This window comes from Streptococcus sp. FSL W7-1342, assembly GCF_037966635.1.
Taxonomy (GTDB): domain Bacteria; phylum Bacillota; class Bacilli; order Lactobacillales; family Streptococcaceae; genus Streptococcus; species Streptococcus salivarius_D.
Genome location: NZ_CP150200.1, coordinates 864,020 through 921,690 on the forward strand (window position 1 = coordinate 864,020; position 57,671 = coordinate 921,690).

Here is a 57,671-nt window from a genome sequence, read left to right on the forward strand (position 1 = left end):
CGCAAGCCTACATCGAAGGAGCCAAAGATTTGCAAGTTTGGGCAGCCTATCAGGAGAGTGATTTGACTGGATTTGTAAGCTTGTCCTATTCTAGTGAAGAGTGTGCAGAGATTGATTGTCTCGGCGTAAAAAAAGCTAATCAAGGTAGAGGAATTGGGAGTCAATTGCTTGCTACTTTAGAAAGTGAAGCACGCAAACAAGTAGACTACCTACAGGTAAAAACAGTAGCAGAAGGCTCTAATAAAGATTATGATCGAACAAATGTCTTTTATCGAAGTGTTGGTTTTAAAAAATTAGAGATTTTTCCTCAACTATGGGATCCCCAGAATCCTTGCCAGATTTTGATAAAGAAAATCGTTTAAAACTTCCTGACAAAAAATTGAGAGTGCCATACTATAAAAGTGTTAGCCAATTTAGCTCAGTTGGTAGAGCAAGGCACTCGTAAAGTCTAGGTTATAGGTAGATAAACGACTGAGGATTTGAAAAAATAGATATGTAGAAGATAACCGTTAAGTCTTATTCTTAGCGGTTTTTTATATTGTTTAATAGCGCTGATATTTCATTAATGATGTTTGACTTTGTGATGTTGCTAGTGCTTTAAGTTGATTGCTACTATTTTTGATGGTGTGAATGTTCTGATAATGTACCCCAGCTAACTACGAAAGTTTTTGACTCTATGTTTTTAACGCTTATTAAAAAATAAATTAATGTAGGTTAATTTTTCTTGACTTAAATTTTTTAAATGATATACTATTTTTCTGGAGAGCTAACAATTATATATAAATGTACTACTCTATTTCCTAGATAATACTTATACTCGATGAAAATCAAAGAGCAAACTAGAAAACTATCCGCAGGTTGCTCAAAGCACTGCTTTGAGGTTGTAGATAGAACTGACGAAGTCAGTAACCATACATACGCTAAGACGACGTTGACGCGGTTTGAAGCGATCTTCGAAGAGTATTAGTAAAACTTTTTATAACAAATGCTAGCAAAGTTAAAGTTTACTATCTATTGGAAGTTAAATAAATATGTAAGGAATTAAAATGAAAAAAAGTACAGTATTGTCATTAACCACAGCTGCAGTTATTTTAGCAGCATATGTCCCTAATGAGGTAATCCTAGCAGATACACCTAGTTCTGAAGATTCTTTAAAAATATCTGATAAAGAAACAGTAGTAGGTAAACAAAACGAAAACAAAGAAAAACTTGAAGATATTCATAATGTTATAGAAACTTCAAAGGATACTGAAGAAAAGAAAACAACAATTATTGAGGAAAAAGAAGTTGTTAGTAAAAATCCTGTGATAGACAATAACACTAGCAATGAAGAAGCAAAAATCAAAGAAGAAAATTCCAATCAATCCCAAGGAGATAAAGCGGACTCGTCTGCAAGTAAAGACCCAGAAAGTCCCAAAAAAGAGGATAAACTTGTCTATATTGCTGAATTTAAAGATAAAGAATCTGGAGAAAAAGCAATCAAGGAACTATCAAATCTTAAGAATACAAAAGTTTTATATACTTATGATAGAATTTTTAACGGTAGCGCTATTGAAACAACCAAAGATACTCTGGACATAATTAAACTAATAGAAGGTATTTCATCGGTTGAAAGGTCACAAAAAGTCCAACCTATGATGAATCATGCTAGAAAAGAAATTGGAGTTGAAGAGGCAATCGATTACCTAAAATCTATCAATGCACCATTTGGGAAAAACTTTGATGGTAGAGGTATGGTCATTTCAAATATCGATACGGGAACGGATTATAGGCATAAGGCCATGAGGATTGATGATGATGCTAAAGACTCAATGAGATTTAAAAAAGAAGACTTAAAAGGTACTGATAAAAATTTCTGGTTGAGTGATAAAATCCCTCATGCTTTCAATTATTATAATGGTGGTAAAATTACTGTAGAAAAAGCTGATGATGGAAGCGATTATTTTGATCCACATGGGATGCATATTGCAGGGATTCTTGCGGGAAATGATACTGAAAAAGATATTAAAAACTTTAACGGAATAGATGGAATTGCTCCTAATGCACAGATTTTCTCTTATAAAATGTACTCTGACGCAGGATCTGGCTTCGCAGGAGATGAAACAATGTTTCATGCTATTGAAGATTCGATCAAACACAATGTCGATGTTGTTTCGATATCATCTGGCTTTACAGGAACAGGTCTTGTAGGTGAGAAATATTGGCAAGCTATTAGAGCATTAAGAAAAGCAGGCATTCCAATGGTTGTAGCTACGGGTAACTATGCGACTTCTGCTTCAAGTTCTTCATGGGATTTAGTGGCAAATAATAATCTGAAAATGACCGACACTGGAAATGTAACACGAACTGCAGCACATGAAGATGCGATAGCAGTCGCATCTGCTAAAAATCAAACAGTTGAGTTTGATAAAGTTAACATAGGTGGAGAAAGTTTTAAATACAGAAATATAGGTGCCTTTTTCGATAAGAATAAAATCATAACAAATGAAGATGGATCAAAAGCTTCTAGTAAATTAAAATTTGTATATATAGGCAAGGGGCAAGACAAAGATTTGATAGGATTGGATCTTAGAGGCAAAATTGCAGTAATGGATAGAATTTATACAAAGGAGTTAAAAAATGCTTTTAAACGTGCAACGGATAAGGGTGCACGTGGCATTATGGTTGTAAATACTGTAAATTACTACAATAGAGATAATTGGACAGAGCTTCCAGCTATGGGATATGAGGAGGATGAAGGAACTACTAGTCAAGTTTTTTCAATTTCAGGAGATGATGGTGTAAAGTTATGGAACATGATTAACCCTGATAAAAAAACTGAGGTTAAAAGGAATAATAAAGAAGATTTTAAAGATAAATTGGAGCAATACTATCCAATTGATATGGCAAGCTATAATTCTAATAAACCGAATGTAGGTGACGAAAAAGAGATTGACTTTAAGTTTGCACCTGACACAGACAAAGAACTGTATAAAGAAGAGATCATCGTTCCAGCAGGGTCCACATCTTGGGGACCAAGAATAGATTTACTTTTAAAACCAGATGTTTCAGCACCCGGTAAAAATATTAAATCCACTCTCAATGTCATTAATGGGAAATCAACTTATGGTTATATGTCAGGGACTAGTATGGCAACTCCAATCGTGGCAGCTTCTACTGTTTTGATTAGACCAAAATTAAAGGAAATGCTTGAAAGACCTGTGTTGAAAAATCTTAAGGGAGATGACAAAATAGATCTTACAAGTCTTACAAAAATAGCCCTACAAAATACTGCACGCCCTATGATGGATGCAACTTCTTGGAAAGAAAAAAGTCAATATTTTGCATCACCTAGACAACAGGGAGCAGGGCTAATTAATGTTGCCAATGCTTTGAGAAATGAAGTCGTAGCTACTTTTAAAAACACGGATTCTAAAGGTTTGGTAAACTCTTATGGTTCTATTTCTCTTAAAGAAATAAAAGGAGATAAAAAATATTTTACAATTAAGCTTCACAATACATCAAACAGACCTTTAACCTTTAAAGTTTCATCATCTGCTATAACTACAGATGCTCTAACTGACAGACTCAAACTGGATGAAACATACAAAGATGAAAAATCTCCAGATGGTAAGCAAATTGTTCCAGAAATCCACCCAGAAAAAATCAAAGGAGCAAATATTACATTTGAGCATGACACTTTCACTATAGGTCCAAATTCTAGCTTTGATTTAAATGCGGTTATAAATGTTGGGGAGGCTAAAAACAAAAATAAATTTGTAGAATCATTTATTCATTTTGAGTCAGTGGAAGAAATGGAAGCTCTGAACTCCAACGGGAAGAAAATAAACTTCCAACCTTCTTTATCGATGCCTCTAATGGGATTTGCTGGGAATTGGAACCACGAACCAATCCTTGATAAATGGGCCTGGGAAGAAGGTTCAAAATCAAAAACAATGGAAGGTTATGATGATGATGGCAAACCGAAAATTCCAGGAACCTTAAATAAGGGGATTGGTGGAGAAGGTATAGATAAATTTAATCCAGCAGGAGTTATACAAAATAGAAAAGATAAAAATACAACATCCCTAGATCAAAATCCAGAATTGTTTGCTTTCAATAACGAAGGGATCAACGCACCATCATCAAGTGGTTCTAATATTGCTAAAATTTATCCTTTAGATTCAAATGGAAATCCTCAAGATGCTCAACTTGGGAGAGGATTAACACCTTCTCCACTTGTATTAAGAAGTGCAGAAGAAGGATTGATTTCAATAGTAAATACAAATAAAGAGGGAGAAAATCAAAGAGACTTAAAAGTCATTTCGAGAGAACACTTTATTAGAGGAATTTTAAACTCTAAGAGAAATGATGCAAAGGGAATCAAATCTTCTAAGCTAAAAGTTTGGAGCGACTTGAAATGGGATGGACTCATCTATAACCCTAGAGGTAGAGAAGAAAATGCACCAGAAAGCAAGGATACCAAAGATCCTGCTACTAAGATAAGAGGACAATTTGAACCGATTGCAGAAGGTCAATATTTCTATAAATTTAAATATAGATTAACTAAAGATTACCCATGGCAGGTTTCCTATATTCCTGTAAAAATTGATAATACAGCCCCTAAGATTGTTTCGGTTGATTTTTCAAATCCTGAAAAAATTAAGTTGATTACAAAGGATACTTATCACAAGGTAAAAGATCAATACAAGAATGAAACCTTATTTGCGAGAGATCAAAAAGAACATCCTGAAAAATTTGACGAGATTGCAAACGAAGTTTGGTATGCAGGCGCTGCTCTGGTTAATGAAGATGGAGAGGTTGAGAAAAATCTTGAAGTAACTTATGCAGGTGAGGGTCAAGGAAGAAATAGGAAACTAGACAAAGACGGAAATACTATTTATGAAATTAATGGTGCAGGAGATTTAAGAGGAAAAATCATTGAAGTCATTGCATTAGATGGATCTAGCAATTTCACAAAGATTCATAGAATTAAATTTGCTGATCATGCTGATGAAAAGGGGATGATTTCCTATTATCTAGTAGATCCTGATCAAGATTCATCTAAATACCAAAAGCTTGGCGAGATTTCCGAATCTAAATTTAAAAATTTAGAAAATAGAAAAGAGGATAGTCTTAAAAAAGATACAACTGAGGAAGAAAATCATCAAGAAAATGAAGAGTCTATCGAAGAAAAATCAAGCTTGACTATTCATAAAACTATTTCAACAATTAGAGATTTTGAAAGTAAAGACTTAAAGAAACTCATTAAAAAGAAATTTAGAGAAGTTGATGACTTTACAAGTGAAACTGGTAAGAGAACAGAGGAATACGATTATAAATACGATGATAAGGGAAATATCATTGCTTATGACGATGGTAGTGCCTTACAATATGAAACTGAAAAACTTGACGAAATCAAATCAAAAATTTATGGTGTTCTAAGCCCGTCTAAAGATGGACACTTTGAAATTCTTGGAAAGATAAGTAATGTTTCTAAAAATTCCAAGGTATATTACGGCAATAACTATAGATCTGTAGAAATCAAAACGACTAAGTATGATTTCCACTCAAAAACGATGACATTTGATTTATACGCTAATATTAATGATATTGTGGATGGATTAGCTTTTGCAGGAGATATGAGATTCTTTGTTAAAGATGATGATCAGATAAAAGCTGAAACTAAAATTAGAATGCCTGAAAAAAATAAGGAAACTAAAACAGAATATCCCTATACATCAAGTTATGGGAATGTAATAGAATTAGGAGAAGGTGATCTTTCAAAGAACAAACCAAACAATTTAACGGAAATGGAATCTGGTAAAATCTATTCTGATTCAGAAAAACAACAATATCTGTTAAAGGATAACATCATTCTAAGAAAAGGCTATGCACTAAAAGTGACTACCTATAATCCTGGAAAAACGGATATGTTAGAAGGAAATGGAGTTTATAGCCAGGAAGATATAGCAAAAATACAAAAGGCCAATCCTAATCTAAGAGTCCTATCAGAAAAAATAATTTATGCTGATAGTAGAAATGTTAAAGATGGAAGAAGTACTCAATCAGTATTAATGTCGGCTTTGGATGGCTTTAACATTGTAAAATATCAAGTGTTTACCTTTAAAATGAATGATAAAGGGGAGGCAATCGATAAAGATGGAAATCTTGTAACAGATTCTTCTAAACTGGTATTATTTGGTAAAGATGATAAAGAGTATCATGGGGAGGATGAGTCCAACGTAGAAGCTATAAAAGAAGATGGCTCTATGTTATTTATTGATGCAAAACCAGTAAATCTTTCAATGGACAAGAACTACTTTAATCCATCTAAATCTAATAAAATTTATGTACGAAATCCAGAATTTTATTTAAGAGGTAAGATTTCTGATAAGGGTGGTTTTAACTGGGAGTTGAGAGTTAATGAATCGGTTGTAGATAATTATTTAATCTACGGAGATTTACACATTGATAACACTAGAGATTTTAATATTAAGCTTAATGTTAAAGACGGTGACATCATGGACTGGGGAATGAAAGACTATAAAGCAAACGGATTCCCAGATAAGGTAACAGATATGGATGGAAATGTTTATCTTCAAACTGGCTATAGCGATTTGAATGCGAAAGCGGTTGGAGTACACTATCAATTTTTATATGATAATGTTAAACCAGAAGTAAACATTGATCCTAAGGGAAATACTAGTATTGAATATGCTGACGGAAAATCTGTAGTCTTTAATATCAATGATAAAAGAAATAATGGATTCGATGGTGAGATTCAAGACAAACATATTTATGTAAATGGAAAAGAATATAAATCATTTGATGATATTAAACAACTAACAGATAAGACACTAAACATTAAGATTGTTGTAAAAGATTTTGCAAGAAATACAACCGTAAAAGAATTCATTTTAAACAAAGATACGGGAGAGGTAAGCGAACTAAAACCTCATACGGTAACTGTGACCATTCAAAATGGAAAAGAAATGAGTTCAACGATAGTGTCGGAAGAAGATTTCATTTTACCTGTCTATAAGGGTGAATTAGAAAAAGGATATCAATTTGATGGCTGGGAAATTTCTGGTGTCGAAGGGAAAAAAGATGCTGGCTATGTTATTAATGTATCAAAAGATACTCTTATAAAACCTGTATTCAAGAAAATAGAGGAGAAAAAGGAGGAGGAAAATAAACCTACTTTTGATGTATCGAAAAAGAAAGATAACGTGCAAGAAAATCATAGTCACTTAGATGAAAATTACAAAAAGGAGGATTTACAAAGAGAAAATCATTCACACAAATCTGATTCAACTAAGGATGTCACAGCTAAAGTTCCTGATGAAAATGATAAAAACTTTGAAAATAAGAAGGAAGTTTATCTTAATGAACCAGAGAACATAGATAATAAACATACCAATATTGATAGTAAATCAACTACTAACAATGATAGGTTGCCAAAAACCGGAACAGTTAGCGAAGTCTTCATGTCATTAGTTGCCGGAATAATGTTTACCTTAGGTGCGTTTCTTGGATTAAAGAAAAAAGATCAAGATTAAGACAAAGCTATAGAAAAATGGTTTGTGTACTGAGATAGTGTGATGATGAAACAGTTTTGTGAAAATAGCCATTTATAACTCAATTATTTAGTTTACTTTACTATTGATACTCTTTTTGGATTTATTAATGTACTTAGTTTCGACAACTAATGAATTGATTGAAAGGGTTAGTATTGATAATATTGGTCATATTAATTAGAAAATAGAGTCTATCAAAATTTAAAGGCTAATAGAGGTGATGAGATAATTTCAAGGAATTAAGTAGCGTTTGGTTGCTTAATTCCTTTTTATTATGTGACTATTAGTCTGTTTCGCTCCGAAGGTGCGAAACAAATAAACCACCCGCTATGATTGATATGCCCCCTGTCAAGTAGACAGGTTAAATATGGCTCTTTGTCAACTGTAGTGGGTGACGAAAAGCTAACATCTAGAGAGAACCTGATAGGTTTTCTCTTTTTGTATGTTCAGAGTGATGAAAACACGCTTCCTAAAGTTAATAAAGTTTCTAAAACCGAAGCCCAGACGTTTGATGTCTTTGATAAGCTTATTGATCCCCTCCAATTTTGCATTTGACTAATGTGTTTCTAGTGCGTTTTTGATGTATGGTTTGTGTCTAAGGAAGGTCAAGCATAATTAAGATAAGAAAGAGAAACGATATGAAAACCACAATTTTTACATTTCACCCTCAATTAAAAACGGGCTCACGCATTAATAAAGAACTGGCAACAGCTGCTGCTGGAGCTGGTTATGACGTGCGAGATATGTACCAACTGTATCCCAATTTTGACATTGATGTCAAAACGGAGCAAAAGATTCTAGAGGTAAGTGATCGCATTGTACTCCAGTTCCCAATTTATTGGTACCAAACGCCAGCCCTCATGAAACAGTGGTTTGACGTTGTTTTTGAATACGGTTGGGCCTATGGTTCGACTGGTACTGCCTTACAAGGCAAGGACGTCATGTTGGTAGCTAGTTTTGGAGCTGGGCAAGATGACTACACGAGAAACGGCCGCTTCCATGTAACAATTGAAGAGATTTTAAAGCCTATCACTACGATTCAGTATTTGACAGGTCTAACATTTCTGGAACCTCTTATCATAACTGGTACTTTAAACATGGATCAAGAGTTATTATCAAATAAAGTAAATAAATACCTACAAATAATATAAATAAGACATATCAACCCTCTATAAATGGAATATACTTTATTATTTTTCTGTTTCAAACAATAAAGCATCAATCAATATACTTGAATACTAGTGGATATTATTGAGTATATTTCATATTGTCCAATTAGGACAATACATAAAATTTTTCCTCTATACTTTTCCTTAGGAGAAAGATTGATGTACCGACGTTTAAGGGATTTGAGAGAAGACAATGATTTCACTCAAAAATTCGTTGCCGAAAAACTTTCGTTTACTCAACGATATTCAGGAAAGATAAGAAGCATCTGAGTTTAACTTCAGATGCTTCTTTGGTAGTTATTACATTTGGAATGAATCATGTTTAAAATGTTGATGATATATTTTCTATTTTATGTTTAAATCTTTTTCCATTTCCATTTTAAGATTTTTTATGAAGACTTGATCACCAAAAGCTTCAGCTAGTACGGTAGCTGTATTATAGAGCTCAGTCGCTTTATCTCTATTGTTCTCATAGAACAGATAATATTTTGCTTCAAAAACTATGATACCTGGTTGATAGGAATGTTGCATACATGAATGCATAATCTCATACAATTTATCTACAACAGATTTCATGTCTTTATAGTCATGATGCATGACGTAAATACCAGCTATAGATGTTAGAGCTCCCATTAATTCAATATTAAACAGCTCTTCACCTTGTAATTCTTGTTTAATTAATTTACGTCTAAATTCGTCAATTATTCCTTTATCATAGTTAGAATCTTGACATCTATATGCGTAGTGTGAAATTAATAGAAGATCATTTAAAGAATATGTCTCTTTCTTCAAAGCTTGAGTTAAATAGTCTTCAAATACATATTCAATAATACTATCTTCCTCTCTGATCATAAAATCTAACGATTTTTCAAGGAGATCAATGGCTAGAAGCTCTTCCTCCGGTAGAAACTCAATATAGTTGTCGTAGAGGTCTTCAATATCCTCTAGTTTTTTCTTGATACGTTCAGGGTCGCCGTAAACAGGGGATTTCATGAGTTTATATTTAGCCTTGTAATAGTCTTCAGGAATGTCTAGTTTTGTTTCACCTAACAAATAGTTGAGGGAAACTCCTAATTTATCACTGATATACTGTAGTTTGACAATGGTTGGTAAAGAACGTCCAAGCTCGATTCTCATCAACTGTTTGACGGTTAATTCTTCTTCAGTATCACAAACGTGCTCACGTGTTAATCCTTGACGTTCACGTTCTTCACGAATTCTTTTTCCAATCTCGATTTTAATATCTTCTGACATACATAATTCCTTATGATTTAGATTTTTAATAATAATATAACGTAAAATTGAAATAAAGTCCAAAAGCCATAATAGAAGTAGTGTATAATAGAATCTACAGGAGTTTACAATTATGAAACAATCTCAATTTGCGAGCTCAATAGCCAGCAGATTTTCTTCTCAAATATTATTTAGAATATTAAAAATATTATAATAGGAGATGAGAAAGGGGGAGACGATGATGAAAATTATAGCAATAAACCCTATTCCGTTTAAAAAAAGAATGATTGAATTTCTCTTTGATTATCTTTTCATTCTAGCTTATTTAGTTCTTCTGTTTTTAAGTTCGATGCTTATTTACATCATCTTTTTTAATGGTGTCCCAGAGTTTACAGAAATGCAGTCGCAGTGGCTTGTATTTTTCACCTCTGTTTTGCCAATCACGCTCCTTTTCACATTCTTGGATTATAAAAATGATGGCAGTTTTGGGAAGGTAAAAGCTGGACTTGAACTGGTCTACCAGAAAAAAACAGTGCAGGCTAGCTTGATTAGAAATGTCATCAAATTTTTACCTTGGCAACTCGGTCATATGGGCACGATTCATGGCTTATATAGTGATTTTGATGTATTATCCATTATCCTCTCGTTTTCAGCGACTCTACTCGCAGTTTTGCTACTGGTAATGACGATTTTTAGGAAAGATAAGAGACATCTGGGAGACCTACTAGCCCGTACACAAGTACAGCTAAGAGGTGACTAAGATACAGGTTGCTTACTTGATTCTTAAGGAAAACTGTATACGATTAAAGGAAGTCATTATGATGACCTCCTTTTTTTATTGCTCCAAATACTGTACAATAGAATAATTACAGGAGTTTACATTTATGAAACAATCTCAATTTGCGAGGGCGCTTTGGTATGGTATTCTGGGTGCCCTCTTTTTTGCTTTTACTTTTATCTTTAATCGTAGTATGAATCTTTCGGGTGGGTCCTGGATGTGGAGTGCTAGTCTACGCTATTTGTTTAGTTTGCCTATGCTGGCTGTTTTGGCCTGGCGTAAGGGTGAGCTGGCAGGTGTTCTGTCTGCCATTAAGAAAGAGCCCTTGACCTGGTTGGTCTGGAGTACGGTTGGTTTTGGGCTTTTTTATGGGCCACTGTCTCTAGCGTCCATTTATGGCGAGTCCTGGTTTGTGGCGGCTACTTGGCAGATTACGATTCTAGCTGGTCTGCTCTTGACCCCTCTCTTTGGGCAGAAGGTACCTGGTAAGCAACTGCTTATGACATTGGTTATCCTTTTAGGGATTATTCTCATTCAGATTCCTTACTTTGGTAGTGGTCTTGGTAGCGGTGTGGTCCGTGCTAGTCTCTTGATTTTACTGGCCGCTTTTGCCTATCCTTTGGGCAATCGTAAGATGATGGTCCACTGTAAGCAGGATCAGCTTTCAACGACGCAGCGTGTGTTTGGGATGACCTTGATGAGTACACCTTTTTGGTTGCTTTTGTCAGTTTTTGCTGTAGCAGATGCTGGACTTCCATCAGATGGACAGATTTTACAGTCTTTAATTGTGGCTGTCTTTTCTGGAGTTGTCGCAGCCTTGCTTTTCTTCGAGGCGACTAATCTGGTTAAGCATAACCATAAGCAACTGGCAGTAGTTGAGGCTACTCAGGCTGGTGAAGTTCTCTTTACCCTCTTGGGTGGTTGCCTCTTCCTCGGAGATAGTCTACCTAGCCTTTTGGGATTCCTTGGGATTGCTATTGTAACCATTGGTATTATTGGAAATAGCCTGCTAACAGGCTCAGATTAAGCATAAGTATGAGACTTTCGAATGGCAAATTCGGAAGTTTTTTCATTTACCCTAATTGTCAAGTCAAGTGCAACAAAGATGTTCCTCTGATTAAGTGAGTATCTTTCAAGCTGTTTGAGTTAGCTCAAACAGCTTTTTTGCGGACTGATAGCCATGAATTCGTCTAGGTCTTTCATTGATAGCCTTTGTATAGTCCTCTAAAAGATTCTGATTTAGTTCTTTTAACGAACACCCCTTCGGAATGAACTCTCTTAGTAGTCCATTGAAATTCTCATTTGTACCTCGTTCATAAGATGAATAGGCATGTGCAAAATAAACATCTAATCCCTCTATCTTACTCAATGATGAAAATTCGTTTCCATTATCTGCAGTTATGGACTTAATGGGATAAAGTTTCATACACTCTAAGACTGCTTGATTGACATACTCTGCTTTCTTTTCCACGAGTTTCTTTGTGACAGCATAGCGTGTTTGTCGTTCTACCAAGGTTAGAATAGAAGGTTCTCCTATTGTCTTTCCACCCAGAACAGAATCGATTTCCCAATCTCCAAAACGGGAACGATTATTGATTTCTTCTGGCCTTTCTTCAATTGACTTTCCTAGATGTTTCTTGGTAGAGGGGCGCTTGGTAAATTTCTTACGGATCCGCACTGCTCTTGGCAAATCAATGACCTTAATCTCTAACAATCCTTGATGGATATAGTTATAGAGCGTCTTGGTTGAAGGAACAACTGCATCTACATGTTGGAGTCTATAGGTATGAACAAAGGTATCCACGCTATGCACCCTTGGTTTCTCTCTCATTGCTTCTGTAAATGCTCTCAGAAAGTCATCCGATACGGAATCCAGTTTCAAATAATAGCTGGCTTCTCTAGCATGACGATAACGGTTATGAGCAGCATCTGCATAATAGTGTTGGTAATAGACCTTTTGCCCATTTACTTTTTTCACTTGTGTTATGGAACCACGATTAATTTCACGAGTAATAGTAGAGCGATTTCTCCCTAGTCTACGAGCAATCTCAGCAGGTTTGAGTCCTACGCTTAAATAAGCTTCAATTTCCCCTCGCTCAGCTTCAGATAAGTGCTTGTATGATTGATTTGTGGTAGAATAATTAGTGGACATGTTCATCTTCCTTTATACTGTTTTTCGCAACTCTAGTATATCAGATGAACATGTCTTTTGTGTTGCACTTCATTTTACAATAGGGCGTTTTTTCATTTATATGAAAAATATTACAGAAAAAGATGGTATTTTCAGATTATAGTGCTATAATGATATTAAAAGTGAGCGTTTACCGTTTTAATTTAAATCCTAGAGATATTTCCGGAAACTTTGATAGGCTTATTAATAAAGGCGAATGTATTGACTTTGAATTTTCATGAAAAATGAGTTAACATTTAATGTTACTCTGAAGAAGGAGAAGAGTCATGAATGATACTGTTTGTAAAAATTGGTTTATGCGTAAAAGTGGGAAGACTTGGGTCTACGGCTGTGCCTTGGTAAGTTTTGCAGGTTTGGCCCTGGCTGGTCCTGTCTATGCGGACCAAGTGGAACAGGCAACTGTGAGCCAAGTACCTCAAGAAGTGGTAGCTCAAACTGATTATCAAGTTGCCCCTCAAGCGGAGCTTGCTCCTAGCACGACCAAGGAAGTCCCCCAAGTGGTAGAGCCGAGCCCGTCTCTTGTTTCCGAATCTGCTAAAACAGCTCAAGAGAATCCCACTCAGCCTATCCCTGACCAGTCAAAAGAAGTACAAACACAGGCTAGTGAGGCTGAGAAAGTAACTAACCAAGCGCAAGAAGCCGATTTGAATCAGACCAGTCAAGAACAATCTCCAGTTGTAACGAATAGCACCAGTCCTGTTCATGTGACAGCGGAAAAAACCGATTTGCCTAATAATGAAGCGGTTACCAATCTAGAAGGGATGACCGCAGACCAAAATGGCCACTGGGAAATGCAGGCTGACGGTATTCATTCAGAAGCCAAAGACAAGGGAGACTCTTTCCTTTATTCTCAATCCGAGGGCAAGAATTTTATCTATTCAACGGATGTAACCTTCAAGGAAGCTGGTGGTGCAGCTGCCCTCATTTTCCGTGGTAACAATGATAGTAGTGATAAAAATATGTACGGGGTCAACGTAGACTCTGGTAACCATAAGGTTAAGTTTTGGCGTTGGGTCAATAATCATGATATTCAACTTGTAGATGAGAAAGATGTGACACCAACTGCTGATGAAACCTACAATCTTAGAGTAGTTGCGGCTAATCAGTGGCTATCTTACTATGTCAATGATGTGCTTGTCGCAAGTACAGGTGATGCTGTCCTTCAAAAAAGTGACAAGGGTCAACCTCAAGTCCTTCCAGAAGGCTACTTTGGACTTCTTAATTGGAATGCCAATGTCATTTTCAAAAATACCCGCTATGTTAATCTCGACGATGCCAGTCTTCCTTTGATTGACAATCTTGTGGTGACCTCAAAGACAGGTTCTGTTGAAAAACAAGCCCAATTCTTCTCTGAAGAACCACTCCATATCCAATATGTGGGACACAATGCTGAGACTGTAGGACTTGACATCACTAAGCATAATCCAAATGCTGTTATCAAGGTAGAAGATGCCAAGGGAAATGTCTACACAGATATTTCACAATTGCCAGTGGCTGTAGGTGCCAATTACTTTACTATTGAAAGTAGTGTGACCGATTCGCTTGGTCGTCCAGTGACCTTGACTTACCGTGTTAATATCCACCGCAGACAGAGTGATGATGTCTATTACAACGAGCTTTATCGTGATCAGTATCATTATTCTGTCAAGGATGGCTGGGCTAATGACCCTAATGGCTTGGTCTTTTACAAGGGACGTTACCATCTCTTCTATCAATTTTACGATGATACCAAATGGGGACCAATGCACTGGGCCCATGCGACCAGCCGAGACTTGCTTCATTGGGATGAAGAGCCGATAGCCTTTTATCCAGATGCGACGGGTCACATGTTCTCAGGCTCTGTCGTGGTTGATAGTACCAATAGCTCCGGCCTCTTCAAATCTCCGGAAGGTGGCCTGGTAGCTATTATTACTTCAAATGGTAATGGGCAACGGATTGAAATCGCCTATAGTGAGGACGAGGGTAGAACTTGGCAAAAATATGACAAGGTAGTTGCCGACTGGTCTCAGGACCCACTTCAAAACCAAGATTTCCGTGACCCTAAGGTCTTCCGCTGGGATAACCAATGGTTTATGGTCCTTGCTGGTGGTCCACTCCGCATTTATTCTTCACAAGACTTGAAGAACTGGCAAGTGGAAACAACCTATAAAGATTTGCATACGGAATGTCCTGACCTCTATCCAATTGTGGCCAATGATGGAGCACTCAAGTGGGTCCTCTCACGTGGTGGTCGTACTTACAAGGTTGGCGATTTTAAACAAGTGGATGGCAAGTGGGCCTTTGTAGCTGATGATGTTTACCAAGACCATGACGAAATCATGAATTTTGGTAAGGATTCCTATGCTGCTATGACTTATTATGTTCATGATTTTGGAACAGCTGACCATCCCAACATCCCACAATTGACTGAAATCAACTGGATGAACACTTGGGAAGATTATTGTAATCTGGTTGCAGATACTGTAGGTCAAAAATTTAATGGTACCTTTAACCTTAACCTTGACCTTGGTTTGGTTAAATCAGGCGACCGTTACCTCTTGACCCAAACCCCTGTTAAGGCCTACGAAAGCCTTCGTGACACAGACAATGCCCAGTATTTTGAAAATGTCACAGTGGCTTCTGACAATGAATTGCTTAAAGATTTCAAAGGCGATACTTATGAAGTGGTTTCTCACTTTGTACCAGGTAAGGACACGACAGCAGTTGGATTTAATCTTCGCGTTGGTGATGGTCAAGCTACTAAGGTCATTTACGATTTAACTAAGGAAACTTTGTCTATTGACCGTAGCCAATCTGGTACTATCCTTTCTGATGCTTTTGCTAAGGTTAATAGTCAACAAGTGACTCGCAATGAAGATGGTTCTATTGATTTGCATCTTTATGTGGACCGTGCGAGTGTAGAAGTCTTTGCTAAGGGAAATACGGTAGCTGGTGCTAATCAGATTTTCCCAAGCCCAAGAGCCGTTGGAGCAAGTGTCTTGGTTGAAGGTGGTCCAGCCAAAGCAAATATTGCTATCTACCCAATTAAGAGTACTTGGACTGACAAGAAGGAAGTTACAAAGGCTGTTGCTATGAACACCACAGTTGCAGGTCATTTGGCTCTTGAAGTTGGTCAAAGTAAGGACTTGCAGGTTTACCTCGCACCGGCTTCTGAAGAGCAAGATGTGACATGGACAGTAAGTGATCCAAGTTTGGTGTCCTATACTGAACATGACAATAAACTTTCTCTTAAAGCCCTTCACAAAGGTCATCTCACTGTCACAGCAACTTCAGTTGAAAACCCATCATTGACCAAGACCTTTAATATTGACATTACGCTCAACAATTTTGCGACCAACCTTAAAGGCTTAAAGGCTGTTACTGGTAATTGGTATATTGATGACGATACCCTTTACGATAGCAATGTCAGTGCCAATGACTTCTTCATGGCCTATGAAAGTAATGGCTTCAAGCAATTTGACTATGATATCGATGTCAAATACCAACATGGTTTGGTCAACCTCTTTGTAGCTGCGGAACGTGAAGAACCAGGTCGTGCCTACTCTGTTCAATTTGCTGACAATGATACTGTTCGTCTCTTCCGTTTTGGTGGTGAAACCATCGCTGAAGCTCATTTGGATAAGGCTATCAATGACGGTCAGTACCACCATGTCAAGGTTGTGAAAGGCAAGGACACAATGACAGTCTATGTCGATGGCAAGGAAGTGCTCCATCATCAATTTGATGCTGTGGATAATTACTTCAATCAAGCCCATGTAGGTGTCGGTCTCTGGGATGGAGCAGTAGAATTCAAAAACTTCTTCGTAACTGAAAAAATGACAAACACAAGCAGTGACACTACTGACGAACCAATCAAACCTGATCCTCAGCCAGAACCAAGTCCAGAGCCAAATCCGGAAAATAAACCAGTTGAGCCTGAGCATCAACCAGAGGTTGCTCCAGAGACTGAGCCAACTGGACAAAATAATGGTCACGATAGTACAAACACAGTGCCAGATCCATCTCAGGATAATACGGGTAAGCAAGAAGAAAGTAAGGCTCCAGTGGAAATACCTAAGACTGTCGCTCCACTTGTTGAGAATCTCCTCAAAAAATTCAACGCATTTAGTCTCTCAACCTTCCTTGCAAGTATTGCCAAAGAAACATGGCACTTTTTAACAAAATGGCTATTTAGCTAAAATCAAAACGTTGAAAAGGCTATGTAAGAAGAAAAAACTTAGAAGTATGAAAGCTTCTAAGTTCAGATTGAAGACAAAGTCCTCAGAAGTTATACTTCTGGGGATTTTTCTTGCTTTGAAGGAGTATAATAAAAGAAAAAGGTATTTGATGAGGTGTTCCTATGTTTCACAAAGAAAATCCCGAATACAATCGACGTCAAGTAGGATTCTATACGCTTGATGAACTTGTGCCTAAAGACCATTTTCTAAGAAAAGTCGAGGAAACGATTGATTTCTCTTTTATTTATGATCTTGTCGAAGATAGTTATTCCTCGGATAATGGTCGCCCTAGTCTAGACCCTGTTTTATTAGTTAAAATTCCGTTGATTCAATGTTTTTATGGCATTCGTTCTATGCGCCAAACCATTAAAGATATTGAGGTGAATACGGCTTACCGATGGTTTCTTGGCTTATCTCTGGACGATAAGGTACCACATTTTACAACTTACGGTAAGAACTATAGCCGACGCTTTGAAAACAAGGAAGTGTTAGCACACATTTTTAGTCATGTGCTTCATCATGTTTTGGAAGTGGGGCTCATTGATCCCTCAGAAATCTTCATTGATGGGACCCATATCAAGGCAGCTGCTAATAATCATAAGTACAAAACTGTTGTTATTGATCAAAAAGCTAAATTCATGAGTGAACAACTGGAGATTGAGATTAATTTAGATAGGAAAAAACACGCAAAAAAGTTCTTAAAGCCCGCCAAAAAAGGCGAGGCTAAACCTAAGAAACAATCAACGACAGACCCAGACAGTGGTTGGTTTCATAAGGGGGAACATAAGGAAGTCTTCGCTTACAATGCTCAAGTAGCTTGTGATAAACACGGCTGGGCCTTAGCTTATACGGTTGAAGCAGGAAACATCCATGATAGTCAGGCTTTCTCTGCTCTTTTTGTCAAACTAGAACCATTCTCACCTGAATTCATTATTGCGGATTCAGGCTATAAAACACCTAGTATTGCCAAGTTTCTTCTAGAAAAAGGGATTACACCAGTTTTCCCTTACACTAGACCAAGAGGTAAGAAAGATTTTTTACGTCCAAAAGACTTTGTCTATGACGAGCATTTTGATTGTTATCTTTGTCCAGAGAACCATGTATTAACTTATCGTACAACCACACGTGAAGGTTATCGAGAGTATAAAAGTAATCCTAAAATTTGTAAGACCTGTCCCTTGTTAGCGATTTGTACTGAAAGTCGCCAGCACCAAAAAGTTGTTGTGCGTCATATTTGGAAAGATGCCCTAGAAGTCTGTGAAGATATTCGCCATCAAAGTGGTATGAAAGAACGGTATCAACACCGGAAAGAAACGATAGAACGGTTATTCGGAACAGCTAAAGAATATCATAACTTACGTTATACCAGAGAAAAAGGAAAGTCCAAAATGGAAGCTAAGGTTGGGCTTACTTTAGCGTGTCTAAATATCAAAAAATTGGTAAAAATGATGACAGGAAAGACCTATAATTTTACCCAAATATCTCAATATTATTGGATTATAGGAGAATTAGGTAAGAATATAAAAAAGACAAACATCAAAAACGATGTTTGTCTTCATTCTGAACTTAGAAGTATGAAAGCTTCTAAGTTTTTTTGTTTCTACTAAAAATTACCCAAAAATTTCTTTTGCGAGTGCCTTTCCTTTCGGAGTTGCTGCTAAGCCACCTTCAGCAGTTTCCCGGAAGGCAGTTGGCATGGCTGAACCCACCTGATACATCGCGTCAACAACCTGGTCGACTGGAATGGCCGATGTGATACCCGCCAAGGCCATGTCAGCAGCTACTAGGGCAAAACTTGCTCCCATGGCATTACGTTTGACACATGGGACCTCAACCAATCCGGCTACAGGGTCGCAGATGAGTCCCAACATATTTTTAAGCACAAAGCAGATGGCCTGACTGGCCTGGAAAGGTGTACCACCAGCAGCCATTGTAATAGTGGCAGCAGCCATAGCAGAGGCAGAACCAACTTCGGCTTGGCAGCCTCCCTCGGCACCAGAAATCGAGGCATTATTTGCGATGACTAGACCAAATGCACCAGCAGTGAAGAGAAAATCTAATTGTTGTGATTCGCTCAAGTCTAGTTTTTCGATAGCTGTTGTTAGAACAGCAGGTAGACAACCAGCTGATCCAGCAGTAGGTGTGGCACAAACCAAGCCCATCTTGGCGTTAGATTCATTGACTGCCATGGCATTTCTTGCAGCACCCAAAACTGCAGAATCAGCCAAGGTCTTTCCATTTTTGATATAGGCATCCAGTTTGGCAGCGTCTCCCCCAGTTAAGCCAGTTGGTGATTTCTCAGGAGACAAACCAGCCTGAACAGACTCCTTCATCACTTCGAGATTTCGAGTCATCAGAGTTAGAATTTCAGGCCGTTCCCGTCCAGTTAGCTCTGTCTCTGTAGCAATCATGAGCTCGGCGATATTGCCTTGGTAATCTCGGTCAGCTTGTTGAACTAATTCTTCAATAGTGTAAAACATGCAATCCCCCTCTTAGCTGAAAAAGTTGACATTATGTAGATGAGGAATTCTAGCGATTTCAGTGACGGCCTCATCACACTGGTGAGAGTCAATTTCGATAATCATAATGGCCTTTTCACCGGCATTTTCCCGAGTAACAGTCATTTGGGCGATATTGATGCCATAACGCGACAAAATATCTGTGACAAGGGCAATCATTCCTGGAACGTCTTGGTGGACAATGATGAGAGTCGGTGTATTCATCTTGAGATTGACCGCAAAACCATTGAGTTCAGTTACTTGGATATTTCCTCCACCGATAGAAACGCCTGTGGCAGAAATGGTTTTTGTAGCATTTTTTAAGGTGATACGAGTCGTATTGGGGTGTGGCGCATTACTATCCTTGTTAATTTTCCAGTAGACCTTAATGCCTTTTTCGTATGCGATATCCAGAGCGCGTGGGATGTCAGGGTCGTCAGTTTCCATACCTAAAATACCAGCCACAAGAGCCACATCAGTCCCGTGACCTCGATAGGTCTTGGCAAAGGAATTAAAGAGTTGAAATTCTACCTCAGTCGGTGTCTCACCAAAGATGGCAGAAACAATCTTGCCAATACGAACAGCTCCTGCAGTATGACTAGAGGAAGGCCCGACCATGACAGGTCCAATGATGTCAAAAACGGATTGAAATTTTAAATTTTTCATAACACGCCTCGTTTGATTAATCTTGTATTTTCAGTATACCATGAATTATAGAGATTAGGTATTTAAGTAAAATCTATAGAAATCATAAAAAAATAACCTATTTTAAGCTTTCTTTAAGGTTCAATAGATATAATAGTGCTCTATTAAGTAAGCAATACTTATTTTTCATAAATCTGAGAGGGTGGCCTGCGGGTCGCCTTTTTGTGTTTCTTTTCTTATGTCTAGATAGATTGTGGTAAAATAGAGCCTAAAGATTTACTTGTCAGAAAGGATACGTCATGGCTTACAATCAGCTACCTTTGGATAATAATTCTGGAAATACTAGTTATTCGGTTCCTAATCCCTCTATTTTAGAGGTTAAGAAGTATTTAAAGTCTTGGAGTGAGCTTGAAAATTATAAACTTCAGGAAGACGCCCTGGATAAATTATTTTTTGAGTTGATACCTAAAAATGAAGATATTTCTGATATATTGTTAAAAGTTGCAACACTAAATGATTTTTATAGCACCAATATTTTTTCGGTCTATCCCTTAGCAAAGCATATCTTATCGATTGATATTGATGAGAGGTTGAGACAAGGTGATGTCGCTTTGGTTAAAGAGATTCAAAAAGTTAATTATGGTGGGGTAACAAAGAACTTTTATTCATTTGCAACGAAGTATTGTTCGCACCATAATCCTATCGAATATCCTATTTACGATAGCTATGTTGAAAAAGTCTTAAAGTATTTTAGAAAAAAAGATAAGTTCGCTGTCTTTAAAAATGCAGATTTAAAAGACTATCAGCAATTTAAAAAAATTCTCTTAACCTTTAGAAGTTATTATGGTTTAGAAGAGTTTAATTTAAAGGAAATAGACCAGTATATGTGGCAGCTAGGTAAAGAGTACTTTCCCAAAAAATATAAATAATAGTCACGTACGTATCCCTAGAAAGGAATAACTCACATTGTATTACAAATTCCTACTTTTCGACCTTGATCACACCCTCCTAGATTTTGACCGTGCTGAAGATTTGGCTTTGACCTACCTTCTTGAAGAGGCTGGGGTGGCTTCACGAGATCTTAAAGTTTACAAGGATCACTATATCCCCATGAACCGTTCCATGTGGGAGGATCTTAATCATGGTTTAATCACTAAGCCTGAGTTGCTTCGCACGCGCTTTTCACGTCTTTTTGAGCATTTTGGACAGGAGGTTGATGGCAGTCACTTAGCTGGCCGTTACCAGCATTTCTTGAGCCAACAGGGGCAGGAGTTGCCTCAGGCCCATGCTTTCTTATCGAATGTTAAAGACCGAGGCCACAAGATTTATGCAGCCACTAACGGTGTTAGCTATATCCAACGAGGTCGTCTGCAAGCCTCAAGCATCTTGCCATTCTTCGATGATATTTTCATCTCAGATGAGGTGGGTGCCCACAAACCGTCTACTGACTTTTTTGAAAAAATTTCGGATCAGGTAAATGACTTTCATCCCGATTCGGCCCTCATGATTGGTGATAGTCTAACCGCTGATATCCAAGGTGGTAATAATGCAGGAATTGACAGCATTTGGTTTAATCCAAATGGTTTGGTTAATGAGACTCCAGCTGTTCCAACTTATCAAGTCAAAAACTACCAAGAAATTTTGACGATTTTGAGCAAATAGACGACCTTTCAAAATTGTATTCACCCATGACTATTAAGAGCTTTTCAGCTCTTTTTTTGCTACAATGAAAGCATGAATGATCTGATTAAACATAAGCTGGAATTGCTCCCAAACAATCCTGGGTGCTATCTCCACAAGGACAAATTCGGCAATATTATCTATGTCGGTAAGGCTAAAAATCTAAAAAATCGTGTGCGTAGCTATTTTCGTGGAAGTCATGATACCAAGACAGAGCTTTTGGTATCTGAGATTGCAGACTTTGAATTTATCGTAACTGAGTCCAATATTGAGGCCCTACTTTTGGAGATTAATCTTATCCAAGAGAATATGCCCAAATTCAACATCCGCCTCAAGGATGACAAGTCTTACCCATTTATCAAGATTACTAAAGAACTCTATCCAAGGCTCTTGATTACCCGCCAGGTTAAGAAGGATGGCGGTCTCTATTTTGGTCCTTACCCAGACTCTGGTGCGGCCAATGAAATCAAGAAACTGTTGGACCGTATTTTCCCCTTTAAGAAATGTAAAAATCCCGCCAACAAGGTCTGTTTCTATTACCATATCGGACAATGTAATGCCCACACCATCTGTCACACCACCGAGGACTATTGGCAAGGTTTGGTTGAGGATGTCAAGAATTTCCTAAACGGCCATGATGATAAAATCGTTAATCAGCTTAAGGCCAAGATGAAGGATATGTCTGACCAGATGGAGTTTGAGCGTGCTGCGGAATATCGCGATTTGATTGAGGCGGTGTCGACGCTCAGGACCAAGCAAAGGGTTATCCGTCAGGACATGCAGGACCGTGATATCTTCGGTTACTACGTGGACAAGGGTTGGATGTGTGTTCAGGTTTTCTTTGTTCGCCAAGGAAAACTCATTCAGCGTGATGTCAATATGTTCCCTTATTATAATGATGCTGAGGAAGATTTCCTAACCTATATGGGTCAGTTTTATCTGGATAGTCGTCATCTTAAGCCTAAAGAGATTTTCATTCCAGGAGACATTGATCAAGAGTCTGTCGAAGCTCTAGTTGGAGATGAGGTCAGGGTCTTTAAACCTCAACGTGGAGAGAAGAAGCAGTTAGTTAATCTGGCGACGAAAAATGCCCGTGTCAGTCTGACCCAAAAATTTGATCTCCTTGAAAAAGATATAGCCAAGACTCAAGGAGCCATTGAAAATCTAGGCAAACTCATGGGAATTCCGACACCGGTTCGCATCGAGTCCTTCGATAACTCTAACATCATGGGAACGAGTCCTGTATCCGCCATGGTCGTCTTTGAGAATGGGAAACCCAATAAAAAAGAGTACCGCAAATACAAGATTAAGACGGTTGAAGGACCTGACGACTATGCCAGCATGCGTGAGGTCATTCGTCGTCGTTATAGTCGTGTCAAACGCGATGGGCTAACGCCACCAGACCTTATTATTATGGATGGTGGTCAAGGGCAGGTTAATGTGGCCAAGGATGTCCTGCGTAATGAATTGAATCTCTCTATCCCAGTTGCGGGGCTTCAGAAAAATGACAAGCACCAAACCAACGAATTGCTCTTTGGGGACCCCTTGCAGGTTATTGATTTGCCACGTCAATCCGAGGAATTTTTCCTCCTTCACCGTATTCAGGATGAAGTTCACCGCTTTGCCATCACCTTCCACCGTCAAGTTCGTAGTAAAAATAGTTTCAGTTCCAAACTTGATGGCGTGGAGGGGCTTGGACCTAAGCGCAAACAAAAACTTCTCAAACACTTCAAGTCTATGACAGCTATCCAAAAAGCTACCGTTGAGGATATCCAAGCACTTGGCATTCCAGAAAAAGTAGCAGAGGCTCTGTTAGATAAATTAAATGATAACAATTAAAGAAACGTAATGAATTAAGTTCATTTTTTGTTACCTAAATTGTCAAATTAAGTTAGACTTTTCAAGTAACTCAGAAAAACTTGGTAGGGAGATTGATAATTCAATGATTTCCTAGGAATTCTATTTCTTTTATCAGCTATAGCTGTGGACGTCGACACACGAAGTCTTCTGGCAATATCTGTTAGTGACACCTTTTCAGTAAGGAGCTATGCAACTTTTTGCCGGACTAGATTGGAGATTTGGCAGTTTTTCTCAACGATTGATGTCTTAGCTACCGTGACTCTCCTACAACTTTTACACTGGAAACGACGCTTTTTAAGACGTAATAGTGTAGGTGTTCCAACTTGTTCAAGGAGAGGAATTTTAGAAGGCTTTTGAAAGTCATATTTGATCATTTTTCCTTGGCAGTCAGGACATGATGGTGCAGTATAATCAAGTGTTGCTTGAACCTCAATGTAGGTATCTTTTTCAAAAACAAGAGAAATAATGATATTTGGGTCTTTAATTCCGATTAATTCTGTGGTATTCTTAATAAGTCTCATAAGTTCTTCCTAATGATGGTTTGGTTGCTTTTCATTATAGTTCTTATGGGACTTTTTGTCTGCATTCAAAAAGCTCTATAATCTTTACAGTGGTTTTACCCACTACAGAAATTATAGAGCCGCCTAACATAGATGGCTTTTTCTGTCTAGCTTAATTTTACAAATTGGGTTATTTATTCTTCATAAGATTTGAAGGGTTGATCTTTTTTAGGGTATCGTGTCGGTGTGATTGACAGTCCCATCTTGTCTTTTTCGTGTAGCAATTCAATGACTAGGGAAACCATAATCAGTACCATGATGAGTGAAAATGGAAAGGCTACGATAATCAGCGTATTTTGCAAGGCTACTAAGCCCCCTGAAAGAAGTAAGACGATGGCAATAGTCGCAAGGAGTACGCCCCAGAAGATTTTAAGGTTATTCTTTGGTTTGAGATTCCCATCATCAGAGAGCATAGCTAGCACATAGGTCGCAGAGTCTGCTGACGTGATAAAGAAGGTAATGATCAGGATGATGGCAACAACGGAGGCAATAAAACCAAATGGCAGTTGACTGAAGGTTGCAAACAAGGTCTGCTCACTTGGAAACTGTGTTAAATCTACATTTCCAAGTGATTGAACATGCGTTGAAAGTGTTCCAAAGGTAGAAAACCATAAAAAGCTTAATACAGTCGGTGCTAATAAGACGATGGATAGAAATTGTCTGATACTACGTCCTTTAGAAATTCTGGCAATAAAAACTCCCACGAATGGTGACCAAGAAATCCACCAAGCCCAATAGAAAATCGTCCAAGTATTGATCCAGTCACGATTGTATTGACCAAAGGAACCAGCACTGAAACTCATACGGAAGAAATTGGAAATATACAGTCCGATACTATCGGTCAAGGTATTAAAAATCTGGACTGTGGGACCGATGATTATGGTGATGGCGAGTAGTCCAACCGCTAAAATAAGATTGGTGTTTGATAAGATTTTTACCCCTTTTCCAAGACCAGAAAGGGCTGAAATGGTAAAGAGGATGGTTGTGATAATTATGATAATAACTTGCACAAGGGCATTGTTTGGAATACCAAAGAGGTAGTTGAGTCCCCCATTGATTTGGGCTGCCCCAAAACCAAGAGTGGTTGCCACCCCGATAACAGTAGCGACCACTGTAATCGTATCTACGATCTTACCAAGGCTACCGTTTGTTTTTTTACCAAACAAGGGCTTTAAGGTAACCGATAAAAGATATTTCTCTTTTTTTCGGAAACCAAAGTAGGCGAGGGCCAGGGCGATTAAAGCATATATTGCCCAGGCATGGATGCCCCAGTGAAAGAAAGTGTAACGGAAAGCATCGGCTAAGGCTTCCTGCGACCCTGGGGTAGCTCGTACCGTTGAAATGGCATAATGGGATAAGGGCTCTGCGGCACCGTAGAAGACAAGGCCGATTCCCATTCCAGCAGAAAATATCATGGCAATCCAAGAGATAGTAGAGTGTTCAGGCACCGAATTGGGTTCCCCCAGTTTGATTTGCCCAACGGGACTAACCAGGAAAAAGCCACAAAGTAGAACGATTGACGTGACCAGTAATAAGTAAAACCAGCCAAGTTTATCTGAAATAACTTCCCTTAGTTGTTCTGACCAAACTTGGTAGCCGTCAGGCATAACAATACCAAGAAGGACCAGGATAGCCAGTAGCACAAAAGAGGTTTTTAAGACCGGCGTTAAATTTTTAGTTGACATAAAATCTCCTTTCATTCTCTACCATTATATCAAAAATGATAATAACTTAAAAATGAGGGGAGATTAGATAACACCCAGCTAGTTATAATTTTTAGTTGATTAACTAGAGACGTTTAAGAACCTAAATTGTCAAATTAAGTTAGACTTTTCAAGTAACTCAGAAAAACTTGGTAGGGTGATTGATAATTCAATGATTTCCTAGGAATTCTATTTCTTGAGAGTGGGACAGAAATCGGTAATTCGTTAGAATTCGATTTCGTCGTCCCACCTCCGCACAGTTGAGTAGGGCTGTAAAAGCTGATGAAATCAGCGTAGTAGAGCCCACTCAACCACTGCGTCTTTCTCGACAATCCAAAGACAAATTGAGAGGCTAGGACTTTTGTCCCAGCCTCATAATTTTGAGAAACATTCGTAAAATCCATTTGTTTCGGTAATCCATTTCGTCCTATATGTTAGTTCCTTTCAGATAAATGTGGTGTTTATCTGAGACTAGCCTAGATGGCTTTTTCTGTCTAGCTTAATTTTACAAATTTGGTTATAATAAGATTAATTAAAAAGGGAAAGGAGTCATGCTATCAAAAACGAAGCTAAAATTGAACGTCTTTATGATAAGAGTCGTCGCGGCTTTCTTCGTGGAATCTTTAGTCGTGCTACGATTATCTTCTTGATCATCTTACTGCAGCTTGTTGTTGTGGCCATGTCTTACCTCTGGTTGCATCAATATAGGATACACCTGCAAGTTACAGAAGTAGTCCTTCGTATTCTGGCCATTATTTATCTCTTTCAAAGTGATATGGAATCAACAGCCGTCAATACTTGGCTCCTGATAGTCTTGCCTTTTCCAATTATCGGAACCTTGCTCTTGGCTTATACGAAACTTGATATAGGTTACACAGGGATGAAGCGTGCTATTCAGAGCAATATTGACCGCAGTTCTGGTATTCTGAAACAAGATAATCAGGCCCTCGAAGAGCTTAAACAGCGTCACACCAGCAACTATAACTTGGTCCAATATCTTGAAAATGTGAACGGTTCCTTTCCAGTTTATCGTCACACGAAGACGACCTATTTCCCAAGTGGTGAAGCCAAGTTTGAGGAAATGAAGAAACAGCTCCTTAAAGCAGAGAAGTACATTTTCTTGGAATATTTCATCATTGGTGAAGGTGAAATGTGGGGTGAAATCCTAGCAATCTTGAAACAAAAGGTTCAAGAAGGGGTGGAAGTTCGAGTCCTGTATGACGGTATGAATGAATTTTCAACTTTGAGTTTTGACTATAAGAAACGATTGGAAAAAATTGGCATTCAATCTCGAGTTTTTGCCTCGGTAACCCCTTTCCTGTCAACCTATTACAATTACCGTGACCATAGAAAAATCTTGCTGATTGATGGTAAGGTTGCTTTCACAGGCGGGGTTAATTTAGCTGACGAGTATATCAACAAGATTGAGCGTTTCGGTCATTGGAAAGATACTGCCTTGATGCTGGAGGGCCCAGCGGTTGATACTTTTTTAGTTCTCTTTCTTCAGATGTGGACCTATTCTAACGAAACCTTAGATGTTACGCCGTATATGGTTGAACATAAGGTCTTTGATACCCCTGGCTTTGTTGTTCCTTATGGAGATATTCCATTGGACAAGGATAAAGTTGGTGAGAATGTCTATATTGACATCCTTAACCATGCGCGTGATTTTGTTCACATCATGACGCCTTATCTTATTTTAGATGGTGAGTTACTACATGCTTTGAAATTTGCGGCCGAGCGTGGGGTAGACGTCAGTATCATCATGCCTGGTATTCCTGATAAAAAGTCAGCTTACTACCTCGCTAAGACTTACTACCCAACACTTTTGGCATCCGGCGTAAAAATCTATGAGTACACTCCTGGATTTGTTCATGCAAAGGTATTTGTGAGTGACAATAGTAGGGCTGTTGTCGGAACGATTAATTTGGATTACCGCAGTCTTTATCACCACTTTGAGTGTGCGACCTATCTTTACAGGACGTCATCAGTGGTTGGTATTGAGGAAGATTTCCAAGCGACAATGGCCAAGTGTCATCGAGTCAGCATGACTGATGTTAAAAATCGACCATTTCACCAGAAGTGCTTGGGCTTATTGACCAGATTAGTTGCGCCATTGATGTAGTGACAAGACTTGTTATAAGAGGGTTGAGCCCTCTTTTTTTATAGTTTAAAATAAAGATAATGAAGTCGAAGGAGAAAATGATGTTAACCATTCGTCCAGTCAGCTTGTCAGATGCACAGGCTATCCAGGCCATCTATGCACCCTATGTCGAGAAGACAGCTATTACCTTTGAATATGAGGTTCCCAGTGTTCAAGAGTTTGAAAAACGCATTAGCAAGACGATTGAAAAATACCCCTATTTAGTAGCAGAAGAGAATGGCCAAGTTCTAGGCTATGCTTATGCCTCAAACTATTATGCTCGCACAGCCTATGATTGGACGACAGAGCTGTCTATCTATCTTCATGAAGATGCACGTGGTCGAGGTTTGGGAAGCCAGCTCTATGATGCCCTAGAGAAGGAACTTGAGAAGCGTGGGTACTTGCGTTTCCTAGCCTGTATCGCAGTTCCGAACGAAGCGAGCATTTCCATGCATGAAAAGAGGGGCTATGTCCAAGTCGCTCATTTCCCAAAGATTGGCTATAAGTTCAACAAATGGCATGATATCGTCTGGATGCAAAAGACAATAGACGGCCCTGTTAGGAAAATAAAGTAGAAATCACGCCAATCATAATCGCAATGGCTAATTATCCCTGCCTTTTTCATAGGCTAAAATGATACTAATAAAATTACTGAAAGAGACCGGAAAGTTGTAATGGTCTCCCCTACACGAAAGGAGCCTATATGACTCAAGAACAAAGTGCTAGACTGTTACCCCAAAAGCCCTCCAGATGGGCCAAAATTCTACTTAACCGAAAGGTTCCTATTCTCCTGTTCTTCTTACTGGAATTGGCCTTTCTTGTCTTTTCATATCTCAGCCTACAAGAGCATTTCCCATCCATTATCTTATGGGAACACTTGTTGAGTGTCTTTACCTTCTTTTACTTGCTCAATCGTTCCATGGATTCTCGTTCCAAACTGTCCTGGGTGATTATCATTGCCCTCTTTCCAATTTTTGGGACGGCTCTGCTTTACTTTTCACTGGCTGATTTGGGTGTCAGACGCTTGAAGAAACGGCTTGAGGATGCTACAGTGCAGGTATCCGACTATCTAAGCACCGATCCAGAAGTTGCTGATTATTTATCCCAAAGTGATCGCCAATTACAAAAGTTAGCCTATTTTTTGGAGCATAGTCCAGCACAGTTTCCTATCTACAGAGACACTGAGGTTACCTATTTCCCACTTGGAGATGACATGCTTCCAGCCTTGTTGGAGGATTTGAAAAAGGCGGAGCGTTATATCTTCATGGAATATTTCATTATTGACGAAGGAATCATGTGGGGCGAGATTTTAGCCATTTTAGAGGAGAAGGCCAAGGCAGGTCTTGATGTCCGTGTCATGTTTGATGGGATGAATGAGATGACTACCTTGTCTTACGATTATATTGAGCGACTACATAAGGTTGGCATTAAAGCTCAGGCCTTCTCACCAGTCAAGCCTATTCTATCAACCTATTACAATTACCGAGACCATCGAAAGATTACAGTGATTGATGGTCAAGTTGCTTATACTGGTGGCGTTAATATCGCTGATGAGTATGTCAATAAACGAGAACGCTTTGGTCATTGGAAGGACACGGCCCTTCGCTTAGATGGTTCAGCAGTTCAAACGCTAAAAGCTCTCTTTTTGACCATGTGGACAGTGACTGGAATAGAAGATAAAACGGATATGGAGCACTATTTACAAGAAAAACCTCAAAAAAGGAAGAGTTCGGGCTTTGTACTCCCTTATGGCAATTCACCGCTGACCTACCACAAGGTTGCCGAAAATGTTTATTTACATCTTCTAAATACATCAACTAATTATGTCTATATCATGACGCCTTATTTGATTTTGGATGACGAATTGGTTCGGGCCATGACCTTTGCGGCCAGACGAGGTGTGGATGTTCGTATCATTATGCCAGGAATTCCAGATAAACAGTATGCCTTTGATATTGCGACGACCTATTTTAAAGTCCTCTTGGATGCTGGCGTCCGTATTTTCCGCTATACCCCAGGCTTTGTCCATGCTAAAGTTTATGTTTCTGATGGTCAACAAGCTGTGGTAGGTACCATTAATACAGACTACCGAAGTCTCTATCAAAATTTTGAAGACGGGGTTTATCTCTATAAAAATTTGGAAGTGATTAAGATTGAACAAGATTTTGAGAAAACCCAGGCTCTTTCAGAGGAAGTGACATTGGAAAGTTTATCAAAAATGCCTATGGCTCATCGTCTATGTGGCTATCTCTTTTCTTTGATTGGACCTTTGATGTAATTTTCTTTATAAATTTCCTCGTTTTTTGTTCTATGGTATAATAAGACTATTAGATGAATAAGGGGATTTTTTAATGAAAAAAGCAATGGCTCTCTTAGGGGTGACCTTGGTGTCAGGACTAATTTTATCAACGGCACAAGAAATTAAAGCACAAGAAACTTCTGAAAATATCATCGCTCTACGAAGCAGACGTGGTGGTTCACGTTCTTCAAGTAGAGGTAGCAGAAGTGGATCTAAATCTGGTTTTGGCTCTAACAAGGGACATCATTCTGATGGTAATTCAGGAAAAGGGTATAAATCTGATAGTGGGTCAAGTAAGAGTTACAAGTCAAGTAGTGATCGTGACAGTTACGATGGATCTAGTAAGACTTACGGTTCTAGTAGCTCGCATAGTTCGGGTTCAGACGTTGATTCTAGCTCCAAATCAAGTAGCAGTCAGAGCCATTCAGACAGTCAGTCTTCTTCAAGTAACAGTTCTAGCAAGTCAAAATCGGATACAAATTCAGGATACACAAAGCCTAAGATGTCAGCTCCTGAGCTAAATGACACTGAGCGTTCTAACTTTCAATCGGGTGCAAAAGTTAGTGATGATGAGACTCTCAAAAAGTATTCCAAACAAAATGATGATTTTTCAGATGACCAGGCCAAAAGTATTTTTGACAATAATGACGACTATCAAACCCGTGACCGTTATTACCGACAAGATGTCATCCGTAATCCCTGGTTCTGGATGTATATGAGTCGACGTTCTTATCATCGCTATGGGAATTCATACCATTCAAAAGTAAATAATAAGGCTTATACCAAGGGCTACCAGGATGGCTTTGCGGATGCCGAAAAAGGCATTGATAATTATGATTCATACTCAAAGGAATCAACTCTTTTTGGCAAATTCACAACAACTTCAGAAAAAACAGAATACCTACGTGGTTATAAAGATGGTCATGATGATGGAAAGTAAGAACAATGGCTAAGATATTTCCATGGTATTCATGACTTGACTCTGTGATCTATTATGCTAGAATAGAAACATGCGATGAGTCGATTGGCTCTTTAGAGCCTTTTGCGCTGAGGAGGTCTACATTAGATTGTAACGCAGGAGCGGGCCTTGAGTAGTTGTGTGAACCTGCTACTCTCATCGAAAGATGCCTCTTATCCCTTGCCGTTTGGTAGGGGATTTTTCTTTATTCTTGGCTTTTTTCCCCTTTTCAACTGGACTTAAACGTAGTATAATAGATTCACTAAACTAAATTGATAGAAAATTCCGAAAGAGGTTTAACTATGGGATACACAGTTGCTGTTGTCGGTGCTACAGGTGCCGTTGGTGCTCAAATGATCAAAATGTTGGAAGAATCAACACTTCCAATCGATAAAATTCGCTACCTTGCGTCTGCACGTTCTGCAGGGAAAGTTTTGCAATTTAAAGGTCAAGATGTGACCATCGAAGAAACGACTGAAGACGCATTTGAAGGTGTAGATATTGCACTTTTCTCAGCTGGTGGATCTACCTCTGCTAAATATGCACCATACGCCGTTAAAGCTGGTGCAGTAGTCGTTGATAATACATCTTACTTCCGTCAAAACCCAGATGTACCATTGGTTGTACCTGAGGTCAATGCACATGCGCTTGATGCTCACAACGGTATTATCGCTTGCCCTAACTGTTCAACGATTCAAATGATGGTTGCCCTTGAGCCAGTTCGTCAAAAATGGGGCTTGGACCGTATCATCGTGTCAACTTACCAAGCCGTATCAGGTGCTGGTATGGGAGCAATCCTTGAAACACAACGTGAGTTGAAAGAAGTTTTGAATGACGGCGTTAACCCACGTGATGTTAAAGCTGAAATCTTGCCATGTGGTGGCGATAAGAAACACTTCCCAATCGCCTTCAACGCCTTGGCTCAAATCGACGTCTTCACTGAAAATGACTACACTTACGAAGAAATGAAGATGACAAACGAAACTAAGAAAATCATGGAAGACGATAGCATTGCCGTATCAGCAACATGTGTACGTATTCCAGTCTTGTCAGCTCACTCAGAGTCAGTCTACATTGAAACAAAAGAAGTGGCACCAATTGACGAAGTGAAAGCTGCTATTGCAGAATTCCCAGGTGCAGTCCTTGAAGACGACGTTGCTAACCAAGTCTACCCACAAGCCGTTAATGCTGTAGGTTCACGTGATACATTCGTCGGACGTATCCGTAAAGACTTGGATGCTGAAAAAGGTATCCACATGTGGGTTGTTTCAGATAACCTCCTTAAAGGTGCCGCTTGGAACTCAGTCCAAATCGCAGAAACACTTCACGAACGTGGTTTGGTTCGCCCAACTTCAGAATTGAAATTTGAATTGAAATAGGGAGCGAAACAGAAATCAGTAAGGATTTAATGTTGTATTAAAATACTAAAATCAAGCTAGATTCTATAAAGCAGAGAGACTTCTCTCTGTTTTTTGTTTATTGGCTATCAATTGAAACAGTCAGTCCTCATGTTTTCAGAAAATTGTCAACTTATCTTTCTGTCTGGTCAAAATTATGGTAAAATGGAAAGGATTAGAAAACGGTTGAAGGAGAATATTATGTCAATTGATCAATTAAGAGATGTCAAACTGATCACAGCCCTTATTACACCTTTCCACGAAGATGGCTCAATCAATTATGATGCCCTTCCAGAATTGATTGAGCATCTTTTGGTTCACCATACAGAAGCTCTTCTTTTGGCGGGAACAACGGCTGAAAGTCCAACACTTACTCACGATGAGGAGTTGGAACTCTTTGCGGCTGTTCAGAAAATTGTTAATGGACGTGTGCCATTGATTGCTGGTGTCGGTACCAACGATACACGCGACTCTATCGAGTTTGCTAAGGAAGTTGCCAAATTTGGTGGTTTCGCAGCAGGTCTTGCTATCGTGCCATACTACAACAAGCCATCACAAGAAGGTATGTACCAACACTTCAAAGCCATTGCGGATGCTTCTGATTTGCCAATTATCATCTACAATATTCCTGGTCGTGTGGTTGTTGAAATGGCTCCTGATACCATGCTTCGTTTGGCTGAACATCCAAATATCATTGGTGTTAAAGAATGTACCAGCCTTGCTAATATGGCCTACCTTATCGAGCACAAACCTGAAGATTTCTTGGTTTATACCGGTGAAGATGGGGATGCCTTCCACGCTATGAACCTTGGAGCTAACGGTGTCATCTCAGTAGCCTCTCATACAAACGGTGATGAGATGCATGCCATGCTTGAAGCTATTGAAAATAGTGACCTCAAGACAGCAGCAGCTATCCAACGTAAATTCATTCCTAAAGTTAACGCTCTCTTCTCAGTACCAAGCCCTGCACCTGTTAAAGCTGTTCTTAATCATCTTGGTTTCGAAGTTGGACCACTTCGTTTGCCATTGGTTGCATGTACTTCAGAAGAAGCTAAACGTATCATCAAGGTTGTCCTCGAAGAAGATGTCGAGGCAACACGTGAGACAGTTACAGGTGTCGTTCGTCCTGATTATTAAGAAAATGAAGTTGAGCAGCTTGCTCAGCTTTTTTAGTTGAATAGGTTAAATCTCACAAAATAAGCTGATATAGGGTCTAAAAGCAGTTTTCTATCATGAAAATTGGCTTTTTTTGATATAATTATAGTTAGTGTGCTTAAAAAGAAAGGAAGTTTCATGAATCAACTTGAACAAAAACTTGAGCAGGATTTTGGTATTGTTTTTAGCCAAAAAGACCTCTTAGAAACAGCATTTACCCATACCTCATATGCCAATGAGCACCGCCTCCTAAACATTTCACATAATGAACGTTTGGAATTTTTAGGAGACGCGGCTCTGCAATTAGTCATTTCTGTTTATCTTTACAAACGCTACCCTAACAAGCCAGAGGGGGAAATGTCTAAGATGCGTAGTACTATCGTTCGTGAAGAGAGTTTGGCAGGCTTTACAAAGGCTTGTGGTTTCGAACAGTATATCCGTCTTGGTAAAGGGGAAGAAAAATCTGGTGGACGTGAACGTGCCACTATCCTTGGTGACCTTTGGGAGGCCTTCCTCGGGGCCCTTTATCTGGATCAAGGGTTACCTGCTGTTGAGAAATTTTTGAATCAAGTCATGATTCCTCAGGTTGAAAAGGGGAACTTTGACCGCGTAACAGACTATAAGACAGCCTTGCAAGAGCGTCTTCAGGTCAATGGTACGGTTGATATTACTTATACCGTTATCGATGAGTCTGGACCAGCTCATGCCAAAGAATTTACTATGCAGGTAGCTGTTGATGGTAAGGAGCTCAGCACAGGTCTTGGAAAATCTAAGAAATTAGCTGAACAGGCAGCGGCTAAGGCTGCCCTTGAACAACTAGGAAATTAAGCATGTATTTGAAATCAATTGAAATGCAGGGCTTTAAATCCTTTGCGGACAAGACGCAAGTCGTCTTTGACAAGGGAGTAACAGCCGTTGTAGGTCCAAATGGATCGGGAAAATCAAATATTACAGAGAGTCTACGCTGGGCACTGGGTGAATCATCTGCCAAGAGTTTGCGTGGGGGCAAGATGCCTGACGTTATTTTTGCAGGAACAGAGGTTCGTAAGGCTCTCAACTATGCGGAAGTGGCAGTCACTCTTGATAATAGTGATGGCTTTATCGCGGGTGCTGGTGAAACCATTCGTGTGGAGCGTCACATTTATCGAAACGGTGACAATGATTACTTGATTGATGGTCGTAAGGTTCGTCTGCGTGATATTCATGACCTCTTCATGGATACCGGTCTGGGGCGTGATTCTTTTTCCATTATTTCCCAAGGTCGTGTTGAGGCTATTTTTAATGCTAAACCTGAAGAGCGTCGCGCTATTTTCGAAGAAGCCGCAGGGGTTCTCAAATATAAGACACGTAAGAAAGAAACGGAAAGCAAGCTTAATCAAACTCAGGATAATCTTGATCGTTTGGAAGATATCATCTACGAGCTGGACGGTCAGGTTAAACCGCTTGAAAAGCAAGCTGCGACTGCCAAACGTTATTTGGAATTAGATGAGGAACGAAGACAGACTCAGCTTAATCTTTTGGTCCACGATATTGAAGTTGGTAAATCTGATTTGAGCCAGACCCAAGAGGATTTGGCAGCGGTCAAGGAAAAATTAACCAGCTATTATGAGGAACGCCATCGCCTTGAGACTGAGAATCAAGAACTCAAACAAAAACGCCATCAAATTTCAGAACAAATTTCTTCTGACCAACAAACCTTGGTGGATGTCACACGTCTTATTAGTGACTTTGAGCGTCAAATTGATCTTTATACCATGGAGAGTCAGCAGCGTTCAGAGAAAAAAGAAGAAACTGAAGCTCGTCTCAGTGAGTTAGAGCATTTGAAAGAAGAAGCTCAGGTAGCACTCGATAAGGTTAATCAAGGCCAAGTTGAATTGAATGCAGAGTTGGATAGCCTTGCCCAGGAGCTGATTGCTATTCAAAAAGAACTGGAGCAATTTTCTGATGACCCGGATACGCTTATTGAACGTTTACGTGAGGACTATGTTGGTCTGATGCAGGAGGAAGCCAAGGTTTCCAACAGTTTGACTCAGGTTACCCACGACATGGATAGTCAGACCCAAGCATTGGAAGCTCAAGCTGAAGAATATAAACAAGCTCAGGCAGACTTGCTCTCCGCTCAGGAAATAGCTAGTGAAACCCAAAAAGCTTATCAAGCAGCCCAAGAGAGTCTTCAAAGCCTCCTAGCTAACTACAAAGAAAAGGCTCAGGCTTATCAGGCTATTGATAAGGACTATCAAGAGGCTCAAAAGCAGATGTTTGACCTCATGGATCACCTTAAGAGTAAAGATGCCCGTCGTCAAAGTCTTGAATCTATTCAAAAAAATCATTCTAATTTCTATGCAGGGGTTAAGGCTGTCCTTCAAAACGCCCAATCCATTCAAGGAATTATTGGTGCAGTTAGTGAACACTTGACCTTTGATACGCGCTACCAGACGGCTCTTGAAATTGCTATGGGAGCTAGTGGGCAAAATATTATTGTGGAGGACGAAGCGGCTGCTAAGCGTTCGATTGACTACTTGAAGCGCAATCGTCAGGGGCGTGCAACTTTCTTGCCGTTGACAACCATCAAACCACGTCAACTTAATGGACAATTTGCTCAAAGTCTTGCCAATGCACCAGGTTTTATTGGTATGGCTTCCGATTTGGTTACCTATGAGAACCGCTTATCTAATATTTTCCAAAACCTCCTAGGGGTAACAGCAATCTTTAATACCATTGACAATGCTAATAAGGCAGCTCGAGCGGTTCGTTTCCAAGTGCGTATGGTTACTCTTGACGGGTCTGAGATCCGTCCCGGTGGTGCCTTTGCTGGTGGTACCAACAAACAAAATAATAATCTCTTCATCAAGCCTGAACTGGATGCATTGACTGCTGAAATTAACCAGATTAAGGCTCAATTAAGTGATAGTGAAGCTAAAGTTGAAGCCCTCAAAATCAAACGTAAGGCTTTACAGAAAGAACTAGAAGACCTTAAGGTAGATGGTGAAAATGCTCGTCTGCAAGAGCAAAAACTAGACCTAGAACACCAACAAGCCTTGTCAGAGGTGGAAAAAAATCAAACCCTAGTGGATAGTTTCAAACAGGATTCTCAGGGAACTGAAGGGGCAAATCTTCAAGATAAGGCTGAACAACTTAAAGCAGAGTTAGCACAAATTGCTTCCAAGCGTGAGGCCATTAACGACCGTATTGAGGCTATTAAGGAAGACAAAGACGCACTTGGCCAACAAAAACAGGTTCTCTTAGACAAGCAATCTAAACTTCAGTTGAAGGAACGTGATTTGCAAGCAGAATTGCGTTTTGCTAAGACAGAAAGTAATCGTCTTCAAGCCGACTTGTCTGAGTTAATGAAGGAATCGGATAGTCTTAAAGCGCTCCTTAACAATCAGGTCAATGATGACCAAACTGACCGTCTTCCGCATTTGCAAGCACAGCATAAAGAAGCTGTCCAACGTAAGGATGATTTGGAACAAGCTCTTGTCCGTGCCAAGATTCAGGTGCAAGATTACGAAGGTCAGTTAGAAGACTTGGAGGAGCGTTTGGCTAAAGCTGGCAATCGTAATGAGGACTTGATTCGTCAGCAGACTCGCTTGGAAGAACGTGAAAGTCAGATTAGTCAATTGCTTCGTAAGTTTGCGACTCAGTTGGCTGAAGATTACCAGATGACACTTGAAGTCGCCAAAGGTCAGGCTAGTCATCTTGACAATGTCGAACAAACTCGCCAGAGTCTGCAAGGTCTTGAGCGTTCGATTAAAGCTTTGGGTCCGGTCAATGTGGATGCTATTGCCCAGTTTGAAGAGGTTAAGCAACGTCTTGATTTCTTGAACGGACAAAAGGATGATTTGCTCGAAGCTAAGAGTCTCCTTCTGAATACCATAAATGACATGGATGATGAAGTGAAATCACGCTTTAAAACAACCTTTGAGGCTATCCGAGAAAGCTTTAAACAGACCTTTACCCAGATGTTTGGTGGAGGTTCAGCAGACTTGATTTTGACCTCAGACAATCTCCTAGAGGCTGGGGTAGAAATTTCTGTGCATCCACCAGGTAAGAAAATTCAATCGCTTAACCTTATGTCAGGTGGCGAGAAGGCCTTGTCAGCTCTGGCCCTTCTCTTTGCCATCATTCGTGTTAAGACCATTCCATTTGTTATTCTAGACGAAGTAGAAGCGGCTTTGGATGAAGCCAATGTTAAACGCTTCGGTGACTACCTTAATCGTTTTGACAAGTCCAGTCAATTTATTGTAGTTACCCACCGTAAGGGAACGATGTCTGCAGCAGACTCTATTTATGGGGTAACTATGCAGGAATCAGGTGTCTCGAAAATCGTTTCGGTCAAACTAAAAGACCTTGATTTAGACTAAAAATAGATTATATTTTCATGAAAGATAGTTGATAGCTTTATCACTATCTTTTTTTATAGTCTCAAAAAATTTGCAAGGACTTTCAGAAAATAATTAAGTTTGCGCTTTCAAAATTACGCAATCGATTGCGTAAAATGGCATAACAAGGACTATGATTAGGATTTTAGGTTTTATGAGAGAGAGGGTGACTTGTCATTTTGCACTGACATGTTACAATATTTAAGGAAATGTCATATGGGGATATGGTGTTTTTTGAAGTTAGTTATAGTGTATGTGTTAAGATACGATTTTCTGGACACATTTAGGCTTCGCGTATACAGGTCTAAGAAGTCTTCTTTCGAGCGAAAAATCCAGGCTGGGAAACCTGGATTTTTCTTTGTCTTTTTAGTTTATTGGTCACCTTTCTCAGCTTGAGATTTGGCTTGTTTGATACCAGAATTGACCAAGCCCTGCATGATAGCCCCAAAAAGGATAGCTTCAAAAATGCCTGATAGCATATTACGGATTGAGAATAATTCTGTCAAATAGTCTTTATTGTCAACTAAGAAGTGAACTAGGGGCATGCCTAAGAACATGCTAATCCCAAAGCATAAACCTGACTTAAGCCCCACGTGCTTAAGTTGTTTTTTCTCTTTCTCAGTCAGTTCTTCCTCGTCAAAAGCATTAACAGCACTTATCTTTAACTTATAAGTAAGGATGCTGCCAACTACCATAATGATAATCAAGAGGAGGATAGGATAAATACGAGCTACAAGTTCGGGATACTTAAAGCCTATAAGAAAGGCAATACAATTACCACAAAGTAAGGTAAAGAAAAGAACTACGAAAGCTATGTTACCCATTCGATCAACCTGTTGGCGCTTTTGTTCATCTAAAGGACCAGTGATACCATAAAAACGTTTAATGAGTTTGTCAGTGAAAGTTTCTTTAATCATGATTTACCTCTTTCTATCTTATATCTCTATTCGGAATTTCCATCCCAAAAGAGACTGTTAAGATCCGTATCTAGAGCTTTAGCTAGATTAAGACAGAGCTCTAGTGTTGGGTTATACTTGTTATTTTCGATCATGTTAATGGTCTGTCGGGAAACGCCAATAGACTTTGCAAGTTCTAATTGCGAAAGCCCCATATTCTTTCTAAATTCCCTGACATGATTCATAATGGGCCTCCTTCTGAAAGATAAACTAACGAGTTACTGTAAGTAGCAATTAAATATGTCAACTTTATCTGACATAATTGTAGCATGTTTATATAGGTGTGTCAATTATCTTAGACATATTTTCTATTTTGGCATTAACTAAAGGATTCTTTGTCAGCTCTTGAAAGCTTTTTATTTTTTTGGTAAAATTGATAGTAATTGAATAGAAGTCGTAGAGACTAGTAACCTTATGGAAATTGACAGGGATTGGGGGCCATGGACTGGAAGCCTCCTCAAGGGAAGTTTGGCGAATTCACTCATGAAGACGGCTGGCGAATCAAGGTCTGGGTAACCAGATAAAAAACGGATGGTACCGCGTGTCAACGCTCCGGGTTGGAGTTTTGGCATGTGGTTTTTTGTTTGCGATTCGAAATTGTTACATCAGAAAGGAATCTCATGGATTTACAAACACAATTGCAAGAGTTGAAAACATCAACGCAGGCTAAATTGGCTGAAATGCGTGGTGAACACTCTAAAGAATTACAAGAATTGCGTGTTGCAGTTTTGGGTAAAAAAGGCTCTTTGACAGATCTTTTGAAGGGGCTTAAAGACCTTCCTAATGAAGAACGCCCTAAAGTTGGTAAAATGGTCAACGAAGTTCGTGACGTTTTGACTGAAGCTTTTAACGAAGCAGCTAAAGTTGTTGAAGCCGCTAAAATTCAAGCACAACTTGACTCTGAAAGTCTTGACGTAACCCTTCCAGGACGCCAAGTCAAACTTGGTAACCGTCATATTCTTAGCCAAACAGCTGAAGAAATCGAAGACATTTTCTTGGGGATGGGCTTCCAAATCGTTGATGGTTTTGAAGTTGAGACTGACTACTATAACTTTGAACGTATGAACTTGCCTAAGGACCACCCAGCGCGTGACATGCAAGATACCTTCTACATTACGGAAGAAATTTTGCTTCGTACACACACAAGTCCTGTTCAAGCTCGTACACTTGATAAACACGATTTTTCTAAAGGTCCACTTAAGATGATCTCACCAGGACGTGTTTTCCGTCGTGATACAGATGATGCGACTCACAGTCACCAGTTCCACCAAATCGAAGGTTTGGTCGTTGGTAAAAACATCTCAATGGGTGATCTTAAGGGAACGCTTGAAATGATTATCCAAAAAATGTTTGGTGCAGAACGTCAAATCCGTTTGCGTCCATCTTACTTCCCATTCACTGAGCCTTCAGTTGAGGTTGACGTGTCATGCTTCAAGTGTGGTGGTAAAGGATGTAACGTATGTAAGAAGACAGGTTGGATTGAGATCCTCGGTGCTGGTATGGTGCACCCACAAGTGCTTGAGATGTCAGGCGTTGATTCTGAAGAATATTCAGGTTTCGCCTTTGGTCTTGGTCAAGAACGTATTGCCATGCTTCGTTATGGTATCAACGACATTCGTGGTTTTTACCAAGGGGATGTTCGCTTCTCAGAACAGTTTAAATAAGGTTTAGGAGGTTGTCATGACAGTAGCTATTCGTAAGGTTCTTCCAGAAGAAGTAGCAGAATTAAAAGTTATCTCCGAAGATACCTTTAGAGAGACTTTTGCTCATGATAATACCGAAGCCCAGTTGCAAGGTTACTTTGACACTGCACTTTCTGAGGAAGTCCTCTTAGATGAAATCACTCATGAAGAATCGCGTTACTTTTTCATTCTCGTTGATGGTGAAAAGGCAGGTTTTCTAAAGACTAATGTAGGTTCTGCTCAAACAGAGCAGCACTTGGATAATGCCTTTCAAATTCAACGTATTTATATCAGTCAGGCCTTCCAAGGCATGGGCTTGGGTAAGCAACTCTTTGAATTTGCCCTACAAGAAGCTCGTGATCTAGGTTGTGATTGGGCCTGGTTGGGTGTTTGGGAAAGGAATTTCAAAGCACAGATATTTTACGATAAATATGGCTTCGAAAAATTCGCAGAACACGATTTTCTAGTTGGTGATGGAAAAGTAGACCGCGACTGGTTGCTTAAATTAAAACTATAAACCTATTATTAAGTTGATAGAGAGGAGTTTAAAAGGCGATTAAACGTGTTAGTTCGTCTTCCTCTTATATCAGATATACATATTCCTAAATTACAGAAAGGATTTGAACCCGCCCTAAGCTCTGGGCAAAAAAGATAAAGTCGCCTAGGTGCTGATGCACCAATGTTGCCTTTCCTATTTTTGCGGAGAGCTATTAACGGGCTTGGTATCATAATTATGCTAGTTAGTTATAAATGGTTAAAAGAGTTGGTTGATGTGGATGTTACCACTGCTGAACTCGCTGAAAAAATGTCGACGACAGGTATTGAAGTGGAAGGTGTTGAGACACCTGCTGAGGGCTTGTCAAAATTGGTTGTTGGTCATGTCTTGTCATGTGAAGATGTGCCTGAAACACACTTGCACTTGTGCCAAGTAGATACAGGAGATGCTGAAGGTCCACGTCAAATTGTTTGTGGTGCTCCAAATGTCACTGCTGGCATCAAGGTAATTGTTGCCATTCCTGGTGCCCGCATTGCGGACAACTACAAAATCAAAAAAGGTAAGATTCGCGGCATGGAATCTCTCGGTATGATCTGTTCTTTGGCAGAGCTTGGCCTTCCGGATAGCATTATTCCTAAGGAATTTGCGGATGGTATCCAAATTTTGCCAGAAGATGCCGTTCCTGGCGATAGCATTTTCCCATATCTTGACCTTGATGATGAAATCATCGAATTGTCAATCACACCTAACCGTGCGGATGCTCTTTCTATGCGTGGTGTGGCACATGAAGTCGCTGCAATCTATGGAAAATCTGTTCACTTCCCAGAAAAAACGGTTACTGAAGACAGCAAACCAGCTTCTGATAAGATTTCAGTAGCCATCGAAAGTGATAAAGTGGCTACTTATGCTAGTCGTGTGGTTGAGAATGTTACTGTTCAACCAAGTCCACAATGGTTGCAAAACCTTCTTATGAATGCTGGTATCCGTCCAATCAACAACGTGGTTGACGTGACAAACTATGTTCTTCTTTATTTTGGACAACCAATGCATGCCTTCGATTTGGATAAATTTGAAGACTCACGTATCGTTGCTCGTGATGCCCGTGATGGGGAAAAATTAGTCACTCTCGATGGTGAAGAACGTGAATTGACTGCTGAAGATATTGTTATTACAGTTGCTGACAAACCAGTTGCCCTCGCAGGTGTTATGGGTGGCGCTTCAACTGAAATTGACAACAATTCTAAAAATGTCGTTCTCGAAGCTGCTGTTTTTGATGGAAAATCAGTTCGTAAGACAAGTAGCCGTCTCAACCTTCGTTCAGAATCATCATCACGTTTTGAAAAAGGTATCAATAACGATACTGTCCTTGAAGCACTTGATTTTGCTGCAGCTATGTTGCAAGAATTGGCAAATGGAACGGTGCTCGCAGGCCGTGTTCAAGCGGGATCTGTTGATACAGAGCCAGTTCAAGTTTCTACAAGCCTTGACTACGTAAATGTTCGCCTTGGTACAGAATTGACTTTTGCGGATATTGAAGATGTGTTTGCGAAACTTGGTTTTGGATTGACTGGTGATGCTGATAAATTCACTGTATCTGTACCACGTCGTCGTTGGGATATCAGTATCCAAGCAGACTTGGTTGAAGAAATTGCACGTATCTACGGCTATGAAAAATTGCCTACGACACTTCCAGAAGCAGCAGGAACAGCCGGTGAATTGACTGAAACACAAGCGCTTCGTCGTAAGGTTCGTACCATTGCTGAAGGTGCTGGATTGACTGAAATCATCTCATATGCTTTGACTACACCTGAAAAAGCTGTTGAATTTGCTGCGACACCTACTAACTTGACTGAGTTGATGTGGCCAATGACTGTTGACCGTTCAGCCCTCCGTCAGAACATGGTCTCTGGTATGCTTGATACTGTTGCTTACAATGTTAACCGTAAGAATAGTAACGTTGCTATTTACGAAATTGGTAAGGTCTTTGAACAAAACGGTAATCCAAAAGAGGAATTGCCAAATGAAATCAATACCTTTGCCTTCGCTATTTCTGGTCTAGTAGCTGAAAAAGATTTCCAAACTAAAGCAACACCAGTTGATTTCTTCTATGCTAAAGGGATTGTTGAAGCTCTCTTTGATAAACTTGAAGTTTCAGTTGACTATGTACCGACAAAAGACCTAGCAAGTATGCACCCAGGTCGTACAGCTGCTATTGTCCTTGATGGTAAAACGATTGGATTCCTTGGTCAAGTTCACCCACAAACTGCTAAAAATTATGGCATTCCTGAGACTTATGTGGCTGAAATTAACCTTAGTGCTGTAGAAGCAGCCTTGCAACTGGCTCAACCATTTGTTGAAATCACAAAATTCCCTGCAGTATCACGTGATATTGCCCTTCTTCTCAAGGCAGAAATCACTCATCAAGAAGTTCTTGATGCTATCTATTCTGCAGGAGTGAAACGCTTGGTTGCCGTTAAACTCTTCGACGTTTACGCAGGTGAAAAACTTGGTGCTGGAATGAAATCAATGGCTTATAGCCTTACCTTCCAAAATCCAAACGACAACCTCACAGACGAAGAAGTTGCTAAATACATGGAAAAAATCACCAAAGCTCTTACTGAGAAAGTCGAAGCAGAGGTACGTTAATAGTTAAAAAATCCATCTGAGAAGATGGATTTTTAAGTGACTAGACTATATTACAAAAAGGAGTTAATTTGTTTTTAGAGTTTTTTGACGGGGTATTAGGACATTACACTTTTGAATCTGATAAAGTCAATGTTCTGATTGATGGTTTACCCAGTTTTGCTTATCCCTTGGGGCAAGTAATATTTGTATTATTAGTCTACAGGTTACTCGTTCATCAATATTTTAAAAAATTTTTAACCATGTCACCTCAGGATATTTGGGCTTGGCATAAAGAAATGTTCCGCAAAAGTAAATTATCTTTCATTGTCGTCCCAATAGTTTATCTGTTCGTTTTCGGAATGACCTATGTCTTAGTTGAAGATGTTTTGGCTACCGTCACTATTTACAAAGACTATAGAGGCCCTATAGCTAAAACCATTGATGGTCAAGTGGAAAAAATAGATATTAGTCATGTTGGGACAAAAACGAGTAGTGCTAGGATTAATGCTCACTTTGTAAGCTCTGACGGGCAGACTTATGACATTCACCTGATAAACGGTGACAAGAGAATCGCTAATTATATGCGCCATCATAAGTCAGAGTCCTACACAGCAACCCTTTCCTTTGATAAACATGGCAAACCAGTTTACATTTCTAAATTCTGGGAATAAGCAGTCTGGATAGCTCTTTCAGGGATTTGCACTTGACAAATATGTAAATTCTCTGCATAATAAAAGAAAAAGCCATGAAAAGAGGGTAGCCATGCAAATTATTAAACGTAATGGTCAAGTTGCTGAATTTGATCCTGATAAAATTTACCAAGCCATCTTAAAAGCAGCACAGACTGTGTATGTTCTTGATGATACTTGGCGCCAAAACCTTGCTCAAGTTACGAAAAAAGTAGTGCTTGATCTTCAAGATGCTCAGGTGGAACGCCCAACCATTAACATGATTCAGTCATTGGTTGAAAATCGTCTCATGGAAGCAGGCTTTATCAATATTGCTGAGCATTATATTTCATACCGTTTGCAACGAGATTTGGAGCGTAACGGTTATGGTGACAAGGTCATTGTGCACCTACGCTTTGAGCAGACTAAATAAGAAAAGCCATCAAGCGATGGCTTTTTTTGTGTCTAATTGTCACTTTGTCTTTTTTAAAAGTTTTATAAAGGATTCCAGTTCCTGTCCATGACCTACTTGCAGATAAGTTTCAGAGGTTGGTCTAATAAAGGAGGATTCTAAAAAGCGAATCTGCTTGTGGGCTTTGAATTTTTCGAGTGAAAACTCCTTAGGAAGTTGCCAAGTCACATGCCTAGGGGAAATCTGATAAGGAATGCTAACCTTAGATTTGTCAATGATGGCTTGGCTTTTAGCCATGTTTTGTTGAAAGAGGTCACCCAGCTTCTTAATGTTTTTTTGGAACATGCCATTTTCGAGATAAACGGAAAGTGCTTTTTGCATAATGAGATTGGTATCATAGTCAATAAGTCCTTTGTGGCTCAAAAAGGTAGGCTTAAGATTAGGAGGTAAGACAAGGCTACCTAGACGTAAACCTGGAAAAAGAGCCATGGAAAAGGATTTGATGTAGATGGTCTGATTTTTGGTGTCATAGTAGTGAATCGGGAGATTTTTACTATCGCTAAAGTCTCCCATATAGTCATCCTCGACGATATAAACATTGTACTGATTGGCAAGTTGGGCTAGCTTTTCTTTTTCACTGGCAGAATAGCTTAATCCAAGAGGGTTGGAGTAACGACTGATGGTATAGAAGAACTTAATCTGTCCAGATTTAAAGTACTCTTCCAAGCGGTCAAAATCTAAACCATCAAAACCACGGTTAATCGTTTCGTAAGCTAGATTTTGACGGTTGATGAGCTGGTTCATGCGATGATAGGTAGGTTGTTCTAAGAGAATTTTGTAGCCACCATTACCAAAATCCATCTGTGAAAGGATGTAGAGGGCCTGTTGGCTTCCTGAGGTTATGACAATCTGATCCGAATTGACATAAATATCGTCAGCAATTAATCGACTCTTTAAAGCTTCAAGCAAATCTTTGAGTCCGGCTTGTTCATGATAATAGTTGAATAGGTAGTCCTGGTGACCCGCCAAACTTTCATCTAAACAAAGCTTAAAATCCTCGTAGGCCAATCGATTGTAATCATTAAGGTTAAGAAGCACCTTATTATCGACTTCATTGCGACCTTCGAGGACGTAATAGCCACTTTTGGGTACGGCGTAAATATAGTTTTGATACTTTAGTTCCAAGAGTGCCCTTTGGGCTGTGTCCTTACTACAGGCATAAGTCTGGCTTAGTTGACGAATAGAGGGGAGCTTACTCCCTTTTTTTAAAGTACCATTTTGGATATCTTTGATGATGGTTTCGACAATATCTTGATAAATACTCATAACTGACCCCTTACAGATTTTTCCTTATTTTACCTTACTTGGCTTCTAAGGGCAAGAGGCCTAGAGATATTTGACAAGATTATTAGATTTTGACATAATAAAAAGGTTGTAAGGTAAAACTAAATTCCCCTTTCAAATAAGTTTAAGGAGATTATAAGAATGACTTTTAAGAAAATCTTAGGACTTCTGGCTCTTGCATGCTTAACCATTATCGGTTTGTCAGCTTGCACACCAGAGAAAGAGCCTACTTGGACCTACGATAAAAACAAAATGCTATTTACAGGACAAGATGCTAGTGTACAAGTTCTTTCTGCAACTAAAATCGAATCACCAGAAGGTCAAAAAGCTGTACGCGTTCACTATAAACTTACCAACTCAAGTAAAGAAACCATGAATGCCTACACTCTTTTGATGAAGGTAGTCCTTGATGTAAAACAAGAAAAGGAAGAAGTGAAGGTTGCTACATTGGTCTTTTCTAAAGATGATGACCGAGATAAGATTGCAAATAAGACCAAGATTGCTCCTAAGGAAGTTAAAGAAATCGTTGTTGACTATGCCGTTGCTGATTTTGATCATGATCTTAGCATTGATTTCTCTGATTACGGTACTGAGGCTAACGCGACTGCCAAGCTTTCACTACAAAATCTTGAAAAGGCACCTGTCAAATACTTTGATAAAAAAGCTCAATAAGTTTTATCACCACATGAATGTGTGGTGTTTTTTTATTGTCTTAAATCTGTACCCATACAGTATTGAAAATACTATCTTGTTTAATCGTCAGAATTTTCATAAACTTATACTATATTTATTGACTAAGGAGTTTTAGGTATGTCACCAAAACGTTTAACCATTTCTGCATTTTTCATGGCACTTGTCATTATTTTGAGCTCGAGTCTCTTATCCATTCCTGTGCCAGGAGGTCATTTCTATTTTAACGGGATTATTATTTTCCTAGTTGGTTTAATTTTCCCACCTACAGAAGCAGTTATTATTGCCGGAGTAGGTTCCTTTATTGGAGATTTTCTTTTCTACCCCCTTCCTATGTGGGTAACTCTAGTGACCCATAGCCTTCAAGTTCTTGCTATTGCACTTTTCGTTGGTGGTCGTTTAGGTAAATTGAGCAAATCTAGGGCTGCTCTTGGACTCTTGCTTGGTGCTATTATTGACCTAGTTGGTTATGGTTTGGGAAGAGCCTTTATCTATGGAACACCAGCAGTTGCTATTATGAAAATTCCTTTTGATGTGATTGCTGCGATAATTGGTTTGGGCTTGGCCTATTATATTTATTTCCATACCGGATTTGTTAAACAGTTTAAAAAAGTTTGGGACGAAAAATAGATGGCTACAGTGATTGTTGCTAATGACCTTGTTGGGTTAGGTAAGGTTGCTTTGACCAGTGGTCTACCTATTATGTCAGCCTGTCAAACTGAAGTCCTTCCTTTACCAACAGTTCTTTTATCTTCGCATACAGGGGAGTTTGAGAATATCTATATGCGGGATCTTACGGATGACCTGAAGGGATTCTATAAGCAGTGGGAGTACTTGGATTTTTCAGTAGATGGCTTAGTAAGTGGTTATTTTAAGTCAAGAGAAGAACTAGAACTTGTAGGTCAACTGGCTCGAGATAGACAGCTACCGTTATTTATTGACCCCATTATGGGAGATAATGGCCATCTTTATCAAGGTTTTGATAGGGAATATGTAGAAGCTATGAAAGATTTTTGTCAGCAGGCAGATGTTATCATTCCCAATCTGACTGAAGCTTCTTTGTTAACGGATTCTTCCTATCTAGAAGCAGGTTCCTATGATGACGCCACTATTAAAAAGCTTCTGAGAGAGTTGAGCAAGCTTGGACCTCGAAAAGTTATTTTGACAGGTATCTCATTTGAGAATGACAAAATTGGGTTGGCTTATTTTGATAAAGAGACTAATCGAACGATTTATCGCATGCAAAAACGTTATGGTAATCATTTTTATGGAAGTGGTGATTTACTAACGGCAATCTTATCAGCTGGTTACTTTTATGACCTTGATTTACTAAAGGTTTGTGATTTGGCCTTGGATGTTATGGATATGGTTCTTTCGTCAACACTGTCCGATGGTCGTCCTTTAAAGTATGGTCTTTGCTATGAGCCCCATATTGGTTATTTATTCAGTGGTTTTAATGCCCTATTGGAGGAGAAAAATGAAAAGTGATAAAACACGTGAATTAGTTGAATTGAGTTTGTATGCAGCTTTAATTATTGTGAGTGTACAGTTTATTCGTATTCCTTTTGGACCTCAATTTGTCCATCTGGGAAATGCCCTAGTTGTGATTGCTGTTTTGATTTTCGGTGCCAGAAAAGGTGCGCTAGTCGCAACAGTAGGGTTAGGGCTATTTGATATTTTCAATGGCTATGCCGCTGAGGTCTGGATTACTATTTTAGAATCTTTGATTGTTTGTTATGTTCTCTATCTTGTTTTTGAAAAGCTTCTAAAATCAAATGACAAAATGACTAACATCATAATCATTGGAGTCATAGCCGCAGTGACCAAAATTATTTTGAATTTTATTAAGTATACGATTATTAATAGTGTTGTTGCAGCTTTACCACTCAATGCAGCCATGGTATTGGCACTTACTAAAATTGGTGGAACCTTTGGAACATCGGTAGTGACTATTATTGCGGTGCCTCTCCTCTATCCTGTCTTCAAACGTATTTTACAGAGAAACTAAAGATTTAGCAGGTTAGTCCTGCTTTTTCTTTTTAATTTTCCAGAAGCAGAGGTCCAAATTTTCACTAAAAAATGGTAAAATAGTAAAATTAATGTCAAGAAAGGAAAGGGCTGAAGGCAGGTTCAGCCCAGATATGCTATGTCTATTTTAGAAGTCAAAAATCTTAGTCACGGATTTGGTGACCGTGCTATTTTTGAAAATGTCTCATTCCGTTTGCTCAAAGGTGAGCATATCGGTCTTGTCGGTGCTAACGGTGAAGGAAAGTCAACCTTCATGTCTATCGTTACTGGAAAATTGCAGCCAGATGAAGGTAAGGTAGAGTGGTCTAAGTACGTTACAGCGGGTTACTTGGATCAGCATGCTGTTCTTGAAAAGGGAATGACCGTTCGTGATGTCCTTCGTACGGCTTTTGATGAACTCTTTAAGACTGAAGAACGTATCAATGAGATTTACATGTCTATGGCTGACGAAGGAGCTGACGTTGATGCTCTGATGGAAGAAGTGGGTGAGCTTCAGGATCGCTTGGAAACGCGTGATTTCTATACACTAGATGCTAAGATTGATGAGGTTGCCCGTGCACTAGGTGTCATGGATTTTGGCATGGATACAGATGTAACGGACCTTTCAGGTGGTCAACGTACCAAGATTCTCTTGGCTAAGTTATTGCTTGAAAAACCAGATATCTTACTTCTCGATGAGCCAACCAACTATTTGGATGCTGAACACATTGCTTGGCTTAAACGCTATCTTCAAGAGTATGAAAATGCCTTTGTCCTCATTTCTCACGATATTCCATTCCTAAACGATGTGATTAACATTGTCTATCATGTTGAAAATCAAGACTTGGTTCGCTATGCAGGTGATTATGACAATTTCCAATCTGTCTATGCTATGAAGAAAGCTCAATTAGAAGCTGCCTATGAACGTCAGCAAAAGGAAATTGCAGACCTTCAAGATTTTGTTAACCGTAACAAGGCACGTGTTGCTACTCGAAATATGGCCATGTCTCGTCAGAAGAAATTGGATAAGATGGAAATTATCGAATTGCAGGCTGAGAAGCCAAAACCTGAATTTCATTTCAAGGAAAGTCGTACGCCTGGACGCTTTATTTTCCAAACCAAAGACCTCGTTATTGGTTACGACCGCCCTTTGACCAAGGCTCCTTTGAATCTTACCTTCGAACGTAATCAAAAAGTAGCTATCGTGGGTGCCAATGGTATCGGTAAGACTACTTTGCTTAAGAGCTTGCTTGGTATTATTCAACCACTCGAAGGAGAAGTTGAGACAGGTGATTTTATTGATCTAGGTTACTTCGAGCAAGAAGCAGAAGGGTCACGTCAGACGCCTCTTGAAGCGGTTTGGGATGCCTTCCCAGCCTTAAATCAAGCTGAGGTCCGTGCGGCTCTAGCCAAATGCGGATTAACCTCTAAGCATATTGAAAGCCAAATTCAAGTGCTTTCTGGTGGGGAACAGGCTAAAGTTCGCTTCTGTCTCCTTATGAATCGTGAAAATAATGTTCTTGTTCTGGATGAACCTACCAACCACTTGGATGTTGACGCCAAGGATGAATTGAAGCGTGCCCTTCAGGCCTTCAAGGGCAGTATCCTTATGGTATGTCACGAACCAGAATTTTATGAAGGTTGGACAGACGTTTGGGATTTTAATGAGTTAGTATAGAGATAAAAGAGTGTTGACATTCTCTAAAGAGAAAGTTACTCACTCTTTTTTTATATTTTAAAGCAAAGTAACTTTCTAGGATTTGGTAAGACAGTGATGGTGTTAAGAAAGGTAACCGTCATCATAAAGTGTTTTTCTGCATATTTTGCCGTGACCTATTTGGGTTTTGAGCATAGAAACTTAATTTGTTCAAAAAGTAACAAAGTCTGAGCATAAAAGGTGTAACCGTTTTCCGATTATGGTAGAATGAAATAGTAAACTATTATCAAAAGAAAGTTGGATAAACTTATGTCAAAAATCGTAGTTGTTGGTGCTAACCACGCTGGTACTTTTAGTATTAATACTATTCTCGATAATTACGGAGACCAAAATGAAGTAGTTGTTTTCGACCAAAACTCTAACATTTCATTCTTGGGTTGTGGTATGGCTCTTTGGATCGGTAATCAAATCTCAGGTTCTGATGGTCTTTTCTATGCCAACAAAGAAGGACTTGAAAGCAAGGGTGCTAAAGTTTATATGAACTCACCAGTTGAGTCTATTGACTTTGATGGTAAAACTGTTACAGCCCTTGTAGATGGTAAAGAGCACGTTGAATCATATGACAAATTGATTTTGGCTACTGGGTCTCAACCAATCTTGCCTCCAATCGAAGGTGCTGAAATTAAAGAAGGTAGCCGTACTTTCGAAGCTACACTTGAAAACCTTCAATTCGTTAAACTTTTCCAAAACGCCCAAGAAGTTATCGATAAGTTGAACGACAAATCTCAAGATATCAAACGTGTAGCGGTTGTAGGTGCTGGTTACATTGGTGTTGAATTGGCTGAAGCTTTCCAACGTCATGGTAAAGAAGTTATCCTTATCGACGTTGTTGATACATGTTTGGCTGGTTATTATGACCATGACTTGACTGAACTTATGGCTAAAAATATGGAAAGCCACGGTATTAAATTGGCATTTGGTGAAACTGTTAAGGCAGTTGAAGGTGATACTAAAGTTGAACGTATCGTCACTGATAAAAATGCTTACGATGTCGACATGGTTGTCCTTGCAGTAGGTTTCCGTCCTAACACAGCTCTTGGTGCTGGTAAATTGGAAACATTCCGTAATGGGGCTTACCTTGTTAATAAGAAACAAGAAACATCAATCAAAGATGTTTATGCAGTTGGTGATTGTGCTACCGTTTATGACAATGCCCTTGAAGATGTGAACTACATTGCCTTGGCTTCAAACGCTGTTCGTTCAGGTATTGTCGGTGGTCATAATGCCGGTGGTGGCGATGTTGAATCAAACGGTGTTCAAGGATCAAATGGTATCTCAATCTATGGTTTGAACATGGTATCTACTGGTTTGACAGAAGAAAAAGCAAAACGCTTTGGTTTCAATCCAGCAGTAGTAGAATCAACAGATCTTCAAAAAGCTGCCTTCATGGAAGATGAAAATGAAGACGTTACAATCAAGATCGTTTATGACAAAGATACACGCAAAGTTCTTGGTGCTCAAATGGTATCACGTATGGACATCTCTATGGGAATCCACATGTTCTCATTGGCTATCCAAGAAGGTGTAACGATCGACCGTCTTCAATTGCTTGATTTGTTCTTCTTGCCACACTTTAACCAACCGCTTAGCTATATTGCTAAAGCAGCTATCTCAGCTAAATAATCTGAAACAGCTAATTCAGTTGAATTAGCTGTTTTTTTCTTTTTTGAAATACGAAAAAAGCCTCCTACTGGAGACTTTTATTTAACTAATGTCAAATTAGTTTTTTGAAGCTTCTTGGAACTCAGGGTTTTTCCATGCTTCATCAATGATAGCTTGCAATTCATCAGCAGAAGCTTTCATTTTTTGTTGTTCAGCATCGTTCAATGGGATGTTCACTGGACGTACGATACCGTGTGCACCTACGATAGCAGGTTGACCGATAAAGACGTTGCTTACACCATATTGACCTTCTTGGAATACAGACAATGGAAGTACTGCATTTTCATCGTCAAGAATAGCTTTAGTGATACGAGCAAGAGCTACGGCGATACCATAGTATGTAGCACCTTTTTTGTTGATGATTGTGTAAGCGGCATCACGAACACCTTCGAACAATTCAACCAATTCAGCTTCTTGAACGTTTTGAGTATCTTTAAGGAATTCTTCAAGGTTTACACCGGCGATGTTAGCGTGTGACCAAACGGCAAATTCTGAGTCACCGTGTTCACCCATGATGTAGGCGTGAACTGAACGAGCGTCAACATCAAGTTTTTCAGCAAGTGCTTGACGGAAACGAGCTGAGTCAAGTGAAGTACCTGAACCGATAACGCGTTCTTTAGGGAATCCTGAGAATTTCCATGTTGAGTAAGTCAATACGTCAACTGGGTTAGCTGCTACAAGGAAGATTCCTTTGAAGCCTGATTCAACAACTTGAGTAACGATAGATTTGTTGATAGCAAGGTTTTTACCAACAAGATCAAGACGAGTTTCACCTGGTTTTTGTGGAGCACCAGCAGTGATAACTACAAGGTCAGCATCCGCACAGTCTTCGTATTTAGCTGCGTAGATTTTTTTAGGTGAAGTGAAAGCAAGCGCGTGGCTAAGGTCAAGCGCATCACCAACAGCTTTTTCGAACAATTGTGGAATTTCGATGATACCAAGTTCTTGAGCGATACCTTGGTTTACAAGTGCGAAAGCGTAAGATGAACCTACGGCACCGTCACCAACGAGGATGACTTTTTTGTGTTGTTTAGTTGCAGTCATGGGTCTAAACATCTCCTTTTTTTTAATTGGGTTACCCCATACACTGCTTATTCTACCACTTTAAGTGATGGATGTCACGAAATATTAAGTAAATAATGGATGAAAGCGTTTTACACAACTGAAAAATAAAGCGTTTTATGGTATAATATTATAGAAATCTTCTATACTCTTTTATTAGAGTTTGGAATGATTTGAATGAAAGAAAAGAGGCATTTTTAGAGTGCAAGATAATAATTTAATTGACGTTAATTTGACGTCTGAGATGAAGACGAGCTTTATCGATTATGCCATGAGTGTTATCGTGTCTCGTGCTCTTCCAGATGTTCGTGACGGTTTAAAACCTGTACAACGTCGTATTCTTTATGGAATGAATGAGCTTGGGGTGACACCTGATAAGCCGCATAAAAAATCTGCCCGTATCACCGGGGATGTCATGGGTAAATATCACCCACACGGGGATTCATCTATCTATGAAGCCATGGTCCGTATGGCACAATGGTGGAGCTACCGTTACATGTTGGTTGATGGTCACGGGAACTTTGGTTCTATGGACGGAGATGGGGCTGCCGCTCAGCGTTATACTGAGGCGCGTATGTCTAAAATCGCCTTGGAAATGCTACGTGATCTTAACAAGAATACCGTAGATTTTCAAGATAACTATGATGGATCAGAACGTGAACCAATTGTTCTTCCGTCACGTATTCCCAACCTTCTTGTCAATGGTGCGACAGGGATTGCCGTTGGTATGGCAACTAACATTCCACCACACAATTTGGCTGAAACGATTGATGCTGTCAAATTGATGATGGATAATCCTGAAGTCACAACACGTGAACTGATGGAAGTCCTTCCTGGACCCGACTTCCCAACTGGAGGTTTGGTCATGGGGAAATCTGGTATTCACCGTGCTTATGAGACTGGTAAGGGTTCTATTGTCCTTCGTTCGCGTACCGAAATTGAAACAACTAAATCAGGTCGTGAGCGTATTGTTGTCACTGAGTTTCCTTACATGGTCAATAAGACCAAGGTTCATGAACATATCGTGCGTTTAGCCCAAGAAAAACGTATTGAGGGGATTACAGCAGTCCGTGACGAGTCATCTCGTGAAGGGGTACGCTTTGTCATCGAAGTGCGTCGTGATGCTTCGGCCAATGTTATCTTGAATAATTTGTTCAAATTAACGCAACTTCAGACTAACTTTAGCTTCAACATGTTGGCCATTGAAAAGGGTGTTCCTAAAATCCTTTCCTTGCGTCAAATCTTGGCTGACTATATTGCGCACCAACAAGAAGTTGTGGTTCGTCGTACACAGTTTGACAAGGATAAGGCTGAAGCACGTGCCCACATTTTAGAAGGTTTGCTGATTGCTCTTGATTATTTGGATGAAGTGATTACGATTATCCGTAACAGTCAAACTGATGCAGAGGCTCAAGCTGACTTGATGGCTCGCTTCGAACTTACGGAACGTCAAAGTCAAGCCATTCTTGATATGCGTTTGCGTCGTTTGACAGGTTTGGAACGTGATAAGATTCAAAATGAGTACAATGATCTCCTTGCCTTGATTGCTGATTTAGCTGATATTTTGGAAAAACCAGAACGTGTCATTGCTATCATCAAGGAAGAATTGGACGAAAGCAAGCGTAAATTCGCAGATGCTCGTCGTACAGAGCTTATGGTCGGAGAAGTCGTTTCTCTTGAAGATGAAGATCTCATCGAAGAAGAAGATGTTGTTATCACTCTTTCAAACAAGGGGTATATTAAACGTTTAGCCCAAGACGAGTTCCGTTCACAAAAACGTGGAGGACGTGGTGTTCAAGGTACTGGTGTTAACGATGATGACTTTGTTCGAGATATTGTCTCAACAAGCACTCATGATCACCTTTACTTCATGACCAATAAGGGGCGTGTATACCGTCTCAAGGGGTATGAAATCCCTGAGTATGGCCGTACAGCCAAAGGCTTACCTATTGTCAATCTCTTGAAGTTGGACGAAGGTGAGACCATTCAAACGGTCATTAACGCTAAGAGTGATGAAGCTTCTGAAAATAATCACCTTGTCTTTGTAACTCGCCAAGGTCTGGTTAAACGTACCAAAGAAGCAGAATTTAAGAACATCCGTCAAAATGGCTTGATTGCCTTGAAACTTAGAGAAGGTGACGAGCTAATCAATGTCTTCTTGACTACAGGTAATGAAGAAATTGTCATTGGTACCAAATTTGGTTACAGTGTACGCTTCAAAGAAGACACTATTCGAAGCATGAGCCGTATGGCTGCCGGTGTTAAAGGGGTAACTCTTCGTGATGGTGACCAAGTTGTTGGTGCAGCTGCCATTACAGAAGACCAAGAAGTCTTGATTATCACTGAAAAAGGTTACGGTAAGCGTACCTCAGCTACTGAATACCCAACGAAGGGACGTGGTGGTAAAGGTATCAAGACTGCTAATATCACAGAGAAGAATGGTAACCTAGCAGGTATTGTCACAGTGTCTGGTGATGAGGATATCATGGTCATCACAGATACAGGTGTTATCATCCGTACTGCCGTTGCTAATATCTCTCAAACTGGTCGTGCAACTCAAGGGGTTAAGGTCATGCGTTTGGATGACTCTGCTCGTATTGTAACCTTTGCTTTAGTTGAACCAGAAGAAGTAGAACAAGCTTCCGAAGACCAAGAAAGTGGTGACAACTAATGAGCAAAGATAAGAAAAATAAAGCAACAAAAAGACGCCGTAAGTGGCTGGATATTCTTCGCTGGGTGTTGATTGTTGTTCTCTTGGTTGTTGGTTTAGCCTTGATTTTCAATAAGTCTATTCGAAACACAGTAATTGCTTGGAATACAAATAAGTATCAAGTGAGCAAGGTTTCTAAAAAGACTATTGAGAAAAACAAGGAAGCTAAGACGAGCTTTGACTTTGATACCGTTAAATCAATTAGCACAGAGTCTGTCTTACAAGCACAGATGGATGCTCAAGAACTTCCTGTCGTTGGTGGTATTGCCATTCCAGAGGTAGGTATTAATCTCCCTATTTTCAAAGGACTTGGCAATACTGAGTTGACTTACGGTGCAGGAACTATGAAAGAAGACCAAGTCATGGGTGGTGAAAATAACTATTCACTAGCTAGTCACCACGTCTTTGGTATTGCTGGTGCATCTGACATGCTATTTTCACCACTAGATAAGGCTAAGGAAGGCATGAAGATTTATCTTACGGATAAAAATAAGGTTTATACTTATGTCATTAGTGAGGTCAAGGTTGTCCAACCAACTGAAGTAGCAGTGGTTGATGATACACCAGGCAAGTCTGAAGTTACTTTGGTAACTTGTACGGATGCTGAAGCAACTCAGCGTACAATCGTCAAAGGTGAATTGAAATCCCAGGTAGATTTTGACAAGGCAAGTTCAGATATTATTGAGGCCTTTAATAAGTCATACAATCAATTTCAAAGTTAAGAAAGGGGCCTTCGGGCCTTTTTCTATGGAGGAAAATATGTTTTTAAATACAGTGCACCATGTTGCTATTATTGTTTCTGATTATGAGTTGTCTCGAGATTTTTATGTCAATAAACTTGGTTTTGAGATTATTCGGGAAAATCACCGTCCAGAACGTCATGATTATAAGTTAGACCTACGTTGTGGAGATATAGCACTTGAAATCTTTGGCAATAAGACCAGTGATTCGAACTATGTGGAGCCACCTAAACGTCCGTCTTATCCTGAGGCCTGTGGCTTACGTCATTTAGCTTTTAGAGTGACTAATATTGAAGAGGTTGTCAAAGAGTTAGAACAAAAGGGTATTTCCTGCCAACCAGTTCGCAAGGACACTTTTACCGGTGAAAAGATGACTTTCTTTGCTGATCCAGATGGTCTTCCCTTGGAATTGCACGAGTAGTTTTTTTGACCTTAATTTTTTAAGTCATGGTATAATAAATTCACGATTGGAC

41 protein-coding genes and 3 pseudogenes (1 of these 44 cut by a window edge) are annotated in these 57,671 nt (G+C 39.3%); 33 read left to right on the forward strand and 11 right to left on the reverse strand.

What is annotated here, in order from left to right; genetic code table 11:
• On the forward strand, positions 1-362 hold the 3' portion of the coding sequence (locus NSQ79_RS03780) for a GNAT family N-acetyltransferase (RefSeq protein WP_045768592.1). It extends 100 nt beyond the left edge of the window; the window shows 362 of its 462 coding nt (coding positions 101-462); the start codon falls outside the window, past its left edge; it ends in the stop codon at positions 360-362.
• A 684-nt stretch (positions 363-1,046) separates the two neighbouring features.
• The gene (locus NSQ79_RS03785; RefSeq protein WP_339313881.1) at positions 1,047-7,541 is read left to right on the forward strand and encodes a S8 family serine peptidase; all 6,495 of its coding nucleotides are present in this window, start codon (positions 1,047-1,049) and stop codon (positions 7,539-7,541) included.
• Positions 7,542-7,968: 427 nt separating this feature from the next.
• On the opposite strand, the pseudogene NSQ79_RS03790 reads toward NSQ79_RS03785, so the two are convergent.
• A pseudogene (locus tag NSQ79_RS03790) lies at positions 7,969-8,165 on the reverse strand (transposase); the annotation flags it as partial.
• A 32-nt stretch (positions 8,166-8,197) separates the two neighbouring features.
• Between NSQ79_RS03790 and NSQ79_RS03795 the strand changes: the two are divergent.
• Both NSQ79_RS03795 and NSQ79_RS03800 read left to right on the forward strand, forming a co-directional pair.
• Complete coding sequence (locus tag NSQ79_RS03795) at positions 8,198-8,710, forward strand: NAD(P)H-dependent oxidoreductase (protein WP_155213864.1); 513 nt, start codon at positions 8,198-8,200, stop codon at positions 8,708-8,710.
• 177 nt (positions 8,711-8,887) lie between these two features.
• Positions 8,888-8,965 (forward strand): annotated as a pseudogene (locus tag NSQ79_RS03800) (XRE family transcriptional regulator); the annotation flags it as partial.
• A 108-nt stretch (positions 8,966-9,073) separates the two neighbouring features.
• On the opposite strand, the gene NSQ79_RS03805 reads toward NSQ79_RS03800, so the two are convergent.
• Positions 9,074-9,982: an XRE family transcriptional regulator gene (locus tag NSQ79_RS03805; protein WP_339313884.1), complete on the reverse strand. Its 909-nt coding sequence runs from the start codon at positions 9,980-9,982 to the stop codon at positions 9,074-9,076.
• A gap of 217 nt (positions 9,983-10,199) precedes the next feature.
• Here NSQ79_RS03805 and NSQ79_RS03810 point away from each other — a divergent pair, with 217 nt between their 5' ends.
• Together NSQ79_RS03810 and NSQ79_RS03815 are read left to right on the forward strand one after the other, a co-directional pair.
• Positions 10,200-10,721 (forward strand): RDD family protein, encoded by a 522-nt coding sequence (locus NSQ79_RS03810; RefSeq protein WP_229050124.1) that lies wholly within the window; start codon positions 10,200-10,202, stop codon positions 10,719-10,721.
• A 124-nt stretch (positions 10,722-10,845) separates the two neighbouring features.
• A complete protein-coding gene (locus NSQ79_RS03815) occupies positions 10,846-11,766 on the forward strand; it encodes a multidrug resistance efflux transporter family protein (RefSeq protein WP_138261599.1) in 921 nt (306 codons plus the stop codon).
• A 105-nt stretch (positions 11,767-11,871) separates the two neighbouring features.
• Here the strand turns inward: NSQ79_RS03815 and NSQ79_RS03820 are convergent, their stop codons facing one another.
• Positions 11,872-12,891: an IS30-like element IS1139 family transposase gene (locus tag NSQ79_RS03820; RefSeq protein WP_171021848.1), complete on the reverse strand. Its 1,020-nt coding sequence runs from the start codon at positions 12,889-12,891 to the stop codon at positions 11,872-11,874.
• A gap of 305 nt (positions 12,892-13,196) precedes the next feature.
• On the opposite strand from NSQ79_RS03820, the gene NSQ79_RS03825 reads away from it, so the two are divergent.
• Both NSQ79_RS03825 and NSQ79_RS03830 read left to right on the forward strand, forming a co-directional pair.
• Positions 13,197-17,108, forward strand: coding sequence for a GH32 C-terminal domain-containing protein (locus NSQ79_RS03825; RefSeq protein WP_118057919.1), 3,912 nt, complete (start codon positions 13,197-13,199; stop codon positions 17,106-17,108).
• Positions 17,109-17,269: 161 nt separating this feature from the next.
• Entirely contained in the window at positions 17,270-18,754 is a 1,485-nt protein-coding gene (locus NSQ79_RS03830; RefSeq protein WP_339313887.1) for an IS1182 family transposase, read from the forward strand.
• Between the two features lie 3 nt (positions 18,755-18,757).
• Here NSQ79_RS03830 and sdaAA read toward each other — a convergent pair whose 3' ends face one another.
• Together sdaAA and sdaAB are read right to left on the reverse strand one after the other, a co-directional pair.
• Entirely contained in the window at positions 18,758-19,627 is an 870-nt protein-coding gene (gene sdaAA / locus NSQ79_RS03835) for an L-serine ammonia-lyase, iron-sulfur-dependent, subunit alpha (RefSeq protein ID WP_339313889.1), read from the reverse strand.
• A gap of 12 nt (positions 19,628-19,639) precedes the next feature.
• Entirely contained in the window at positions 19,640-20,311 is a 672-nt protein-coding gene (gene sdaAB / locus NSQ79_RS03840; RefSeq protein WP_002885347.1) for an L-serine ammonia-lyase, iron-sulfur-dependent subunit beta, read from the reverse strand.
• Positions 20,312-20,589: 278 nt separating this feature from the next.
• On the opposite strand from sdaAB, the gene NSQ79_RS03845 reads away from it, so the two are divergent.
• From NSQ79_RS03845 to uvrC, 3 genes are all read left to right on the forward strand, one after another.
• Positions 20,590-21,219: a hypothetical protein gene (locus NSQ79_RS03845; RefSeq protein ID WP_227834272.1), complete on the forward strand. Its 630-nt coding sequence runs from the start codon at positions 20,590-20,592 to the stop codon at positions 21,217-21,219.
• Between the two features lie 37 nt (positions 21,220-21,256).
• The gene (locus NSQ79_RS03850; protein WP_073687018.1) at positions 21,257-21,952 is read left to right on the forward strand and encodes a YjjG family noncanonical pyrimidine nucleotidase; all 696 of its coding nucleotides are present in this window, start codon (positions 21,257-21,259) and stop codon (positions 21,950-21,952) included.
• Between the two features lie 72 nt (positions 21,953-22,024).
• A complete protein-coding gene (gene uvrC, locus NSQ79_RS03855; protein ID WP_175062619.1) occupies positions 22,025-23,809 on the forward strand; it encodes an excinuclease ABC subunit UvrC in 1,785 nt (594 codons plus the stop codon).
• A 143-nt stretch (positions 23,810-23,952) separates the two neighbouring features.
• Here uvrC and NSQ79_RS03860 read toward each other — a convergent pair.
• Positions 23,953-24,351: pseudogene (locus tag NSQ79_RS03860) on the reverse strand (transposase family protein); the annotation flags it as partial.
• Positions 24,352-24,524: 173 nt separating this feature from the next.
• A complete protein-coding gene (locus tag NSQ79_RS03865; RefSeq protein WP_002885312.1) occupies positions 24,525-26,075 on the reverse strand; it encodes a BCCT family transporter in 1,551 nt (516 codons plus the stop codon).
• A gap of 592 nt (positions 26,076-26,667) precedes the next feature.
• On the opposite strand from NSQ79_RS03865, the gene cls (NSQ79_RS03870) reads away from it, so the two are divergent.
• The 8 genes from cls (NSQ79_RS03870) (at position 26,668) to smc (ending at position 38,409) form a co-directional block, all read left to right on the forward strand.
• Positions 26,668-28,218 (forward strand): cardiolipin synthase, encoded by a 1,551-nt coding sequence (cls, locus tag NSQ79_RS03870; RefSeq protein ID WP_171963658.1) that lies wholly within the window; start codon positions 26,668-26,670, stop codon positions 28,216-28,218.
• Positions 28,219-28,298: 80 nt separating this feature from the next.
• Complete coding sequence (locus tag NSQ79_RS03875; protein ID WP_156209996.1) at positions 28,299-28,811, forward strand: GNAT family N-acetyltransferase; 513 nt, start codon at positions 28,299-28,301, stop codon at positions 28,809-28,811.
• A 128-nt stretch (positions 28,812-28,939) separates the two neighbouring features.
• The gene (gene cls / locus NSQ79_RS03880) at positions 28,940-30,514 is read left to right on the forward strand and encodes a cardiolipin synthase (protein ID WP_164332285.1); all 1,575 of its coding nucleotides are present in this window, start codon (positions 28,940-28,942) and stop codon (positions 30,512-30,514) included.
• 73 nt (positions 30,515-30,587) lie between these two features.
• Positions 30,588-31,475, forward strand: a complete 888-nt coding sequence (locus NSQ79_RS03885) for a LisH domain-containing protein (RefSeq protein WP_164332284.1) — start codon at positions 30,588-30,590, stop codon at positions 31,473-31,475.
• 320 nt (positions 31,476-31,795) lie between these two features.
• Entirely contained in the window at positions 31,796-32,872 is a 1,077-nt protein-coding gene (locus NSQ79_RS03890; protein WP_003096845.1) for an aspartate-semialdehyde dehydrogenase, read from the forward strand.
• 219 nt (positions 32,873-33,091) lie between these two features.
• Positions 33,092-34,027 carry a 4-hydroxy-tetrahydrodipicolinate synthase gene (dapA, locus tag NSQ79_RS03895; RefSeq protein ID WP_138261517.1) on the forward strand — a complete coding sequence of 312 codons (936 nt, stop codon included), beginning with the start codon at positions 33,092-33,094 and terminating at the stop codon, positions 34,025-34,027.
• Between the two features lie 156 nt (positions 34,028-34,183).
• Positions 34,184-34,873: a ribonuclease III gene (rnc, locus tag NSQ79_RS03900; protein ID WP_002885331.1), complete on the forward strand. Its 690-nt coding sequence runs from the start codon at positions 34,184-34,186 to the stop codon at positions 34,871-34,873.
• Between the two features lie 2 nt (positions 34,874-34,875).
• Positions 34,876-38,409 carry a chromosome segregation protein SMC gene (gene smc, locus NSQ79_RS03905; protein WP_049527082.1) on the forward strand — a complete coding sequence of 1,178 codons (3,534 nt, stop codon included), beginning with the start codon at positions 34,876-34,878 and terminating at the stop codon, positions 38,407-38,409.
• A gap of 389 nt (positions 38,410-38,798) precedes the next feature.
• Here the strand turns inward: smc and NSQ79_RS03910 are convergent, their stop codons facing one another.
• Together NSQ79_RS03910 and NSQ79_RS03915 are read right to left on the reverse strand one after the other, a co-directional pair.
• Positions 38,799-39,344, reverse strand: coding sequence for a DUF3278 domain-containing protein (locus tag NSQ79_RS03910; RefSeq protein WP_164332283.1), 546 nt, complete (start codon positions 39,342-39,344; stop codon positions 38,799-38,801).
• A 26-nt stretch (positions 39,345-39,370) separates the two neighbouring features.
• Positions 39,371-39,568: a helix-turn-helix transcriptional regulator gene (locus NSQ79_RS03915; RefSeq protein ID WP_004182348.1), complete on the reverse strand. Its 198-nt coding sequence runs from the start codon at positions 39,566-39,568 to the stop codon at positions 39,371-39,373.
• Positions 39,569-40,003: 435 nt separating this feature from the next.
• Here NSQ79_RS03915 and pheS point away from each other — a divergent pair, with 435 nt between their 5' ends.
• From pheS to NSQ79_RS03940, 5 genes are all read left to right on the forward strand, one after another.
• A complete protein-coding gene (gene pheS / locus NSQ79_RS03920; protein WP_084871326.1) occupies positions 40,004-41,047 on the forward strand; it encodes a phenylalanine--tRNA ligase subunit alpha in 1,044 nt (347 codons plus the stop codon).
• A 16-nt stretch (positions 41,048-41,063) separates the two neighbouring features.
• Positions 41,064-41,582, forward strand: coding sequence for an N-acetyltransferase (locus NSQ79_RS03925; protein WP_164332282.1), 519 nt, complete (start codon positions 41,064-41,066; stop codon positions 41,580-41,582).
• A 216-nt stretch (positions 41,583-41,798) separates the two neighbouring features.
• Positions 41,799-44,207 carry a phenylalanine--tRNA ligase subunit beta gene (pheT, locus tag NSQ79_RS03930; protein WP_164332281.1) on the forward strand — a complete coding sequence of 803 codons (2,409 nt, stop codon included), beginning with the start codon at positions 41,799-41,801 and terminating at the stop codon, positions 44,205-44,207.
• A 68-nt stretch (positions 44,208-44,275) separates the two neighbouring features.
• Positions 44,276-44,857 (forward strand): hypothetical protein, encoded by a 582-nt coding sequence (locus tag NSQ79_RS03935; RefSeq protein WP_049554077.1) that lies wholly within the window; start codon positions 44,276-44,278, stop codon positions 44,855-44,857.
• 91 nt (positions 44,858-44,948) lie between these two features.
• Complete coding sequence (locus tag NSQ79_RS03940; RefSeq protein WP_002891184.1) at positions 44,949-45,287, forward strand: ATP cone domain-containing protein; 339 nt, start codon at positions 44,949-44,951, stop codon at positions 45,285-45,287.
• A 39-nt stretch (positions 45,288-45,326) separates the two neighbouring features.
• On the opposite strand, the gene NSQ79_RS03945 is transcribed toward NSQ79_RS03940, so the two are convergent.
• Complete coding sequence (locus tag NSQ79_RS03945) at positions 45,327-46,592, reverse strand: PLP-dependent aminotransferase family protein (RefSeq protein WP_164332280.1); 1,266 nt, start codon at positions 46,590-46,592, stop codon at positions 45,327-45,329.
• A gap of 159 nt (positions 46,593-46,751) precedes the next feature.
• Here NSQ79_RS03945 and NSQ79_RS03950 point away from each other — a divergent pair, with 159 nt between their 5' ends.
• The 6 genes from NSQ79_RS03950 (at position 46,752) to NSQ79_RS03975 (ending at position 52,647) form a co-directional block, all read left to right on the forward strand.
• The gene (locus tag NSQ79_RS03950) at positions 46,752-47,282 is read left to right on the forward strand and encodes a DUF5067 domain-containing protein (RefSeq protein WP_060973261.1); all 531 of its coding nucleotides are present in this window, start codon (positions 46,752-46,754) and stop codon (positions 47,280-47,282) included.
• 138 nt (positions 47,283-47,420) lie between these two features.
• On the forward strand, positions 47,421-47,930 hold the full coding sequence (locus tag NSQ79_RS03955; RefSeq protein WP_164332279.1) for an ECF transporter S component: 510 nt from the start codon (positions 47,421-47,423) through the stop codon (positions 47,928-47,930).
• Positions 47,931-48,788, forward strand: a complete 858-nt coding sequence (locus NSQ79_RS03960; RefSeq protein ID WP_164332278.1) for a pyridoxamine kinase — start codon at positions 47,931-47,933, stop codon at positions 48,786-48,788.
• Positions 48,778-49,308, forward strand: a complete 531-nt coding sequence (locus NSQ79_RS03965; protein ID WP_013990436.1) for an ECF transporter S component — start codon at positions 48,778-48,780, stop codon at positions 49,306-49,308. Before NSQ79_RS03960 ends, NSQ79_RS03965 begins: the two co-directional genes overlap by 11 nt.
• Positions 49,309-49,446: 138 nt before the next feature.
• On the forward strand, positions 49,447-50,985 hold the full coding sequence (locus NSQ79_RS03970; protein ID WP_002891178.1) for an ABC-F family ATP-binding cassette domain-containing protein: 1,539 nt from the start codon (positions 49,447-49,449) through the stop codon (positions 50,983-50,985).
• Positions 50,986-51,273: 288 nt separating this feature from the next.
• A complete protein-coding gene (locus NSQ79_RS03975) occupies positions 51,274-52,647 on the forward strand; it encodes an FAD-dependent oxidoreductase (RefSeq protein WP_004182358.1) in 1,374 nt (457 codons plus the stop codon).
• 96 nt (positions 52,648-52,743) lie between these two features.
• On the opposite strand, the gene NSQ79_RS03980 is transcribed toward NSQ79_RS03975, so the two are convergent.
• Positions 52,744-53,730: an L-lactate dehydrogenase gene (locus tag NSQ79_RS03980; protein WP_004182359.1), complete on the reverse strand. Its 987-nt coding sequence runs from the start codon at positions 53,728-53,730 to the stop codon at positions 52,744-52,746.
• Positions 53,731-53,950: 220 nt separating this feature from the next.
• On the opposite strand from NSQ79_RS03980, the gene gyrA reads away from it, so the two are divergent.
• Genes gyrA through NSQ79_RS03995 form a run of 3 tightly spaced genes read left to right on the forward strand, consistent with a single transcriptional unit; the run spans position 53,951 to position 57,619 of the window.
• Positions 53,951-56,419: a DNA gyrase subunit A gene (gene gyrA / locus NSQ79_RS03985; RefSeq protein ID WP_004182125.1), complete on the forward strand. Its 2,469-nt coding sequence runs from the start codon at positions 53,951-53,953 to the stop codon at positions 56,417-56,419.
• Entirely contained in the window at positions 56,419-57,180 is a 762-nt protein-coding gene (locus NSQ79_RS03990) for a class A sortase (protein ID WP_004182093.1), read from the forward strand. The genes gyrA and NSQ79_RS03990 overlap by 1 nt, the downstream gene beginning before the upstream one ends.
• A gap of 37 nt (positions 57,181-57,217) precedes the next feature.
• Positions 57,218-57,619 (forward strand): VOC family protein, encoded by a 402-nt coding sequence (locus NSQ79_RS03995; protein WP_013990438.1) that lies wholly within the window; start codon positions 57,218-57,220, stop codon positions 57,617-57,619.
• The last annotated feature ends 52 nt before the right edge of the window (positions 57,620-57,671 follow it).

Excerpts from the sequence above, each read along its gene's own strand:
- pheS (WP_084871326.1), top strand. The coding sequence starts at position 40,004 with ATGGATTTACAAACACAATTGCAAGAGTTGAAAACATCAACGCAGGCT.
- NSQ79_RS03915 (WP_004182348.1), bottom strand. The coding sequence starts at position 39,568 with ATGAATCATGTCAGGGAATTTAGAAAGAATATGGGGCTTTCGCAATTA.
- NSQ79_RS03815 (WP_138261599.1), top strand. The coding sequence starts at position 10,846 with ATGAAACAATCTCAATTTGCGAGGGCGCTTTGGTATGGTATTCTGGGT.
- NSQ79_RS03945 (WP_164332280.1), bottom strand. The coding sequence starts at position 46,592 with ATGAGTATTTATCAAGATATTGTCGAAACCATCATCAAAGATATCCAA.
- NSQ79_RS03785 (WP_339313881.1), top strand. The coding sequence starts at position 1,047 with ATGAAAAAAAGTACAGTATTGTCATTAACCACAGCTGCAGTTATTTTA.
- NSQ79_RS03830 (WP_339313887.1), top strand. The coding sequence starts at position 17,270 with ATGTTTCACAAAGAAAATCCCGAATACAATCGACGTCAAGTAGGATTC.
- NSQ79_RS03910 (WP_164332283.1), bottom strand. The coding sequence starts at position 39,344 with ATGATTAAAGAAACTTTCACTGACAAACTCATTAAACGTTTTTATGGT.
- pheT (WP_164332281.1), top strand. The coding sequence starts at position 41,799 with ATGCTAGTTAGTTATAAATGGTTAAAAGAGTTGGTTGATGTGGATGTT.
- sdaAB (WP_002885347.1), bottom strand. The coding sequence starts at position 20,311 with ATGAAAAATTTAAAATTTCAATCCGTTTTTGACATCATTGGACCTGTC.
- smc (WP_049527082.1), top strand. The coding sequence starts at position 34,876 with ATGTATTTGAAATCAATTGAAATGCAGGGCTTTAAATCCTTTGCGGAC.
- sdaAA (WP_339313889.1), bottom strand. The coding sequence starts at position 19,627 with ATGTTTTACACTATTGAAGAATTAGTTCAACAAGCTGACCGAGATTAC.
- NSQ79_RS03810 (WP_229050124.1), top strand. The coding sequence starts at position 10,200 with ATGATGAAAATTATAGCAATAAACCCTATTCCGTTTAAAAAAAGAATG.
- NSQ79_RS03885 (WP_164332284.1), top strand. The coding sequence starts at position 30,588 with ATGAAAAAAGCAATGGCTCTCTTAGGGGTGACCTTGGTGTCAGGACTA.
- NSQ79_RS03975 (WP_004182358.1), top strand. The coding sequence starts at position 51,274 with ATGTCAAAAATCGTAGTTGTTGGTGCTAACCACGCTGGTACTTTTAGT.
- NSQ79_RS03950 (WP_060973261.1), top strand. The coding sequence starts at position 46,752 with ATGACTTTTAAGAAAATCTTAGGACTTCTGGCTCTTGCATGCTTAACC.
- NSQ79_RS03875 (WP_156209996.1), top strand. The coding sequence starts at position 28,299 with ATGTTAACCATTCGTCCAGTCAGCTTGTCAGATGCACAGGCTATCCAG.
- NSQ79_RS03960 (WP_164332278.1), top strand. The coding sequence starts at position 47,931 with ATGGCTACAGTGATTGTTGCTAATGACCTTGTTGGGTTAGGTAAGGTT.
- NSQ79_RS03970 (WP_002891178.1), top strand. The coding sequence starts at position 49,447 with ATGTCTATTTTAGAAGTCAAAAATCTTAGTCACGGATTTGGTGACCGT.
- NSQ79_RS03955 (WP_164332279.1), top strand. The coding sequence starts at position 47,421 with ATGTCACCAAAACGTTTAACCATTTCTGCATTTTTCATGGCACTTGTC.
- dapA (WP_138261517.1), top strand. The coding sequence starts at position 33,092 with ATGTCAATTGATCAATTAAGAGATGTCAAACTGATCACAGCCCTTATT.
- NSQ79_RS03805 (WP_339313884.1), bottom strand. The coding sequence starts at position 9,982 with ATGTCAGAAGATATTAAAATCGAGATTGGAAAAAGAATTCGTGAAGAA.
- NSQ79_RS03890 (WP_003096845.1), top strand. The coding sequence starts at position 31,796 with ATGGGATACACAGTTGCTGTTGTCGGTGCTACAGGTGCCGTTGGTGCT.
- NSQ79_RS03845 (WP_227834272.1), top strand. The coding sequence starts at position 20,590 with ATGGCTTACAATCAGCTACCTTTGGATAATAATTCTGGAAATACTAGT.
- rnc (WP_002885331.1), top strand. The coding sequence starts at position 34,184 with ATGAATCAACTTGAACAAAAACTTGAGCAGGATTTTGGTATTGTTTTT.
- NSQ79_RS03825 (WP_118057919.1), top strand. The coding sequence starts at position 13,197 with ATGAATGATACTGTTTGTAAAAATTGGTTTATGCGTAAAAGTGGGAAG.
- NSQ79_RS03820 (WP_171021848.1), bottom strand. The coding sequence starts at position 12,891 with ATGTCCACTAATTATTCTACCACAAATCAATCATACAAGCACTTATCT.
- uvrC (WP_175062619.1), top strand. The coding sequence starts at position 22,025 with ATGAATGATCTGATTAAACATAAGCTGGAATTGCTCCCAAACAATCCT.
- NSQ79_RS03980 (WP_004182359.1), bottom strand. The coding sequence starts at position 53,730 with ATGACTGCAACTAAACAACACAAAAAAGTCATCCTCGTTGGTGACGGT.
- NSQ79_RS03940 (WP_002891184.1), top strand. The coding sequence starts at position 44,949 with ATGCAAATTATTAAACGTAATGGTCAAGTTGCTGAATTTGATCCTGAT.
- NSQ79_RS03995 (WP_013990438.1), top strand. The coding sequence starts at position 57,218 with ATGTTTTTAAATACAGTGCACCATGTTGCTATTATTGTTTCTGATTAT.
- NSQ79_RS03925 (WP_164332282.1), top strand. The coding sequence starts at position 41,064 with ATGACAGTAGCTATTCGTAAGGTTCTTCCAGAAGAAGTAGCAGAATTA.
- NSQ79_RS03865 (WP_002885312.1), bottom strand. The coding sequence starts at position 26,075 with ATGTCAACTAAAAATTTAACGCCGGTCTTAAAAACCTCTTTTGTGCTA.
- NSQ79_RS03990 (WP_004182093.1), top strand. The coding sequence starts at position 56,419 with ATGAGCAAAGATAAGAAAAATAAAGCAACAAAAAGACGCCGTAAGTGG.
- cls (WP_164332285.1), top strand. The coding sequence starts at position 28,940 with ATGACTCAAGAACAAAGTGCTAGACTGTTACCCCAAAAGCCCTCCAGA.
- NSQ79_RS03965 (WP_013990436.1), top strand. The coding sequence starts at position 48,778 with ATGAAAAGTGATAAAACACGTGAATTAGTTGAATTGAGTTTGTATGCA.
- NSQ79_RS03795 (WP_155213864.1), top strand. The coding sequence starts at position 8,198 with ATGAAAACCACAATTTTTACATTTCACCCTCAATTAAAAACGGGCTCA.